General features: G+C 50.2%; 48 protein-coding genes and 1 pseudogene (2 of these 49 cut by a window edge). 10 read left to right on the top strand and 39 right to left on the bottom strand.

What is annotated here, in order from left to right; genetic code table 11:
• The 16 genes from ftsA to CGZ75_RS02775 all read right to left on the bottom strand — a co-directional run.
• A protein-coding gene (gene ftsA / locus CGZ75_RS02855) for a cell division protein FtsA (protein ID WP_089522781.1) crosses the window boundary here: on the bottom strand, positions 1 to 703 show its 5' portion. Its footprint begins 539 nt before the window's first position; only the first 703 of its 1242 coding nucleotides appear in the window; its start codon is at positions 701 to 703; its stop codon lies off the left edge, out of view.
• A 316-nt stretch (positions 704 to 1019) separates the two neighbouring features.
• A complete protein-coding gene (locus CGZ75_RS02850) occupies positions 1020 to 1784 on the bottom strand; it encodes a cell division protein FtsQ/DivIB (RefSeq protein WP_089522780.1) in 765 nt (254 codons plus the stop codon).
• Positions 1785 to 1909: 125 nt separating this feature from the next.
• Positions 1910 to 3193 (bottom strand): UDP-N-acetylglucosamine 1-carboxyvinyltransferase, encoded by a 1284-nt coding sequence (gene murA / locus CGZ75_RS02845; protein WP_089522779.1) that lies wholly within the window; start codon positions 3191 to 3193, stop codon positions 1910 to 1912.
• A 15-nt stretch (positions 3194 to 3208) separates the two neighbouring features.
• A complete protein-coding gene (murB, locus tag CGZ75_RS02840; RefSeq protein ID WP_089522778.1) occupies positions 3209 to 4120 on the bottom strand; it encodes a UDP-N-acetylmuramate dehydrogenase in 912 nt (303 codons plus the stop codon).
• Between the two features lie 201 nt (positions 4121 to 4321).
• Complete coding sequence (gene murG, locus CGZ75_RS02835; RefSeq protein WP_089522777.1) at positions 4322 to 5428, bottom strand: undecaprenyldiphospho-muramoylpentapeptide beta-N-acetylglucosaminyltransferase; 1107 nt, start codon at positions 5426 to 5428, stop codon at positions 4322 to 4324.
• A gap of 5 nt (positions 5429 to 5433) precedes the next feature.
• Positions 5434 to 6531: a stage V sporulation protein E gene (gene spoVE, locus CGZ75_RS02830; RefSeq protein ID WP_089522776.1), complete on the bottom strand. Its 1098-nt coding sequence runs from the start codon at positions 6529 to 6531 to the stop codon at positions 5434 to 5436.
• A 43-nt stretch (positions 6532 to 6574) separates the two neighbouring features.
• Positions 6575 to 8089: a UDP-N-acetylmuramoyl-L-alanine--D-glutamate ligase gene (murD, locus tag CGZ75_RS02825; RefSeq protein WP_089522775.1), complete on the bottom strand. Its 1515-nt coding sequence runs from the start codon at positions 8087 to 8089 to the stop codon at positions 6575 to 6577.
• 76 nt (positions 8090 to 8165) lie between these two features.
• Positions 8166 to 9134, bottom strand: a complete 969-nt coding sequence (gene mraY, locus CGZ75_RS02820) for a phospho-N-acetylmuramoyl-pentapeptide-transferase (RefSeq protein WP_089522774.1) — start codon at positions 9132 to 9134, stop codon at positions 8166 to 8168.
• A 19-nt stretch (positions 9135 to 9153) separates the two neighbouring features.
• On the bottom strand, positions 9154 to 10695 hold the full coding sequence (locus tag CGZ75_RS02815) for a UDP-N-acetylmuramoyl-tripeptide--D-alanyl-D-alanine ligase (protein WP_245850678.1): 1542 nt from the start codon (positions 10693 to 10695) through the stop codon (positions 9154 to 9156).
• Positions 10692 to 12176, bottom strand: a complete 1485-nt coding sequence (locus CGZ75_RS02810; RefSeq protein WP_089522773.1) for a UDP-N-acetylmuramoyl-L-alanyl-D-glutamate--2,6-diaminopimelate ligase — start codon at positions 12174 to 12176, stop codon at positions 10692 to 10694. The genes CGZ75_RS02815 and CGZ75_RS02810 overlap by 4 nt, the downstream gene beginning before the upstream one ends.
• A gap of 24 nt (positions 12177 to 12200) precedes the next feature.
• Positions 12201 to 14159, bottom strand: a complete 1959-nt coding sequence (locus tag CGZ75_RS02805) for a stage V sporulation protein D (protein ID WP_089522772.1) — start codon at positions 14157 to 14159, stop codon at positions 12201 to 12203.
• A gap of 1532 nt (positions 14160 to 15691) precedes the next feature.
• Positions 15692 to 17977, bottom strand: a complete 2286-nt coding sequence (locus tag CGZ75_RS02795) for a penicillin-binding transpeptidase domain-containing protein (protein WP_089522770.1) — start codon at positions 17975 to 17977, stop codon at positions 15692 to 15694.
• 3 nt (positions 17978 to 17980) lie between these two features.
• Positions 17981 to 18370, bottom strand: a complete 390-nt coding sequence (locus CGZ75_RS02790; protein ID WP_089522769.1) for a hypothetical protein — start codon at positions 18368 to 18370, stop codon at positions 17981 to 17983.
• Between the two features lie 67 nt (positions 18371 to 18437).
• Positions 18438 to 19403: a 16S rRNA (cytosine(1402)-N(4))-methyltransferase RsmH gene (rsmH, locus tag CGZ75_RS02785; RefSeq protein ID WP_089522768.1), complete on the bottom strand. Its 966-nt coding sequence runs from the start codon at positions 19401 to 19403 to the stop codon at positions 18438 to 18440.
• Positions 19404 to 19471: 68 nt separating this feature from the next.
• Positions 19472 to 19909 (bottom strand): division/cell wall cluster transcriptional repressor MraZ, encoded by a 438-nt coding sequence (gene mraZ, locus CGZ75_RS02780; RefSeq protein ID WP_089522767.1) that lies wholly within the window; start codon positions 19907 to 19909, stop codon positions 19472 to 19474.
• A gap of 315 nt (positions 19910 to 20224) precedes the next feature.
• Positions 20225 to 21613 carry a hypothetical protein gene (locus CGZ75_RS02775; protein WP_089522766.1) on the bottom strand — a complete coding sequence of 463 codons (1389 nt, stop codon included), beginning with the start codon at positions 21611 to 21613 and terminating at the stop codon, positions 20225 to 20227.
• 112 nt (positions 21614 to 21725) lie between these two features.
• On the opposite strand from CGZ75_RS02775, the gene CGZ75_RS02770 reads away from it, so the two are divergent.
• A complete protein-coding gene (locus CGZ75_RS02770; RefSeq protein ID WP_089522765.1) occupies positions 21726 to 22526 on the top strand; it encodes a helix-turn-helix transcriptional regulator in 801 nt (266 codons plus the stop codon).
• 62 nt (positions 22527 to 22588) lie between these two features.
• On the opposite strand, the gene CGZ75_RS02765 is transcribed toward CGZ75_RS02770, so the two are convergent.
• From CGZ75_RS02765 to CGZ75_RS02735, 7 genes are all read right to left on the bottom strand, one after another.
• Positions 22589 to 24220: a hypothetical protein gene (locus tag CGZ75_RS02765; protein ID WP_089522764.1), complete on the bottom strand. Its 1632-nt coding sequence runs from the start codon at positions 24218 to 24220 to the stop codon at positions 22589 to 22591.
• A 124-nt stretch (positions 24221 to 24344) separates the two neighbouring features.
• Positions 24345 to 25922: a DUF3502 domain-containing protein gene (locus CGZ75_RS02760; RefSeq protein ID WP_089522763.1), complete on the bottom strand. Its 1578-nt coding sequence runs from the start codon at positions 25920 to 25922 to the stop codon at positions 24345 to 24347.
• A 57-nt stretch (positions 25923 to 25979) separates the two neighbouring features.
• Positions 25980 to 26879 (bottom strand): carbohydrate ABC transporter permease, encoded by a 900-nt coding sequence (locus tag CGZ75_RS02755; protein ID WP_089522762.1) that lies wholly within the window; start codon positions 26877 to 26879, stop codon positions 25980 to 25982.
• 15 nt (positions 26880 to 26894) lie between these two features.
• Entirely contained in the window at positions 26895 to 27821 is a 927-nt protein-coding gene (locus CGZ75_RS02750) for an ABC transporter permease (RefSeq protein ID WP_089522761.1), read from the bottom strand.
• Positions 27822 to 27922: 101 nt separating this feature from the next.
• Positions 27923 to 29515, bottom strand: coding sequence for a response regulator (locus CGZ75_RS02745; protein WP_089522760.1), 1593 nt, complete (start codon positions 29513 to 29515; stop codon positions 27923 to 27925).
• 15 nt (positions 29516 to 29530) lie between these two features.
• Positions 29531 to 31288, bottom strand: coding sequence for a sensor histidine kinase (locus CGZ75_RS02740; protein WP_245850677.1), 1758 nt, complete (start codon positions 31286 to 31288; stop codon positions 29531 to 29533).
• Positions 31289 to 31683: 395 nt separating this feature from the next.
• A complete protein-coding gene (locus CGZ75_RS02735; RefSeq protein WP_089522758.1) occupies positions 31684 to 32052 on the bottom strand; it encodes a DoxX family protein in 369 nt (122 codons plus the stop codon).
• 268 nt (positions 32053 to 32320) lie between these two features.
• Between CGZ75_RS02735 and CGZ75_RS02730 the strand changes: the two genes are divergently transcribed.
• On the top strand, positions 32321 to 33190 hold the full coding sequence (locus CGZ75_RS02730; protein ID WP_176444652.1) for an arylamine N-acetyltransferase: 870 nt from the start codon (positions 32321 to 32323) through the stop codon (positions 33188 to 33190).
• Between the two features lie 151 nt (positions 33191 to 33341).
• Here the strand turns inward: CGZ75_RS02730 and CGZ75_RS02725 are convergent, their stop codons facing one another.
• The 3 genes from CGZ75_RS02725 to CGZ75_RS02715 are packed head-to-tail and all read right to left on the bottom strand — an operon-like array spanning position 33342 to position 35385.
• Positions 33342 to 34145 (bottom strand): alpha/beta fold hydrolase, encoded by an 804-nt coding sequence (locus CGZ75_RS02725; protein ID WP_176444651.1) that lies wholly within the window; start codon positions 34143 to 34145, stop codon positions 33342 to 33344.
• A gap of 12 nt (positions 34146 to 34157) precedes the next feature.
• Positions 34158 to 35060 (bottom strand): permease prefix domain 1-containing protein, encoded by a 903-nt coding sequence (locus CGZ75_RS02720; protein ID WP_089522755.1) that lies wholly within the window; start codon positions 35058 to 35060, stop codon positions 34158 to 34160.
• Positions 35053 to 35385: a PadR family transcriptional regulator gene (locus CGZ75_RS02715; RefSeq protein WP_089522754.1), complete on the bottom strand. Its 333-nt coding sequence runs from the start codon at positions 35383 to 35385 to the stop codon at positions 35053 to 35055. The genes CGZ75_RS02720 and CGZ75_RS02715 overlap by 8 nt, the downstream gene beginning before the upstream one ends.
• Positions 35386 to 35553: 168 nt before the next feature.
• Here CGZ75_RS02715 and CGZ75_RS02710 point away from each other — a divergent pair, with 168 nt between their 5' ends.
• The 5 genes from CGZ75_RS02710 (at position 35554) to CGZ75_RS02690 (ending at position 39432) form a co-directional block, all read left to right on the top strand.
• Positions 35554 to 36396 carry an ABC transporter ATP-binding protein gene (locus CGZ75_RS02710; protein WP_089522753.1) on the top strand — a complete coding sequence of 281 codons (843 nt, stop codon included), beginning with the start codon at positions 35554 to 35556 and terminating at the stop codon, positions 36394 to 36396.
• Positions 36389 to 37042 (top strand): ABC-2 transporter permease, encoded by a 654-nt coding sequence (locus CGZ75_RS02705; protein ID WP_089522752.1) that lies wholly within the window; start codon positions 36389 to 36391, stop codon positions 37040 to 37042. The genes CGZ75_RS02710 and CGZ75_RS02705 overlap by 8 nt, the downstream gene beginning before the upstream one ends.
• Complete coding sequence (locus CGZ75_RS02700; RefSeq protein WP_089522751.1) at positions 37042 to 37407, top strand: GntR family transcriptional regulator; 366 nt, start codon at positions 37042 to 37044, stop codon at positions 37405 to 37407. The genes CGZ75_RS02705 and CGZ75_RS02700 overlap by 1 nt, the downstream gene beginning before the upstream one ends.
• A gap of 246 nt (positions 37408 to 37653) precedes the next feature.
• Complete coding sequence (locus CGZ75_RS02695) at positions 37654 to 38211, top strand: TetR/AcrR family transcriptional regulator (RefSeq protein ID WP_281255094.1); 558 nt, start codon at positions 37654 to 37656, stop codon at positions 38209 to 38211.
• A gap of 24 nt (positions 38212 to 38235) precedes the next feature.
• Positions 38236 to 39432 (top strand): MFS transporter, encoded by a 1197-nt coding sequence (locus CGZ75_RS02690; RefSeq protein ID WP_089522750.1) that lies wholly within the window; start codon positions 38236 to 38238, stop codon positions 39430 to 39432.
• Between the two features lie 102 nt (positions 39433 to 39534).
• On the opposite strand, the gene CGZ75_RS02685 is transcribed toward CGZ75_RS02690, so the two are convergent.
• The 4 genes from CGZ75_RS02685 to CGZ75_RS02670 all read right to left on the bottom strand — a co-directional run bounded on the left by CGZ75_RS02685 (position 39535) and on the right by CGZ75_RS02670 (position 44157).
• On the bottom strand, positions 39535 to 40371 hold the full coding sequence (locus CGZ75_RS02685) for a carbohydrate ABC transporter permease (RefSeq protein WP_089522749.1): 837 nt from the start codon (positions 40369 to 40371) through the stop codon (positions 39535 to 39537).
• 14 nt (positions 40372 to 40385) lie between these two features.
• Positions 40386 to 41327 (bottom strand): carbohydrate ABC transporter permease, encoded by a 942-nt coding sequence (locus CGZ75_RS02680; protein WP_089522748.1) that lies wholly within the window; start codon positions 41325 to 41327, stop codon positions 40386 to 40388.
• 62 nt (positions 41328 to 41389) lie between these two features.
• Positions 41390 to 42703, bottom strand: a complete 1314-nt coding sequence (locus tag CGZ75_RS02675; RefSeq protein WP_245850675.1) for an ABC transporter substrate-binding protein — start codon at positions 42701 to 42703, stop codon at positions 41390 to 41392.
• A 305-nt stretch (positions 42704 to 43008) separates the two neighbouring features.
• Positions 43009 to 44157: a GntR family transcriptional regulator gene (locus CGZ75_RS02670; RefSeq protein ID WP_089522747.1), complete on the bottom strand. Its 1149-nt coding sequence runs from the start codon at positions 44155 to 44157 to the stop codon at positions 43009 to 43011.
• A gap of 144 nt (positions 44158 to 44301) precedes the next feature.
• Here CGZ75_RS02670 and CGZ75_RS02665 point away from each other — a divergent pair.
• Positions 44302 to 44825, top strand: a pseudogene (locus CGZ75_RS02665) (chloramphenicol phosphotransferase CPT family protein).
• Positions 44826 to 45107: 282 nt separating this feature from the next.
• On the opposite strand, the gene CGZ75_RS02660 reads toward CGZ75_RS02665, so the two are convergent.
• From CGZ75_RS02660 to CGZ75_RS02630, 7 genes are all read right to left on the bottom strand, one after another.
• On the bottom strand, positions 45108 to 46802 hold the full coding sequence (locus CGZ75_RS02660; protein WP_089522746.1) for a hypothetical protein: 1695 nt from the start codon (positions 46800 to 46802) through the stop codon (positions 45108 to 45110).
• A gap of 282 nt (positions 46803 to 47084) precedes the next feature.
• Positions 47085 to 47654 carry an SF0329 family protein gene (locus tag CGZ75_RS02655; RefSeq protein WP_089522745.1) on the bottom strand — a complete coding sequence of 190 codons (570 nt, stop codon included), beginning with the start codon at positions 47652 to 47654 and terminating at the stop codon, positions 47085 to 47087.
• Between the two features lie 152 nt (positions 47655 to 47806).
• Positions 47807 to 49072, bottom strand: coding sequence for an adenosylhomocysteinase (locus tag CGZ75_RS02650; protein ID WP_089522744.1), 1266 nt, complete (start codon positions 49070 to 49072; stop codon positions 47807 to 47809).
• Between the two features lie 60 nt (positions 49073 to 49132).
• A complete protein-coding gene (gene bshC, locus CGZ75_RS02645; RefSeq protein ID WP_176444650.1) occupies positions 49133 to 50782 on the bottom strand; it encodes a bacillithiol biosynthesis cysteine-adding enzyme BshC in 1650 nt (549 codons plus the stop codon).
• A 157-nt stretch (positions 50783 to 50939) separates the two neighbouring features.
• Positions 50940 to 51332 (bottom strand): DUF3397 domain-containing protein, encoded by a 393-nt coding sequence (locus tag CGZ75_RS02640; RefSeq protein ID WP_089522742.1) that lies wholly within the window; start codon positions 51330 to 51332, stop codon positions 50940 to 50942.
• Positions 51333 to 51349: 17 nt separating this feature from the next.
• Positions 51350 to 52345 carry a ketopantoate reductase family protein gene (locus CGZ75_RS02635; RefSeq protein WP_089522741.1) on the bottom strand — a complete coding sequence of 332 codons (996 nt, stop codon included), beginning with the start codon at positions 52343 to 52345 and terminating at the stop codon, positions 51350 to 51352.
• 114 nt (positions 52346 to 52459) lie between these two features.
• Positions 52460 to 53104 carry an RsfA family transcriptional regulator gene (locus tag CGZ75_RS02630; protein WP_089522740.1) on the bottom strand — a complete coding sequence of 215 codons (645 nt, stop codon included), beginning with the start codon at positions 53102 to 53104 and terminating at the stop codon, positions 52460 to 52462.
• A 267-nt stretch (positions 53105 to 53371) separates the two neighbouring features.
• Here CGZ75_RS02630 and CGZ75_RS02625 point away from each other — a divergent pair, with 267 nt between their 5' ends.
• Together CGZ75_RS02625 and CGZ75_RS02620 are read left to right on the top strand one after the other, a co-directional pair.
• On the top strand, positions 53372 to 53608 hold the full coding sequence (locus CGZ75_RS02625; protein WP_089522739.1) for a DUF2626 family protein: 237 nt from the start codon (positions 53372 to 53374) through the stop codon (positions 53606 to 53608).
• A 144-nt stretch (positions 53609 to 53752) separates the two neighbouring features.
• On the top strand, positions 53753 to 54967 hold the full coding sequence (locus tag CGZ75_RS02620; protein WP_089522738.1) for a hypothetical protein: 1215 nt from the start codon (positions 53753 to 53755) through the stop codon (positions 54965 to 54967).
• An 82-nt stretch (positions 54968 to 55049) separates the two neighbouring features.
• Here the strand turns inward: CGZ75_RS02620 and CGZ75_RS02615 are convergent, their stop codons facing one another.
• The gene (locus CGZ75_RS02615) at positions 55050 to 56255 is read right to left on the bottom strand and encodes an extracellular solute-binding protein (RefSeq protein ID WP_089522737.1); all 1206 of its coding nucleotides are present in this window, start codon (positions 56253 to 56255) and stop codon (positions 55050 to 55052) included.
• Positions 56256 to 56412: 157 nt separating this feature from the next.
• Positions 56413 to 57671, bottom strand: the 3' portion of a protein-coding gene (locus tag CGZ75_RS02610) for a PhoH family protein (RefSeq protein WP_089522736.1). Its footprint extends 73 nt past the window's final position; only the last 1259 of its 1332 coding nucleotides appear in the window; its start codon lies off the right edge, out of view; it ends in the stop codon at positions 56413 to 56415.

The raw sequence follows: 57671 nt of genomic DNA, 5'->3' as shown, positions 1-57671 counted from the left end.
CTCCGCCTACCGGCAACGTCGAGGAAGCTACTAGGCCACCATCTTCGAAGATAGCGAGCGTCGTAGAACCCGCGCCGATATCAACAAGAACCGTGCCCATCGACTTCTCGTCTTTGCTCAGAGACATCACGCCGGAAGCCAGCGACATGAGAATGATGCCTGAAATGTGCAGGCCAGCTTTCTCTACACAACGAATTAAATTATGTATGGCCGTCTTGGCTCCGGTTACGATGGTAGCCTCCACCTCTAGCCGCACGCCAATCATACCGCGCGGGTCCGAGATGCCCTCTAATCCATCCACTAAAAACTGTTTGGGAACGAGATTGACAATCTCGCGTTCCGGCGGCAGAGCGACTACCTTAGCAGCCTGCAGGACACGCTCAATATCTTCGTCTCCGATCTCGCGATCCTCATTCGACACCGCGACAACGCCGTGGTTGCTCTGTAAAGCGATATGATTACCCTGTACACCTACGTACACATCAGAAATTTCGATATCCACCATGCGTTCCGCGTGTTCTACCGCGCTGCGGATCGACTTGACCGTCTGGTCAATATCAACGATGGCTCCCTTGCGAATTCCTTCCGAGTCGGCAGATCCAACTCCAATTATATTAATGGCTCCGTTGTTCACTTCACCAATAATAACTCGAACCTTGGATGTACCGATGTCCAAACTGACAATGATGTCATTGCTGCTCAATTCCGCGGCACCTCCATTCCGGGTCGCTATAATATCGATTTCTATCTGCATTCGGGAAATTAATCTGTTCTACATATTCCACACTGTTGATATTTTCCCTCTTTTTTCAACATTTTTTTCACCAGGTAATTCATCCCAGCATTGAGAGAGAACAAGCAAAACTAGCTTCTCCGCCCTTATAATAAAAGGACTTTGATGTGACCTTGCAAGCAGTTATCCCAATTGGATAAATAACAGCCTATTGAAAAAAAGCATATCTTAAATTCTACCATTATTTGAAACGAAATAAAAGGGCGAGGAACGTCGGCAACCCCTCTCAGGGAGCGTCCGCACCCTCTTTCTGCTCGCCTTCCTCCGATTCAGTCTGGAAAGGAGAGTACGTATCTGCAAGCAGCAAGGTCACGCGTCCCGGGGCTCGCTCCTCCACGACGGAGTTCAGCGTAAGCAGCTTGTCCTTCAAGAGAGAAGCGGCTGTAATGACCTCGAAGCCAGATCGGGTGTAAATGCGGATGCGATCCGGATACGATTCCGTCGGGGACGGACTGATCTCTGACAGCTGGTTCAGCTCCTGCGCCGGAATTGCCGCCAGCGCCTGGCATAACTTCTTCTTGATTGGGTCATCCTTGCGCCAGCCCGAAAGTACCGGCTTGTCCACGACAGCGCTGCCCGTATCCGCTCCTATGATGGTCCCGCTGGCCAAGATCGCGCTGAGCCGTCCGGCGTCATCCATCTCGAAAGCTACAGCAGGATATTCCTTTACGATAATTCGTATTTGGCCGGGAAAAGTCTTCTCCACCTTAGCCTGCTTGACTGAACCAAGAGAAGCGATCCGCTGCTCTACGGTGCTCGCCATCGTGCCGAAGAAAGCATCCCCGGGTCGCACGCTGGCGGCATTACGGATGTCAGTCTCCTTGGTGAACTGCTCGCCCTCGATCGTGACGACAGAAACCTTGCTTATATTGGAATTGAAAAACAAGATCGATAATAGAATAAGAAATAGAAGCACCAGTATGAGCATTAGCTTGCGGCTACCACGCTTTTTGGGCGGCGGCTCCTTCAGCAGCGGAATCAGTTCGGACAAGCTTGTCCCTCCTCTTGCTAAAAAACAGGCTCATCCCGGCCTTACAGGGCAGCGGGATGGGCCGTCATATCAATAACGGATGCAGGTCCTTGGGGGGCATATTCCAAAATATGGCCATTTAATTTTTAGCCCGGTACCGCTCCATTGTCCGGGACAGGAGCGCTGCGGGCGATACGAGCGCCCAGCCGGCATAACATGGTCTCGATGCTGTCATAACCGCGATCGATGTGATGCACTTGCTCAACGACCGTCCGGCCATGCGCGGCAAGTCCAGCGATGACGAGCGCTGCGCCAGCACGAAGATCCGTTGCTTCTACGGTCGCCCCATAGAGACGCGGAACCCCTTTGATGATCGCGGCGTTCAGATCGACTCGAATATCGGCACCCATCCGGCTCAGCTCATCCACATGTTTGAAGCGCCCTTCAAAAATCGTCTCCTTCATCACGCTCACGCCGTCGGCAAGAGTAAGCAGCACCATCACCTGTGACTGCAAATCCGTCGGAAACGCGGGGTATGGCGAGGTGACAATCCGCTCAATCGACCTCGGCCTTGCGGCAGCGCCCACCGTAATACTGTCTCCGTCAACACCTACTCCAACACCCGCGCGGCGAAGGACATGGATCAAGGAGGATAGATGCGCCGGACGCGTATTAGTGAGCGTGACTCTACCCTTCGTTGCTGCAGCCGCTACCATAATCGTGCCGGCCACGATACGGTCAGGAATGACGCGATAATCGCAAGGATTAAGGGATTCTACCCCGTCAATCGTAATCGTATCCGTGCCCGCCCCCATAATACGAGCGCCCATCGCGTTCAGAAAGTTTTGCAGATCCTGAATTTCCGGCTCGCGAGCCGCGCCTACGATCGTCGTGCGTCCCTCAGCAAGAGCAGCAGCCATCATAATATTTTCCGTCGCTCCTACGCTCGGGAAGCTCAGATGGATATCCGCACCAATCAGCTTGTCGGCCGTGCAGGAAATGCGATCTCCGTACTCTTCCAATTCGGCGCCAAGCGCGCGAAGCCCTTCAAGATGAAGGTCGATTTTGCGCTCACCGATGGCGCAGCCGCCCGGTTGATAAATATGAACCTCGCCGAAGCGAGCCAGCAGCGGCCCCATGAGGAAGATCGAAGAGCGCATCTGGCGCATCAGCTTCTCCGGGATATGGGCGTGATACGCGGTCGCGGTGTTGAGCGTGACCGTCTCTTTGTCATGATCCGCGCGGCAGCCAAGCTCCCGCAAAATCTGAAGCATAACTTCTATATCGAGCAGCTGCGGCACGGATTCAAGAGTAACTGTGCCGCAGGCGAGCACGCTCGCTGCCAAAATTGGCAGGGCCGCGTTTTTCGCCCCTTGGATAGCAATGGTTCCTGAGAGAGGTTGCCCGCCTTCAATCACCAATTTGTCCAAACCTACACCTCCAAGTTACCGCTCACCCACCACCAATACTTCGGGCATCAGTTCAATTCCCGTACGGTTCTTGACCGTGCTGCGGATATGGGCGATCAGGGTGAGGACGTCTTCAGCCGTCGCCTGCCCGGTGTTAACAATGAAATTGGCATGCATGGTTGAAACCTGCGCTCCACCGATGGAAAAGCCCTTGAGCCCGCTCTCTTCCACCAGCTTAGCGGCATAATTGCCCGGAGGGTTACGGAACACGCTACCACAGCTAGGCTGTTGCAGCGGCTGAGTGCGTCTGCGCCGCTCTTTATGCGTTGCAAGTGCAGCCGCGATCTCTTTGCGGTCGCCATTGTGCAGCTCTAGCACCGCTTCCAGCACAACACCTCTGCTGCCTTCCTCCTGCAGCCGAGAATGGCGATAGCTGAACGCCATCTCCTCCGGCCCCCATGTCACCAATTCCCCTGTCTCCAGCACAATTTCGGCTGATTTAAATATTCGCGATACGTCGGACCCGTGGGCACCCGCATTCATATAGACGGCTCCTCCGACCGTGCCTGGAATTCCCCCGGCGAATTCCAAACCAGTCAGTCCTTGCTTGCCGGCCATGACCGTCAGCTTGATGATGGAATAGGCGGCGCCAGCACGCAGCTGCGTGCCGTCGAACTCCACATAATCCAGAGCATCTCCCGCCTTGATGACGACTCCGCGAATTCCTTTGTCACTCACCAGCATATTGGAGCCTTTGCCGATGATTGTCCAAGGGACGCCGCTGCGATGCAGAATCGACATCGTCAGGATCAGCTCCTGCTTGCCTGTTGGAATGATCAGGACATCAGCTGGACCGCCGATTCTCCAGGTCGTATACCTGGCAAGCGGCACATCCTGCCGGATCTCGCCAACATTGGCCCTCTCCAGCTCTGCCATCCATGAATTCATGGTTGTTCCTCCTTAAATTTCGCGGTGCGGCAGGCTGGCACAGTCAAGCTGCGGCCCGGAGCCGCGAAGCTCCGGTGAATGCCTCTTTCCCTTTGGGGAAAGGTAACCGGCCGCCCTCAAGCTGACGGACACGATTATGCAGTATCCTATGCCCAGCCTAACGCTGTGGTGACAGCTGCCCATGGCCTTGCCTGGCTGCGTCTACCTGCCGGCCAACCGGCGCAGCTCGCCCGTCAGAATACTCGCAGAGCTCGGCATGCCGAGCTTACGCGAAGCCTCCTTCATCCCCTGCAGCCTGCCGCTATCCTGCAATATAGTATCGATACGCTCCATAAGGAGGGCACCGCTGAGTTCGCTCTCCAGCACCATTTCAGCCGCCCCTACGTCCATAAGACTGCGCGCATTGGCCTCTTGGTGATTATTCGTCACATTTGGCGACGGGATGAGAATAGAAGGCAGCCCGAGCGCCGTAAACTCGGCAAGCGACGAAGCGCCGGCGCGGCCAACGACGAGTGTGGAAGCGGCCAGCACCTCCGGCATATTGTGTACGTAAGGCAGCACATGCAGATGATTGTTAACACCAGACACGCGCTCCTTAATCAGGCCGCTAGTCCGCTCATAATAGCTCTCTCCGGTAACAAAAATGAAATAAGTACTTTTGGATGCGGCAGCAGATGGCGCCATCTCGATCATAGAATCATTGATCGCCTTGGCGCCGCGGCTGCCCCCGACGACGAGCACAACCCGGCTTCCCTCCGGCAGCCCAAGCGAGGCGTAACCTTTGCTGCGGCTCGCTTTGACGACTGGTGAGGCGCATGGATTACCGGCATAGATGGTACGCTTCGCCTTGCCGAAATGCGGCATCGACGATTCAAAGCTGACCGCAACACTATCCGCATAGCGGGCCAAAAACTTGTTCGTCAATCCTGGCACAACGTTCTGCTCATGCACTAACGTCGGTATACCAAGCTTGGCCGCGGCGTACACAACAGGGCCGCATACGTAACCGCCGGTTCCGACAACAGCATCCGGCTTGAATTCCTTGAGCAGCTCCTTGGAGCGGCGAACGCCCTGAAAGAAGCGCATGACGGTCCACAAATTGTCCATGGAAAGCTTTCGCCGGAAGCCGGTAATTTCCACCGCCTCAAAACGCAGACCCGCCTCCGGCACGATGCGACTTTCCAGCCCCTTTGACGTGCCGATGTAAAGAAGCTCCGTACGGACGTCCTCCTGCTGCAGTTGCTTGCCTACGGCCAGGGCGGGATAAATATGGCCTCCCGTACCACCGCCGGTCAGTACGATTCGCACGAGATTCACCTCGAATAACGGGATAGATTGAGCAGAATGCCTAGCGCCGTCAAAAGCAGCGTCAGCGACGAGCCGCCGTAACTGACAAGCGGCAGTGTTATGCCGGTGACCGGCATCAGACCGATGACAACACCGATATTGATCAGCACCTGCACCGCCACGATGCCGGTAATGCCGGCGGCCAGCAGGCTGCCGAACGTATCTGGTGCATAGATTGCAGCTCTCATCCCTCTCCAGATCAGAATGAGGAAGAGAAGAATGAGCAGAGAGCCGCCGATGAAACCAAGCTCCTCTGCCAAAATCGAGAAGATGAAGTCGGTCTGAGGCTCCGGCAAATAGCTGTATTTCTGACGGCTCATACCGAGGCCAAGCCCGACCAGACCTCCCGGCGCGATCGCATACAACGACTGAATGATCTGGTAACCGGAGCCAAGCGGGTCCGACCACGGATCCATGAAGGAGGTAATCCTGGCAAGCCGGTATGGTGCGGCAAGAATAAGGCCGACCATGCCGACGAGGCCAATGGCCGCGAGCCCGCCAAGATGTTTCATTTGAGCGCCGGCGACAAACAGTACGATGAGCGAGGCGCCCATCATGACGGAGCCGGTGCCGAGATCCGGCTGCAGCATGATCAGGCCGAAGGCTGTGCCCATGAGCGCAAGCGGAGGCAGCAATCCTTTCGTAAACAGCGTGACGCGCTGCTGGTTGTCGGACAGCATTTTGGCCAGAAACAAAATCATGCCGAGCTTCATGAACTCCGACGGCTGGATGCCAAAGGAGCCAATGCCGAGCCAACTTCGCGCACCGCCGCGCCATGTTCCAATGCCCGGAATAAGTACGAGCACGAGCAGCGCAAAACAGATCAACAGCAGCGGCTTTGCGTATTTTTTCCAAACATGATAGTCCGTGTTGGCGGTGAAAACCATCGCACCGATACCGAGAGCGGCGAACAGCGTCTGGCGCTTCACGAAGTAGAATTTGTCACCGAAATCCTGAAAGGCCCGCACAGCGCTGGCACTGTACACCATAATCAGCCCGATCGTCAAAATAAGAGCGATAGAGCCGATCAGCCATACGTCGGGAGCGGATCTGGCTTTGGGCATGACGCAACACCTCTAGCATGGGAAGTAGGGACAAGCCCCCTACTTACAAGGTATGCGCCGAATCTTTAAACATGCACCCGCGAACTTCATAGGAAGGGAACATATCCCAGCTAGCGCAAGCAGGCGACAGCAGCACGGCGTCGCCAGGCGCTGCCAGGGCGGCTGCCTCACGCACCGCTGCGGAGATAGTGGATTCGGCGTCATCTCCAGCATCGACTATGCGGACCGCGCTCATACCCGCCAGCTCCGCAACATGCGCAAGCTTATGCCGCGTCTGCCCCAATAGCACGAGCCCTTTGAGGCGGCTCTTGAACAGCGGCAGCAGCTCCATATAGTCGGAGCCGCGGTCGAGCCCGCCGGCGATCAGCACAATCGGCCCCTGCAAAGAGCCGACCGCCATCGTCGTTGCCGTCGGGTTCGTCGCCTTGGAGTCGTTATAGTACCGCACTCCGCCTGCTTCGCGGACGAACTCCAGGCGATGCTCCACTGCATTGAACTCCCGCAGCGGCGCGGCGAGCGCCTCCGGCTCCGCACCGATGGCGAGGCATGCCGCCGCTGCTGCCAGCGCGTTAGCGGCATTATGCCTGCCCGGTATGCCGAGCTCGGCTACCGGCAGCAGAATATGCTCCTCGCCGGAAGCGTCGCGGTAAACGATGCGACGCTCAGGCTCGTCGGTCGCAGCTCCTTGCTGCCCGCCGCCTCCCGCAGCGCCATCCCGCCGCTCAGTGTTAGCGTCTGTTGATGCCGTGGCTCCAGCGTCAAGCTCACCGCCCAAAGGGGCATATGGCGGATCAATGAATACGCCGGAGTCTAACCGCTGCGTCAGCGAAAAAGGCAGCTTGCGCGAACGCAGCTTGGCTGCGATCCCTACGCAGAAGGGATCGTCCGCGTTGAGCACCGCCGTATCCTCCTCCGTCTGGTGGTCGAACAGCTTGGCCTTGGAGGCAACATAATCCTCCATGGAACCATGGTAGTCCAAATGCGTCTCCGCTACATTGAGCAGCAGCGCGACGCGCGGGCGGAAAGAAGATGTTCCCTTCAGTTGGAAGCTGCTCAGCTCTGCAACAAGGATGTTGTCAGCGGATGCCTCTTCCGCGGCTTCACACAGCGGGCGGCCGATATTGCCCGCCACGATTGGCTTCAGGCCAGCAGCCCCAAGCATTTCGCCGATCCAGGTCGTCGTTGTTGTTTTGCCATTGGAGCCGGTAATTCCGATAATTGGAGCGGCCGACAGATGGCCAGCGACTTCAACTTCAGTGACAACCTCTACGCCAAGTGCGAGAGCTGCGGCGACAGGAGGAGCACTGTACGGAATCCCTGGATTTTTCACCAGTAAACTCGTAGTTGAACCAACCAGATTCTGGGGGTGGCCGCCACAGATGACTTCCACGCCGAGCTGCTCCAGTTCTGCCGCCTCCGGACTCTCTTCTCTCGACTTGCGATCATTCACGACGACCTCTGCCCCCAGCCTATGAAACAGCTTGGCTACAGCGACGCCGCTGCGGGCAAGTCCAAGTACAACGATCTTGCGCCCCCGGTATAAAGTTGGATGTTCCATCCAAATCCTCTCCTTATGCAGCAAAACGGCTCCGCCATCCATTTGGACGGTTGGCCGTTTGCGTGAGATATAAAATTCAGCCCCCGCCTATCCGGTAGAGAGCAAGTCCGGCGGCCGCCAGCACGAGGCCAACTGCCCAGAATATCGTAACAACCTTCCACTCCGACCATCCAGATAGCTCGAAATGGTGATGGATTGGACTCATGCGGAAAATCCGTTTGCCGCGCAGCTTGAACGAGCCTACTTGCAGGATGACGGAAACCATCTCGATAACAAAAACCCCGCCGATCAGAATGAGCAGAACTTCTGTTTTCGTGAGAATCGCCGCTGCCGCCAGAGCACCCCCGATGCCGAGAGAACCTGTGTCTCCCATGAACACCTTCGCGGGATGCGCGTTAAAAATAAGGAAGCCCAGCACCGCTCCAACAAGCGCTGCCATGAACACGGCGCTCTCATGCTCGGTCGCCTGCATGGCGATAATCGTGAAAGCACCGGCGGCAATCCCGCTCGTGCCGGCCAGAAGGCCGTCCACTCCGTCGGTAAAGTTCACCGCATTAGTCGTGGCAAAAAAGATAATGACAACAAAAGGATAATAAAACCAGCCCAGATCAAAGCTGAAGTGCGTGCCCGGGATGCTGATCGCGGTGCTGTGGTCCATTTTGAACAACAGTACACAGATGATAATGCTGAACAGCAACTGTCCCCCGAGCTTCTGCTTAGCCGTTAGTCCGAGTGAGCGCTTCAGCACGATTTTGATGTAATCATCCATGAAACCGACGAGGCCGAAGCCAAGTGCGCCAATCAGCAGCACCCAGAACTCCGTCGTCTTCTCGGAAAAGCGCAGAAACGCGATGAGCAGGGCCAGCATAATAATAATGCCGCCCATCGTCGGCGTACCCGACTTCTTCAGATGACTCTGCGGCCCGTCCGTGCGCACCTGCTGCCCGAATTTGAGACGGCGCAGCAGCGGAATGCATAGCGGACCAAGTATGACCGAGAGCAAAAACGAGACGCCGATTGTCATCAATATGACCAACATGTCCATTACCTACCACCTTGCCGTATCAACGCTGCAGCGCTTCTACGACCCTTTCCATATGCATCGTGCGGGAGCCTTTGACAAGCACCAGATCTCTGGCGTCCAGCTCCGCGCTTAACGTTTCAATCAATAGCTCTTGCGAAGCAAAATGGCGTACCGCCTCCGCCGCCAGCGTTCCGAAGGACGCTGCAGCTCCAGCAGAGGTAAAGGCCGACATCTCACCACAAGTGAGCACGGCATCCGCCTTGTCCGGCGTAATGTATGCTCCCGTCTCGCGATGCAGCTCCTGCTCCGTCTCGCCCAGCTCCCGCATGTCGGAGAGCACAATCCACTTCCGCCGGTAGCCGGTCAGCCCGGCGACCAGATCAACCGCAGCGCGTACCGCCGTGGGATTAGCGTTGTAGGCGTCATTGAGAATCATTGCGCCGCAAGAGGCGGCGACCGGCTGGATGCGCATGCCGGTCAGCTGCATCGTGCGCAGGCCGGAGGCAATCGCCTCCGCTGGTACGCCGCAGGCGGTCGCAGCGGCGATTGCCGCCAGTGCATTATACACATTATGCGCGCCAGGTACCGGAATCTCGATGGTAACTTGCGGGAAGCACTCGCCTGTTGCATCGCAGCCTTCCGCTAAGTGTGCCACTGGAATGGGGCCAAGCCGGAAACCGGAGGCCGGTCCAGCCTTCACGGTAAAGGCGCAAGATTCCGCGCCCACCTCGATGCCGCCTGCGCGCCAGTCGCTGCGCGGAGAAGCACCGAAGGTGCGAACTTGTGCGCCCTCCGGCAATGTAGCTCGCGCCAGCTCCGCCGCGATCAGCGGCTCATCTGCGCTAACGAGCAGCAGACCGCCGGGCTTCAGCCCCTCGGCGATCTCCATCTTGGCGCGGGCGATCATCTCCCGCGAACCGAGCTGCAGCAAATGCGCATCACCGATGTTCGTGATGATGGCGATATCAGGCTTGGCAATTCCCGTGAGCAGCGCGATTTCGCGCAGGCCGCTCATGCCCATTTCCAGCACAGCTGCCTCGGTGTCTTCCGCCAACGCCAATACCGTCATCGGCAAGCCGATATGATTATTGAGATTTCCAGCCGTTTTATGCACCCTCATAACCGAGCCGAGTGCGGCTGCTGTCATATCCTTCGTTGTCGTCTTGCCGTTGCTTCCGGTAATGCCGACCACAACCGTCTTGAGCTCGCTACGGTAGGCAGCTGCCAAATTCTGGAGCGCCTCAAGCGGGTCCTCCACCAGTACGAGCGGTTTGCCAGCCAGCGCGGCGGGCAGCTCCCGATCAAGGCTCCAGAACGCAGCGGCGGCTCCTTGCCGAAAAGCTGCTTCCACATAGTCGTGGCCGTCGAACGAATCGCCGGACAGCGGAACGAACAACTGCCCTTCGCTCGCGCGTCGGGAGTCCGTCGTTACACCCTTTACGAGAATATCTCTCCAGCCTTGGGGGGACGGGCCCTGAGTGAGCCCCTGTCCCTCCGCGGCTTCCTCGGGCGCGTCTATGTAACCGGGCCCCATCCGGCCCGAACTCATTCCGGCGATAACACTGAGCTTGCGTATAATCAATTCCGTATTCCCCTTATCGCTTCTTGGGCGGCCAGCCTGTCATCAAAATCATGCGTCACCTTGCCAATGATTTGATAGGTCTCATGGCCCTTCCCCGCAATCAATACTACATCTCCGGGGCTTGCCATTTCAACCGCTTTTTCAATGGCGACACGACGGTCCACCTGGAGCTCATAACGTTCTTGCGACACATTCGCCTTCTGCAGGCCGACCTCGATGTCGAGCAGGATCGTATCCGGGTTTTCCGTCCGTGGATTGTCGGAGGTGACAATCGTGTAATCGGAGTAGCGCGAAGCGATTTCACCCATGATCGGACGTTTCGTCCGGTCGCGGTCGCCGCCGCAGCCAAACACCGTAATGACGCGTTTCTCAGCGAATTCGCGTACGGCCTTCAGTACATTTTCCAAGCCATCCGGCGTATGCGCGTAGTCAACAATGACCGCAAAATCCTGTCCGGCATTGACCGACTCCACCCGTCCCGGCACTCCCGGTAAACTTTCCAGGCTGGCCTTGATTGCTTCCAGCGGAATGCCTTCCACAAGTCCAGCACTGATTGCCGCCAGGGCGTTATATACATTGAATTTCCCGACCATCTGCAACGTAATATCCGTCTCTCCCGCAAAACTGCTTAAATGGAAGAAAGTTCCGCCCGCAGTAATGCGGATATTGGAACCTTGCACATCAGCCGGTGAATCCACGCCATATGTGATGACTTCCGCCGCCGTCAGCTGACCAAAACGCGCCGCTGCCGGATCATCGGCATTCAGCACCGCATAGGAGCTGCCCTCTTCGCCGCCGTAGTTGTTGCCCAGACGCGAGAAGAGCAGGCCCTTGGCTTCGCGGTACACATCCATCGTCCCGTGATAATCCAGGTGATCCTGCGTCAGGTTTGTAAATATGGCCGTGCGGTAACGGACCCCTTTGACCCGGCCCTGCTCCAGCGCATGGGAGGAAACTTCCATGACAGTATGCGTCGTACCGGCGTCTCGCATATCAGCGAGATCCCGCTGCAGATCAAGCGCCTCCGGCGTCGTGCCGCTCATCGGGAAAGACTTCCCGGCGTAACGTTTTTCGATCGTGCCGATGACGCCCGGCTTCAAACCTTGATCCGCGAGGATTCGCTCGATCAGGTACGTTGTTGTTGTTTTTCCGTTCGTGCCGGTAACGCCGATGACATTCATTGCCCGGCTCGGATGATTATAAAAATAATCCGCAAGCACCGCCATCGCATGCCGGCTGCCCCCCGTAACAAGCTGCGGAACGTCTAGTTGAAGCGGACGCTCCACGACGAGAGCAACGGCTCCTGCCGCCACAGCCTGCGCCGCAAATTCATGCCCGTCCACTGTATGGCCCGGCAAACAAAGGAACAGGTCCCCGGGCTTTACAGCCCGGGAGTCCCTCTCCAATCCTGTAATTTCAATCGCGCCGTCTCCAATGAGACGGGCGGTTTTAAGCTGCAATGCCAGTTGCTCCAAACGCATCTCGCTCTCTCCTCTCTGAATGCGTTAATGGCTGTGTCCATCTCCGCTTGCTGCAGGCGGCAGGTCGGCGTCGCTCCCTAAATAGATGCGGATCGTCGACCCTTTATCCACCCTCTCTCCCGCTGCCGGGGCTTGGCGGATAACCGTATTACCGCTGCCGGCGGAGACAAGATTGAAGTTCATGTTCATGTCCTCGTAAATGTCCGATACCGTCTTGCCGACGAGATTCGGCACCGTCACCATCGTCGTTTCTCCATACTTGTATTTTTTGCCGATTTGTTTGGAGCTCTTGGGCACGCCCATATATTGCAGCGAGTCTTCCAAAATCCCCTTTACGATCGGAGCCGCAACGACGCCGCCGAACTGGATGCCCTGCGGGTTGTCGATCGCTACGTATACAACAATGCGTGGATTGTCGGCAGGTGCGATGCCAATGAACGAAACGATATGCTCACTCGTGGAATATCTGCCGTTGATGACTTTTTGTGCCGTCCCCGTCTTACCACCGACGCGATAGCCGTCAAGAAAGGCGTTGCCGCCCGTGCCGAGTGCCACGACGCTCTCCAACGCTTCCCTTACTTGGGCGCTCGTTTTTTCAGAAATGACCTGGCGTACCGGTTCCGGCTGGATCCGCTCCACAACCTCGCCAGTCTCTGGATTGGTCCAGGCCTTAGTCAAATGCGGCTTGTAGAGCGTACCGCCATTAACCGCCGCCGACACCGCCGTTATCTGTTGGATCGGCGTTACCGAGACCCCTTGCCCGAAGGCCGTTGTCGCCAGCTCCACCGGGCCGACCTGGCTTGGTTTGAACAGAATTCCGTTCCCCTCGCCGCTGATGTCAATACCGGTTTTCTTGCCGAAGCCGAAGTCCTTAATATACTTGAATAGCGTGTCTTTGCCAAGCCGATTGCCCAGCGCAACAAAGCCCGGGTTACATGAATTTTGTACAACTTCCAGGAACGTTTGGCTGCCGTGACCGCCCTTTTTCCAACAGCGCAACCGTGCGCCGCCGATCTCTACCGCACCGGGGTCAAAGAACCGCTCATTCTTGAGATTAACCTTGCCCTCTTCCAATGCTGCTGCCAGCGTGATGATCTTGAAAGTAGAGCCTGGCTCATAGGTCATCCAGATTGGCAAAATGCGGTTATACACCTCGGATGGATACGCGTTGTAGTTGCCCGGCTCGAACGTCGGACGGCTCGCCATGCCGAGCACCTCGCCGGTATTGGGGTCCATCGCGATGGCGATGGCGTTATTCGGTTTGTACTTGGTCATCGCCTGGTCCAGCTCGCGCTCCATAATGCTCTGAATTTGCCGATCAATTGTCAGCTGCAAATTCAATCCATTCTTCGGCTCATCGAGCTTGTCGGTTGAGCCCGGCATCGTATGTCCCCTGGCGTCTGACAAATAGGATACGCTGCCTCTGACACCTTTCAGACGGTCGTCATACTTTTTCTCCACGCCGGTTAATCCAGCATCGGTACCGGTAATGCCAATGATGCTCGCTGCCAGTTCACCGAACGGATAGTAGCGTTTGTTGTCCTCCGCCACAACGATGCCCGGCAGCTCCAGCTTGCGAACTTCCATCGCCTTTTCCAGCGTAATTTTGCGGCCTTCCGGTTTGATGAAAACGCTCTTCTCTTCTTTTTTGAGTAAGCCGAGCAGCTTCTCTTCGGAAATGCCAAGCACGGGCGCCAGCTTGCGTGCGGTCCCTTCTTTGTCCTTGATCTGGACTGGAATCGCCACGATCGTGGGTGAGCTCACGTTATAGGCAAGCTTCTCGCCGTTCCGGTCGGTAATATCGCCCCTTCGGGGAGCAAATGCAACCTCGCGACGCCAATTGTCTTCCGCTTTGGCGGATAGCTCGCCGCCTCTTACCAGCTGTACGTAGGCCAGCCGTACGATCAGCGCACTGAAGCCGATGATGACAACGACCAGCGCCAAGAACAGACGGCGGCGCAAGGTGACATTGGACACTTTCATCCGCTTGTTCCCCTCTCGCTTCGTTCTAGGGTGGACAGGTAGAGTCTGTCCGTACATGTTTACCCTATTCGGAAACGTTCGTTGGTAGAACGCGCTGTGTGAGCTTATGGGAGCTTATGTGAGTGGCTGCAACGGAACTCCGCTGCGCGGGCCGAGCCTTCCTCCGATCCCTCTGGAACTCGGATGCCCTGATTGCCTAATACACTAATGTGTAGGCATCCGACTTCCAAGAGGACCGCTTCCGCTTCTACGGAAGGCTTCGGCCCGCTCCGCTTCACCGTCACAACCCCTCCCATCGACCGACTCTCCTATCCCCCTATTTTTTATTGGGGGTGTGCGCCTTCCGAACACCTGGAAGGCGGCAGGCCGCTTAGCGCGGCGGAGGTTATGGGAGTGGCTGCAACGGAACTCCGCTGCGCGGGCCGAGCCTTCCTCCGATCCCTCTGGAACTCGGATGCCTGATCGCCTAACACATTAATGTGTAGGCATCCGACTTCCAAGAGGACCGCTTCCGCTTCTACGGAAGGCTTCGGCCCGCTTCGCTTCACCGTCACAACCCCTCCCATGGACCGACTCTACTATCCCCCCATTTTTTATTGGGGGGTGTGCCGCCTTCCGAACACCTGGAAGGCGGCAGGCCGCTTAGCGCGGCTGGCGTGCCGTCGCTTGATGCTCCGGCAAAAGCTCGCCCCGCCGCTCTGCTGCGGGCTTGCAAGAGCAATGTCTGTACTGCTGTACTGTTCCGAGCTAAGCAAGTATGCCAAGCCAAGGTACCTGGCCCCCGCAGTCACGCTCTACGGGCTTTCAAATTATTCAAAAGCCCGAATAGTTATAATATTCGGCTCTCACAACATATTTGGGGGTAAGCGCCGGAACGAGCTGCCGAAAGCCCACTGCTTACGAGCTAAGCTACTGACTATACAAGCTAAGCTTGGGCCTGCGGCTCACTGCTTCGTAAGCGACTGAGTAACTCAGTGGCTAGGGAATGACCTCGCCCGTATGCGGCGATGAAGTAGCTTAAGCCTTACAAGGAGCAGTAGAGTAGCCAAGATTGATGGTGCGACAGAAAAGTCTAACCCGCAAGGATATCGTGATCCTTAGCTTGGGTCGCTTACGGAGCAGCGACCTCGCAAGCCGAAGCACCTTCACCGCGCGAAGCGCGGGTACGGCGGGCTCCAGAAGCGAAGCTGGAGTGAGCCGTACCCCTAAAAAATAGGGGAGAGACGAGTTTTTACGGGACCGGGAAGCGGAGCGGACGGAACGCTCCTGGAGAAGCGGCAGCGCTTCTCTTGGAGGCCGGATTCCTACCCCGTTAGGGGTTTTGGAATCAAAGGAATCTGGGCTCCAGTGAATCGGAAGGAGGGTCCGTTCCGCGCAGCGGTTAATGTCCCGTCAGTCAGCGCGGAGCGCCGTTGTAATTAACTGCCTTTGATCCTGGTTCTGCTCCCGTGTTCTACTCTGTGTCCCGGTTTTGCTCTGTGTCCCGGTTCTGCTCTGCGTCCCGGTCTACTCTGTCCTGGCTCTACCCGTCCCTACTCTGTGTCCTGGTTCTGCTCCGTGCCCTTCTCTGTGTCCTTATCTTTACCCTCATTCACACTATCATCGTTCTTCTCTGCATTCAGCGCAGCATCCTTCGCCGCTTGCTGCTCACTTGGCGACTGCAGAGTCAGCTTGACAACTGGTTCGCCATTCAGCTTCGCATCCATTTGCTTCACGACGTAGCCATCTCCCTCAGTCACGCAGCGCTTGCCCGTTGAGGAGCAAACTTGCAACGCATCGCGAAGCGACAAGCCGACTAGCGAAGGCAAGGTGAGCTTGCTCTGCTCCTCCGTCAACAGATAGACCTGCTGGCTCTCGGCCAACACCGCACCGGCTGCCGGGATCTGCAGCAGCACCTTCGTCCCCTTACCGACCACCTTGGACGCCATGCCGCGAGACTTGAGCTCGGCTTGCGCCTCCTGGATTCCCTTATTCTTCAGATCAGGAACGGTCTGCGTGCCTTGCTTGCCCCCATCCTTAACGGCCTTCGCGTCAGGCTTCACACCCATATAGCGTAGGCTTTGGCTAACAATTTCTTTGAACACCGGAGCAGCAACCGTGCCGCCGCTGACCATCGGGTTGTTCGGTGAGTCAACAGTGACATAAACGACGATTTTCGGGTTTTCCACAGGTGCATAACCGATGAAGGAAACGACGTATTCATCCTTTGAGTATCCTACGCCGTCTGATTTCTCCGCCGTACCGGTTTTGCCGGCGACCCGGTATCCGGGAATCGCCGCATTCCGGCCGCTGCCTATTTCCTTGTCAGAGACAACCTGCTCCAAGTATCCGCCCACCTTGCGAGAAGTTTCGGCGCTAATGACCTGCCGCACCATCTCCGGCTTTGTCTCCGTCACCTTGCCGGTAGCTGGATCTTTAATGGATTTGACGATATGCGGCTTCATCAACTTGCCGCCGTTTGCTACCGCAGCGACCGCAGCGATCTGTTGGATCGGCGTGACGGCAACCCCTTGTCCAAACGTAGAAGTCGCTACTTCGAACGGATAATTAATATTCAATGTACCTTTGACTTCGTTTTTCAGCTCAATGCCCGTCCGCTTGCCGAATCCAAAGTTTTCAAAATAGTTAACCAACTTCTCTTTACCCAACTGCTCTAGCCCAAGCTTGACAAAAGAGACGTTACTGGAGCGTTTAAGTCCTTCCAAATAGGAAATTGTGCCCCATCCAGCGGTGTTAACGTCGCTAATTCTTGTGCCTGTAACGACAATTGATCCAGACTTATACGTCGCATTAGGGTTGAACTTGCCTTCCTCAACCGCACTTGCTAACGTAATGATTTTGAACGTCGAGCCCGGCTCGTAGGTCGATCCAATGGCATGGTTGAAGAAGTTGCCTACATTGGATTTGGAGTACTCATTAGGGTTATAAGTTGGCATATTGCCCATAGCCAGAATTTCCATTGTATTGGGATCGGCGGCGATAGCGGTAATGCTTTTCGGCTCGTATTTTTCGTAGGCCTTTTTCATAGCCACTTCCAAATAGTTCTGAATCTCTGAATCCAGCGTCAACTGGATATCACTTCCGTCCACAGCTGGAACCAGTTGGGCGTTGCCGTTAGCGAGCTGAACGCGGTTGCCGTCCTTTTCATAAACGACTTTGCCGTCCTGCCCCTCCAATTGTTTATTGAAGTCGACTTCAAGCCCGATAACTGGAGCGCCTTCCTTGTTCACATACCCCAGAACATGAGCTGCCAGCGAATTGTTTGGATAAAAACGCTTGGAGCCTTCATTCAGTGTAATGCCCGTGTTGCGGATCTTTATATCCGTACGCTCCTCATAGCTTTTTTTGAGGTTATCCCGAAAAGCGATTACCTTGTCCGCCTTAGCCTTATCGATATTCCAGCCCTCCGGACGAAGCTCCCGGTACTGCAAATACTCCCCTTTGCTGTTCTTCATGGTTGTCTGCTTGAGCACTTCCTGCTCCGACTTGCCGAGCAATTCGGCCAGCCCCTTGGCCGCCTCTTCCGCGATTCCAAGCTCATTCAGCAGCTTAGGATTGACCACGACGGTATAAGCCGGGATGTTCATCGCGAGCATATTTCCTTTGCGATCACTGATCGTACCGCGCTCCGCCGGAATCGTATCCTGTTCCTTCCAGATTGCTTTGGCTTCGCTGAGCCAAAAATCCGCCTGCACGACCTGCACATAAAAAACACGACTGATCAAAATAAGAAAAAGGAGGGTAATCACCCCTCCGACAACAACGGTCCTCATTTTGATTCGCTTAATGGTATTGCTTTGTATCGGATTATTTGCCATGACTTAACGTCCCGATTCTTTTTTGGCGTCCGAGTCGCTGTCTTTCTCCGAACCTGCTGGAGTCATGCCGAGCTCTTGCGCTTTTTTGGAGATTACGGCAGGATCGGACAGCTTGGCCACCTCGCCTCGCAGCACTTTAACATCAACGGTAGCTTGTTTATAACCTGCGTTCAATTCTTTGATTTGAAGCTCCATGCGGTAGTCCTGGGCGTAGCGGAAAATAATGAGCACGAGCACGCACACAACGACCAGCACAGATCCCATATAGCGCAGCATTTCCGAAGGAGGAATCATCCTCCGGACCTTCACGACTCTTTTCGTTTCCTTTACCGGGCGCTGCTGCTCCGGTTTTCTCTTGGGCTGCAAAGCCAAATTGCCATTCGTGTAAGCCAAAGCGGGTTCCCCTCCTGCGGTTGGATTCTTTTCCTGTTGTTAGGTTGTTAATGGTCTATTTTCGTGTTTAGTGGGACAGGGGCAACTTCTCCGCTACCCTCAGCTTGGCCGAGCGAGAGCGAGGATTAGCCTCAAGCTCCTCTTGGGATGGCAAGATCGGCTTGCGAGATACGAGCCGGAGTGTACCTTTGCTCCCGCAGACACAGTGTGGAAAAGCAGGCGGGCAGGTACATTTGGCCAAATAACCGACAAAAAGCTGCTTACAAATCCGATCCTCCAGCGAGTGGAACGTAATGACCGAAATTCTGCCGCCTGGTGCTGCACACGCAACGGCCTGTTCAAGCGCTTCTTCCTCCGCTCGCAGCTCGTCGTTGACAGCAATCCGCAGCGCCTGGAAGCTGCGCTTGGCCGGATGGCCGCCCGTGCGCCGGGCTGCAGCTGGGATTCCCGACTTAACCAGTTCAGCAAGTTCGTTTGTCGTCATAATTTCGGCGGTTGCACGCTGTTTGATGATAGCCCTGGCGATCTGCCGGGAAAACTTCTCTTCTCCGTATACAAACAGAATCCGGGCAATCTCCTTCTCATCCCATGTGTTCACGATTTCGTGAGCGGTCAAATCAGACTCCCGATCCATACGCATGTCGAGCGGAGCGTCATGATTGTAACTGAAACCGCGTTCCGCCTCGTCCAGCTGCGGACTGGAGACTCCAAGATCGAACAGGATGCCGTCGACTTGAGGCACACCGTTCACCTTCGGCACCTCGGGCAGCAGCATCAGCTGCTCCTGCAAGTAGCGGAAGTTGCCCCGTACCAGCGTTATTCGGTCCAAATAGGGAGCTAGCCGAACCTGCGCATTCTCATGTGCCCAATCGTCCTGGTCAAAGGCGATAAGCCTTCCTCCTGGACCAAGTCGGGAAGCGATCAGCTCACTGTGGCCGGCGCCTCCGAGTGTACAATCAACATAAATGCCGTCTGGCTTAATATTGAGACCATCTACGGCCTCTTCTTTTAGAACTGTAATGTGATGAAACAATAGGTTGTCCTCCTGATTTCTTGATGACTGACTGTGGTTGCTTGTAAGGTGCAAAAAAGGGACGTGAATCAGAATTGAATGTCGAAATCCACCAATTTTTCAGCAATGTCGTTGAAGGCTTCTTCCGACTGCTCGTAGTAACCTTCCCAAACCGGCTTACTCCAGATCTCCACTCGGCTAGATACGCCGAGCACCATGCAATCCTTCTCCAGCTTCGCATACTCCGTCAAATGATTGGGTAAATTTACCCTTCCCTGTTTGTCGAGCTCCAATTCCACCGCACCTGAAAAGAAAAAGCGGCTAAACGCACGTGCGTCCGCCTTCATAAGCGGGAGCTGGCGAATTTTTTGCTCAAGTTGTTTCCATTCTTCCATCGGATACACAAACAGGCAGTTGTCGAGCCCGCGGGTTACAATGAAAACAGGACCTAGATTGTCGCGGAATTTGGACGGTACAGTAAGGCGGCCTTTGTCATCTAAGCTGTGCTGATGTTCTCCAAGAAACATTGGCCTTCCCCACCTCTCTCCCCCAAATCACCACTTTGCCCCACTTTCTCCCACTAGCAGATTGGTATTCGCCGTTTCGCACTCTTCTCCTGCTGAATGAGAGAGTTTTTAATAAACTTTTTAGCCTATTTTTTTTGTTTGGAATGAATCTTTTTGCCTATTGCAATCGCATATCGCGTTCGCGATATGCGTCTATTTGTAACAACGTTATTGCACAAGACAGTATGCCGCTATGAAAATCCCAATAAAAAAAGACCGGGGCTGCCTGTAAAGCCAGCTCCGGTCTTGCCTATTATGAGTAAATAAAGTGTGCTCTTAAGAGTAAATGAAATGCGCGCTTGCTTTGCAATCCGCTTGCGGCACGATGCGTACCCAGTGGGCGCTGAAGCCGTCCGGGAATACATGATGAGCGTAGCCATCCTCGGACACCTTGATCGTTGTATACTTTTTCCACGTTCCGTTGCCAAGGAAGTCGATTTGTACATCGAAGGATACTTCTTGCGACGATTCATGCGTCAGGTGAAGCACTTTGCGATCAAAGCCGGTCATCAAATACGGATCGGACGCTACGCCTGCCTTAACTTCCGTTTCCCACCAAGGACCACCCCAACCAGCAGGTTTGCCAAATGACCACAGATCGTCGGTTTTGCCGAACCACAGGTTGGACTGCGGCTCCCCGGCCAGCAGATTGGAGTCCATAATTGGAGTAACCTGGTTGCCCGCCAGCACGAGCATGCCTCTCCAGGAGCAGAAGTCCGGGATCATCCGCAGATGCGTACTAATCGGACGCACCCCCCAGATTTTGCCGCCAAAGGCGTTATGCGACATTTCATAGAACATACCGTGGAAATCCATCAGCAGACGCTCGGTTTCCACCTCGCGGATACGCGGCCACTCCGTAAACCACATATGGTCCATCGCCTGGGTCGCTTTCGGCAGGCGGTACGTCGACCACTCCCCGTTGGTGAACGTTTTTAGAATGGCCGACGCCTTGTCGAAGCCGGTTGCGAACAGCGGTGCTTCACCCGATGAAGTGACTTCACAGAACGGCTGCTCTTCCAAAATCGTCCACGTCTGGCCGTCCCACTGGGCGAGTCTGCCATCGCTTTTTTGACCGAGATATTCTTGCTCGTCGTAGGTGTTGTTAGCAACGACAAGACGTCCATCCTTCGTCCAACCGCCTTTAAAATGTGGATAACATTTCTCGGATACGTTCAACTCCTTGAGCAGATCGAACAGCAGCGTTGTTTCCAGCGTATAGACATTCGTCTCGAACAGCAGTCCTTCCATCGTTAGTACATATACTTTATTGGCTATATCGGTCAAATGGGGCATGGAAGCCGTCAAACGATGGCCGACCAGCTCAGTTACCGTGCGGACATTACCATGGATATCAATGAAATGCGGTCCCATAACCAACTGGCTGGACGCACTGTGAATCATGCGGTTCGCATAAGTGCCGACAACGCTTTCAGGACGCTTCGTAATTTCCATGCGCTCATTCACTTCAAACAGGCCGGTACCGCCGCCCGTACCATCTGTATGGGCAACATAGGTGATGAACCACAAGCGGTTTGCCCAAGGCATAAGCGCGCCGATGCCTCCTTCGGAGCGAGGGCCGTCGATCGTCGCCGATACGCTGAGATGCGGCATTACTCCCGAAATCGTTAGCGGGGCAGAATCAGTTCTTGTCAGTGTAGTCATTAGGGTGAGACCTCCTTGTCATTTGTTAACATTGTATATGTTGATATATACTTTGATAATGTAAGGAGTTATCATATTTCTTGTATATTATTTCACTCCGGAGGCTTGCTCTATGAATCCGAATTGGGAGCCGGATCTGCTGTTTTACACCTTTATTGAAATGACGCCGGAATTCCAAAAGCCGCATGACACCTACTCACACTGGGCCGGTTTTATCGTTGATGAAGGCAGCTTTGACTATCAGCTCGGCCATATGGCTCCATGGTTAAAAGCGGAGCGGAACGACTGGATCATCGTGCCCCCGGACACGATTTTTCGCCGTGTCACGAGCGGGCTAAGCTTTCATTTTTTGGGCTTCGATTGGAGAGGCCGCAGTCCGCAACGGCTTGATGAGGTAACAAACACGGACGGACGGGTTCGCCCCGGCCATACGCGCCGCTTTCGCTCCACAACGGCGCTGCTGCGGGAGTCCATGTCCGATCACAGCCCCACCGCCCAATTATTCAGGAAACATCTGCTGCGCGATTTGTGGCTGCTCCATGTTTTAGAAACCCATCAGCAGTCGCTTACCGTTCCAGCGAGCGACAATCCCCTTGCCCGGCGGGCGCTGAAGCTGCTGGGGGAACATTCGGCCACTGGCCCTGCGGTTAATGCCACCGCCTATGAGCTCGGTCTAAGCCCCGTACAGCTCAATCGTATGTTCCGTAAGGAATTCCAGATGACGCCGAGCGAGTACGTACAGAGAATTCGCATGGAAAAGGTGAAACAGCTCCTGGAGAAAACTCCACTCACGTTATCTGACATCGCAGAGCGCTGCGGCTTTGCGGACGAGCATCATTTGAGCAAAAGCTTTAAAAAATCATTTGGCATAAACCCTTCAATTTACCGTAAATCGCATACAATCCACGTTTAAAAGGGGCGCTCTTCCACTTGGAAGAAACGCCCCTTTTTCGCCTAGATTATAGGATTATTCGATTACTCCACTATTCGATGATTCATCTGATATATCCGCCCGTTCACTTCTTCGTCGGTCAGCACCGGAACTTCCACGCTGTCAAACGTATTGCCAATCAGATAGATTTCATCCCCATCGATGACATGGACGCCGATTCGTGAATTGCGCATAACATTGTTGACGATCAAAATATCGCGGTTAAACTTACCGTGGAAACCTGCCGATTTGACCCCAATACAACCCGCTGCCTCGTATCTTGGAAAGAAGCCACAGTTGTCGAATTCACAGTTTTTAATGACAATGTCCGTCGCGTGGCCGCCCTCCGAATGGATTGGCATCTCCGCGCCGAGCAGAATACCTGGATTCATCGTGTTCCTGTAAGTGCAGTTAAGGATGTACAGATGATCACAACGTACGAGATGGCCCGCACCAGCAATGTTGACGAATTCGGAATCCCGGCATATATACCGATCAGGCTCCCAGCAGTTCGCAGCTCCCAGCATGCCTTCACGCGCCTCTTCGGGCAGATCCTGTTCGAATTGGATCCTATAATAATTGCCATGCTCTCCTTTGCCCCTATGGCTCCAGCTGGCAATCCGAACTTTGATGACTCGCTCCCCGTCATGCAGCTCCACATCACTACCTACCACTAGCGGTGCAGGGGTATATTTGCAAAAGAATACCGCCTCGCGAGGGTTCAAGACGCTTTGCATCACAAGCCAATTGCTGTGCATATTCTGGCCATCCATCCGCACGCCTTCCACAACCATCCGGCTGATGTCGATATTACCGCTGCATTTGAACAGCTTCCACGCATCTCTTGGCGCCGTGAACAAACGATTACCGTCCGGGCGGAATACGACGCGGTCCGCCGAGATGCCGCGGCAATTTTCCGTTAACATGGCGAAGCCGTTGGCATTAAACGTCCGGATATTCAACAAGCTTAGCCGATCACAGCGGGCAAAATACGTCTGGAAATCCGTGCGCGCCCCTTGATGCCAGGAAAGATGCTCACCAACCTCCACTTTGCCTGCTACCATGGGGCTATTCAGCGTCAATTGTGACTCTCCTGTTCGAACAAACAGGTTGCCCGCTCCATCGCCATAAGTTACGCTCTCACCTATGAGGTTGCCGGTCGACGGATCGAACCGATTCATGCAGAAAGCGCCCATCGTCTCGGTGCAAGGATTACCCTCAAACACCTCAACTACGATGTTGCTGGCATCCTTATAAACAACGACGCCTGCCGAGGCAAATTCCGGCTCCCGGGTAAACGCAATATCTCGCAAGGTGGAGTCCGAGCAATCCTCGCACCATAAAATCGACGGCAAATAATCATGGATTTGCCCATCATTGTACCCAACCAATACGGTGGCCGGCTCGCCAAACTCATCTACTGCACCTTGCAGCGTCAGCTTTTTCGCTCCAAGGATGACGATATGAGATGCCTTACTGCCTTCATCCGAACTGCCGGCATCATGTGCGAAGCCCTCTGTTTGAATGATCACGGTACTCTGAAGGAGATATCGACGCGGTTCAAAAACAATTCGCTCCGCCCCTGTAGCAAGCGCGCGTTGAATTGCTGCGCGAATCCGCTCCGCATCATCTCCTTGCTCAAAATCCTTCACATAAATGCTTGACGCCGCTTGCATAGCAACGCTCCTCGAGAAATATAGATTTTCGGCAATCCTTGACCCGGACATAATGCCTGTACAAAAACAAACAGGATGCAAAGCGGCTAACGCTTTGCATCCTGCGCCTTAACGATCCTTGTTGTTATTTCGCAAGGAAGGCGTCAATTTGGCTTTGCAGCTCAGCTTGGATTTTATCCGAGCCTGCCGCTTTCATTTGTTTGATCAAGTCAGCTTTACCTTTATCCAAATCTTTAATCAGGCCGTACTCAAGCGGTGCCAGATAACGAGTCATAACATTACCAACGTTTGCCACTTCATTCACAACTTTGGTTTTGTCGAACACAAACGATTCCAGCTCGTAGTTGAACACTTTGCCAGCCCATTGTTTCTCGATCTCTTGCGCTGCCTGCGGGTAGTTGGTATCTACACGGTCCAGCGTAGAAGTCCATGACCAGTTCGAGAAACTGTTGTAATTAGCAAATTTGTCCGTTTTGCTGAACTTGTCGTCGCCTTCTGGCGTGTAGTTCGTGCCAGCGATACCATACATGACAAGATCGTGGAGTTGCTTGTCGTTTTGGAACAGGTCCAGCGCCATCAGAGCACGCTCAGCTTTTTTGGACGTAGCGTGAATCGCCATGCCGTTTTGCGTGGAGATCGCGGCGGATTTTTTGCTGTCCGGGGACAGGTCGGCAAGCGCCAGCTTCCAGTCCGGATGCGCTTTTAGAGCGTCCGCCATAACGCCGCCAAGCGCCGTTACGTTATGCGACATCGAAGCAAGCTTGCCTGCTTTAAAGTCATCCGTCGTGCTGCTCTTGCTTGTCAGCGCGTTTCTCGACCAGCCGCCGTTGTCCGCGAGATCCTTATAGTACGTTAGAAGCTGATCGAACTCAGGCGTTTCGTACATATTAAACACCTGGGCTTTTGCGTCATCCGTCTTAACGGTGAACGGAATTCCTGCGAATTCTTTCCAGTTGTTTTTCTGAACAAGCAGTTGCTTGTCTAGGTTATGATTGTTCGTCTCGGCCGACTCCAGGCCGTACGGTGTGATGCCTTTTTCGTTCTTTGCGACCGCTTTCAAATAAGCCGCATACGTTTCCGGGCTGTTTACCGGCTCTAGGCCGTACTTCTCGCGCAAATCGTCGCGGATCAGGACGAGCTTGTCCGTGAACTCATTCGCTTTGTTGGAAGGAATCATATAGATTTTGTCGTTGATTCGAGCTTGGTCCCATTTCACTTTTGGCATAGCCGCCCATGTTTGCGGAGCATATTGCGAGAGCAGATCATCCGTCAGCTCTAGGAAACCACCTTTGGTTGCTTGATCGGTATATTGAGCCCAGTTAGACGTATAAATGATGTCGAAATCTTCGTTCGCCGCGAATTTCAGCGGATATTTTTGGCTCCAGTCGGACCAGGCCAGGAACTCAGCTTCAACCGTCGCGTTGATTTTCTCTTTAAGGTTTTTATTAATCTCGGCGAACACTTGATCATAATCAGCCGGCTTAGCACCGAGCAAGACCATTTTCAGCTTTACTTCCGTAGAAGTGTCAGCTGCGGTATTTCCTTTTTCGCCGGTATTCGTCGAATTGCTCGCAGCCGTGTTGTTGGCCGCCGGGCTATTATCCGCGGCTTTGTTTGCTTGACCGCATGCGCTCAGCACCATTGTTGCAGCGAGCATACTCGTTACCGCAAGTCCAAGCTGACGTTTGCTCCGTTTAATCATGTTGTTTCCCCCTTGTATGAATTGCAATGCTATGTGATAAACCAGGTTTCCCTGAGATCATCCTTTAACTGCGCCAACCGTCAAGCCTTGCACAAAGTATTTCTGAATGAATGGATAAGCGAACAAGATCGGGCCGCAAGCAACGACCGTCATGGCCATTTTCAGGCTTTCGCCGGGAATGTCGATCGAAACACCAGCGCCTGAGCCAAGCATCGCTGTGCGGAGCCCTTCCATATTGCCAAGCATCTTATAGAGATAGTATTGCAGCGGCTCAAGATCTTCCTTAGAGATGAACAGCAGCGCCATATACCAGTCATTCCAGTACCTCAGTGCGGTGAACAGCCCGATGGTCGCGAGCGCCGGTTTGGACAGCGGGATGATCAGCTGCATGAAAATCCGGAAATCACCTGCTCCGTCGATTTTAGCCGATTCCGTAATGGCCTCGGGAATACCCGCCATGAATGTTCTCATGACAATCATGTAGAACACGCTCATTAGCGATGGCACAATCAGCACTGTAAGTGTATCCTTCCACTGCAAGTAGTTCGTGATCAGCAGATACCACGGCACCAGGCCGCCGCTGAACAGTGTTGTGAAGAAGAAATAGAAGGTGAATTGGTTCCGCCATTTAAAGTCCTTCCGGCAAAGTACGTAGGCACTCATTGCGGTAAGGAAAAGTCCAACCGCCGTTCCAATAATCGTGACCATCAGAGTTACACCATAAGCACGAATCATCGCCTCTGGATACTCGAACAGCAGCTTGTAAGCTTCGGTGGAGAATACCGTTGGAAACAACTTGTATCCCTCCATGCGGATGGTGTTCTCGTCTGTAAGCGATGACGACAGAATGAGAAGGAACGGCACCACACATAGGAAAGCCAGGATGGCTAGCAAGGTGTATCCGATGACCGACAATAGAATGCGGTCTTTACTGTGTTTTACGACTGCTGCGCTCATGCAATCCCTCCTAAGTTAGAATAGTGCGCGTTCTTTGTCATATTTACGTACCGCGTAGTTCGCCAGCAAAATCGTCACAAAACCGAGAACCGATTGATAAACGCCTGCTGCTGCTGACATACCGATTTCGTTGGAGCCGATAAGCAGTCTGAATACGAAGGTGTCGATTACGTCCGTTGAGGAGAACAGCAGACCATTGTTACCGATCATGTTGTAGAACATACCGAAGTCTCCTTGGAAAATGTTACCGATTGCCAGAAGTACCAGAATGATTAGCGTTGGGTACAAATTCGGAACGGTGACATGGAGAATCCGCTGGAACACATTGGCTCCATCCATCTCGGCCGCCTCATACATCTCTTTATCGATACTCGTAATTGCGGCTAAATACATAACGGTTCCATACCCCAGTGTTTTCCAAGTATTCACTACAAGTAGTATGACCGGCCAATAAGCAGGTGTATTGTAGATATCGATAGGATCCATACCGATCCACGTCAACAAACCGTTGATCGTGCCTACTTCGTAACTGAAGAAGTTGTATGCGATTGAACCAACAACGACCCAGGAAATGAAGTAAGGCAGGAACAGCATCGATTGGGTTAACTTGCGGAACCATTTGCCGCCGACCTCGAACAGCAGAATCGCCGTTATCATAGGAAGCAGATTGCCCAGAATAATGAAGCCCAGATTGTACAAAACTGTATTGCGGGTTACACGCCAAGCGTCACCCGATTCAAAGAAAAATTTAAAGTTATCTAATCCAACCCAGGGGCTACCGAACACACCGCCTACATAGTCGAATCTCTTGAACGCGATTACAATTCCACTCATCGGGATGTAACTGAACAAGAAGAATAACAGTACGGCAGGCGCCAGCATTAGCAGCAGGGTTCTGTATTTAACCACGTCATGCCAAAACCGGTGTCGTCTTTCACTCATGCTGATCTCTCCTCTCTCTGGTCTTAATTATAGGGAGCCCAGAGATGGAACATAATTCAGCAGATCAACGAAAAGTAAACCAAATTCTACGATCGATCTCTTTATATTTTATTCTTTTTGCGGTACTCACCTGGAGTCATACCCGTCACTTGCTTAAACTGCCGATTGAAATAAATAATATTTTTGTAACCGATTCGGTCAGCAATTTCATATACTTTCATCCGTGGATCATCGAGCAGCGCACAAGCCCGCTTCATCCGCATATCATTCAAAAAATCGCTGAATGCTACGCCGGTTTCCGCCCGGAACAGCTGACCCAGGTAATTCGGTGTGAATTCGAAGTGTGCAGCGACTTCCCTCAGTGTCACCTTAAACTCCAGCCGTTCCTCCACGTAGCGTGTAATATCCCCAATTAGCTTCCGCTCCTGCCTTCGCTGCTTCAGGAACAACATCTCCGACACCTCAAAAAACCTCCGCCGCAGCCATGAAATCAGATCATGGATCGTCTCGAATTCAAATAGTACTAACGGCATATGTGACTCCCAATCCAGCAGCTCATAAAGATTCTCGTTCCTATGTTTCAAGTCAGCATGCAGCTTGGATGTCATCCGAAAGATGAGATCGTACGACGCGCTCTTCGGAAGAGGCTGCGCATCCTTATCCTGCTGGAACAGCCGCATGAGACTGTCATCGATCTTGACGAGATCGTATTCCAGCATCGCCGGAAGCATCTCGTCGACAATCAGATCCACTTCCGCCGGAAGTCCGGATGCAAGAAGCGGAGTTGGCGGAGCCAGCTTGTCCTGGATTATGATTTTGTTTTTGCCTAGTATCCATTTTGTATTCAGTGCGGACTCCGCCTGGCCGTACGAATCATGAAGTCCTTCCGATACCAACGCAAACCGGCCGAGCCCAATCGTAATTGTGAATGGAAATACGCGGCCGAAAGTACCCACCATCTTTTCCAGAACAGGGCGGCATATTTGTTCTTCAATCGTAATTAGCAGCAGATAGCGATTGTCAAAACCAGTCATAACGACACCTAATCGATTATTGTGTACAAATTCCTGAATAAACTGCTCCACATCTAACAGCAGCTTACGCCGTTCTTCGATCGAAATGGATTTTGTGTTGTACTCTAGATCATCCACCTCGATAAGCGCTACCGCAGCGCCTTCCCGTAGCAGCGGGTCCAAAAAGCGCTGTACACGCTCTTCCGCATGTTCTGGCAAGGGGTTGCGGAACCAACGCAGCAAAACCTCACGCTGAACAAGGGACACCGCTTCCGTCACAGAGGAGTTAACTTCCCGCTCGGCTTCCACCTTCATGCATAAATTCGCAATCATTTCATTCAGCTCGTTGTCCGCTACAGGCTTCAGCAAATACCCGGCGGCATTCAACTGGATCGCTTCCTTGGCGTAGCCAAAATCCTCATGTCCACTGATAAACACGATATGAACGGCCGGATTGATCTCCTTCGCTTTGCGCGCAAATTCCGTCCCTGTCATAATCGGCATGCGAATATCGGACAGAATGATGTCGATTCTCTCCTGCTCCATCAGCTTGAGTGCGGCAAATCCGCTCTTCGCCGTTCCAGCGATCTTTAGTGAATCATGCCCGCTGCCTTCCACCCTCACCCGCAGCCATGCTAGATCAACCGCTTCGTCGTCCACGAGCAAAATCGTAATATCCATCGTATCTGTGCTCCTTTACGCGCGATAACCGACGTATTCCGAATCGGTGCGCTCCTTGTAAAATTCCGTGTGCAGTGGCAGCAATATTTGAACCGTCGTGCCACCGCCATAAATACTGGCGATCCGAACGCCATATTGGGGTCCATACCGAAGCTTGATTCTATCTTCTACATTTTTCAGCCCGTACGTATTCGATTGGATCGAGCTACGCAACACTTTTTCGACTTGCTCTTTCTTCATCCCGATCCCATTGTCGATTACCTTCAATTCCAGGCGATCCCCGTCCCGCTTCGCCGTTATGCGAATTGCAATCGTCTCTCCAAACCAAGCATGCTTAAACACATTTTCCACAAAAGGCTGTAGCAGCAGCTTAATGATTTTCACATCGCGGATTTCCGGGTCCAACTCGATGTACACCTGGAACCCGTCGGCATGTTTTACTTTCTGAATGCCTAAGTAAGCCTGCACCTGCTCAAGCTCTTTCTCGAGCGGAATAAGTACCTGGCCTTCGTTCAACGTCAGTCGGTAAAATTGAGCAAGTCCCTTCACCATCTCGGTTACTTTCTGCGGTTCCCCGAGGTTTGTGAGACTACTGATCGTCGATAGCGCATTATAAAGAAAATGCGGATTGATCTGCGCCTGCAGCGCCTCCAGTTCCGCCTGTTTCTTCTGGAGCCCCTGCTCGTAAACGCTCTGGATGAGCTCCTGAATGCTAGACGCCATCCGGTTGAAGGAATGGGCAATTAGTACAAATTCATCATTGCCGGTGAAGTCGATTCGCTGGCGAAGGTCGCCTTGCTGGAACGAGCGGACATGCGAGACGATTCGTTTCATTTTTTTGCCTGATAGATTGGCCACGAGAAACCCGATCAGAGCCATTAACACAAAACTCGCTGCGCAAATTAGCCCGATGATCCACTGCAGCTCTTTCGCATCAGTTTTCAAATACTCATTCGGAACCAAAACCTCGATGGCATATGTGGTATCGGGTATGGCTTCGCGCAGGCTGAGATAATCGCTTGTCCCACCTTTTTCCAGCTCAGCTCCACGCGAATACAAAATGCCTCCGGAGGAAGTGTCCAGCACCCGTAGTACCATGCCCCGCTCATTGGGATCAAGGACCAGATTGCCGAGCAAGCTATCAAAATTGATTATGATCCGAACGTAGCCGATAACCGTCATATAATCGGTGTAGGATACGAGCCTGCGGAAGTGAGAAAAATTCCCGAGCTTTGTATCCATGTCAGCCTGAAGCCATACATTATCCTTTTTCGCGGCCTGAAATGCAGGGAACCAGTTGCTGTTTTCCAGCATGGAGAACTTACGCACGAAGTAATCACTTTGCGTAATCGGTTTATGGAGAGTCGCGCCTCCAGCCTCCCAGATGTCCTCATTATCCGTGTACAAAATGATCCGAATTGGACTGCCAATCAGCTTGAGCGGAGCCTCTAACTGTGGAATGATTTCATCGAGCATTGCATAGTACATCGTCAAGCGGTCTCCTTTTGTTTGCAAGGCGCGCTGAAAAGGCAGACTGCCAAACAGTAGATCGGACATCCCCTGTATCTCGTCCATTCGATACTCAACGTTATTCCTCGTCTGATCCAGCGCCGCGCGGATACCCGTCTTCGCGACCTCCGTGCGGGATTGGACAAGCATCGAATAAGAAACATACCCAATGACGACATCCGTAATTAGCACGAGCACAAGATAAGGAATCATCATTTTGTAAGTAAAAGGAATATAGTTTCGAATCGCCAACAACCGTCTCATATCCATCCCGCCGCTTCATCTATTGATGTTATGTCTTTAATAATAACTCGACAGCATTCGACAAGCGAGAGCCTGTTTATTCAAGTGTAGAGGTCGGTTTCAAGCCCGAACATATAGCTGAACAACGATTAGTAGTATGTTTTCAACGATGGGCCGTTACCATACGTCCTCCATGTTTTAGCTGGCTTCGATAGTTTCGAATCGAACCCGTATTTGATGGGAAATAAGCTCTCTGAGTTCCGTTAGAGTATTAACCGTCGGCTGATGAGCGATGAATTTAGTTAGTATTGAAAGAAATTCCATAGTAGCATGTACAGAAAAACGGGAGGAAACTGAGCTTGGCTCAGTCTCCTCCCGTTTTGCTTTTGCTGGAGCAGCTAAATAGATTTAGGAGCTCATCCAAAAAAATGAGACAGTTCGTCTGCATATAGAATTACAACTGCAACAGCAATGAAAAGATTTAACAAAGCCGGGATCATTTTTCCGATCGGATGTTTAACTCTAAGATGTGTGACAACCGCTACCAGCATCATAGCGCCGATCAGTACTGCAGACCACGCAGCAACCCCCGGATACCAGTAGCCAATTACGAGTCCAATGGCTCCGACAATTTGAACATAACCGGTAATGACGCGAAACCACTGAGGAAGTTTGACCGAGTCAAACAGTTCCACCTGATGCTGAGCTCCTGTGATCTTGCTTACACCGAAAAATGCCATAGAGAAAAGCAGCCAACTTTGAAGAACAATTGTCAGTATATACATTTAAATCCCCGCCCATTTCATGGTTTTTATCCGACACCTTTCGGTGTCCTATTAGATAATATAACAGCGCTCCATAACCTGTAAAGCAATTTTTAGGATGAATTTTGTGGAAACTTAATTGGAGTGGGATTGCTTAGAATGGACGATGCAGCTCATGTTGGCGGCCAAAGCAGATGGGATCGACTCCGGGCCAATGTGTTTCATCTTGACTATGACACTAGTGTCAACGTTTATAATAAATGAAGTACAGAAGGGAGAGATTACCTTGATGCAAAAGCCATTACCAGCATGGGCTATCCAATATTTGAACTACATTCAAGTTCCGGTTCAACAACCTTCTTATGAATATTTAAAGATGATTTGCACCGCTCATCTGAATCGCATTCCTTTTGAAAACATCAGCACATTAATGAATTTCACAGCTTACCACAAACAAAAACATCTCCAGCAAGATGAACAGAAGTTTGTAGAGCAGCTCTTTCAGCATCACATGGGAGGCACCTGTTATGTCATAAACAGTAGTCTCCACGAATTGCTTAACCGACTTGGATTCCATAGCCGTTATGCTTTATTGGGCGGCGGGCATGTTGCACTGCTGGTCCGACTCCCGAATGAGCAAGAAAAAATGTACGTGGATTGCGGGAACAGCGCTCCTTTTTTTGAACCCGTTCGATTGGAGACCGATCCTAATCAGGTGTCCCATTACGGCGGCATAGAAATAAGGCTGCGCCCGGGGGATGAACCCGGAACGTACACTTATCACCGGTCGGTGGACGGGGAAGAGCTTACTGAAATGATCTGGACGTTCGATACGCGTATAACTTACCACTTTAATGATTTTCAAAAAGCGATTAAAAACTATTACACGCCAAATGGTGTATTCACCTCCTTTTTACGCTGTCAGATTTGGCAATTGGAGCGACAGCGATCCCTTTCCTTAGTCAACAATGTGCTCAGCATCCGGAACAGCCGAGGGCAGGTCGAAAAACGCATATTAGCTAACCGCAGCGAAGTTCGAGAAGTGATTAATTATGAGTTTAATTTACCGAAACTGCCCCTTGAGCAGGCAATTGATGTGCTTGAGGAACTGGGTGTGAATTTGTTTCGAGACCAGCAATCGAGGGATGAAGCACAGTGATAGAAAAAGCCTTTAAACACTCGGATATCCGAGTGTTTAAAGGCTTTTAAATGTCTATTAGGTCAGCCCGAACGGGCTGTCAAAACCATCATGAAATACCAGCATATACCCCGTTCTATCGATTTCATTTCTCGGAAAATTAGAATTATCTCTACAAAAACTCTAAAATGCAGCGATGAAACTCATCCGGATATTCATAATTGATTAAGTGTCCGGATTCAGGGATATTACGAAGAACGGCATGTTCAATCTTATTCGCCAGCAGTATCGAATCTTCTGGATGAGCGAGCCGGTCCATTCCCCCTGAAATAATCAGCGTAGGAATCTTTATCTCATGCAGCCGCGATACGGCGTTGAATGCCTGTTGAGCCAAGTATTGATTTTTCCACGCGTATAACGGTTGCTCCTCCGGGTCTTCCTCGTCATACATAAGATAAGCCGCATGATTGGGATCGCTTAAAAACGTCGCCGAAAATAACCATGGTGCAATTAACTGAAACATCTGTTTGGCCGAAGCTCCGCCCTCATACACCGATAAAACAGCATCGAGAAACAGTCTTGCCTGTTGGTTCATTACGGCAAAAGAAGCAGCTATAATTAGCTTTTCCACTCTTTCTGGATAGTTGAGAGCAAAGGTCAGCGCAATATTTCCGCCCATGGAAAAGCCCAGCACATTCGCTTTTTGTATGTTTAGAGCATCCAATAACGCAGCTAAATCATCCGCAAAAAGCTTCATGCTGTACTCACTTGTTGGCGCTTCGGTTTTCCCACTGCCCCGTGTATCGAAGACGATGACTTGAAATCGGGATGATAAGCTCTCTAAACTCGATTGCCAAAAAGTGCGGTCTCCGCCTAGCCCGCTAATTAATACAAGAGGCTGGCCTTCTCCGTAAGTCTCATAATAAAGCGATATTGAATTGCATGTTACCTTTGGCATGATGGCGATCCTTCCCAAATGGTTTAAACCTCATTGAATCAAGCGTATTTTGCGATGAGATATGTAGTAGTCGAACAAACCGATTACAATGAAGATTAGTAGACACACGAAGGACTTTAGCGCTATGTCGACAATTCGAGCTGGGTCACCTTGAGCGAGTCGTTCATATCCGAAATAAACAGGAGAGTTAATTGACGAACCGATTAAAGCATAAAGTCTGAACGTTACCATGTGCAGTAGTGTTAAAACGATTGACAATCCGAAAGGCAACAGGGCAATAGAACGATTTTCACAAATTGAATACAGGATGATTGATTGGATAACCAAGCCTATACTCCCCACGCCCATTACTTCAAATGAGAAGTCAGAAAGGCCTCCCGTAGTATCATAAACACCGCTAAAGAACAAATTTTGAAATAACGTGAACTCGAATCCCTGGCCTTCAAATGCATGTACAAATACCTGAAAATAAGCCTGGAGGTACCCGCCAACGAACAATAAAGGAACCGACGCTAAACAAATCCGATCAACGTTCTTGCGTGTTAACAGAAGTGATAAACATAAAAATAGCATCATCATAAAAAAAATCGGTAAAATTTCAACATAACGATTATGTACTCCGAATTTGCTTAGGAAGAGACCTCCAGTCGTAGAGCATAAAAGCAAAAGAAACAGACCAATGCTCGCCTTACGAATGGACTTCCCTGAATACCCGTAGGTCTCTTTTGTTAGTTCGTCGTTCAATTCCTCTGTTGAACCAAACTGTCGAATCGATTTATCAACCGCCTCTTCCGAGCTGAAGCCTTGCTTGAGCAACTCTTCTACCGTGCAATGGAGATGGGTTTCCATCTCTTCGGCATATAGCTTTTTCTCCCGCTTGGTCAAATAACTTTGTTTTAATATACGATCAATGTAATGCCGAACCTTATCCACGTGCCTCCCCTCCTAAAAAAAGATTAATAATTCGTAAATTGCCTACCCAGGCTTGTTTATTTTCCTGCAGCTTTTTCAGACCCTGTTCCGTGATTCGGTAGTATCGCCGCCGCGGACCTGATGGACGTGTATCCCAATAACCTTCAATGTAATTGTTCGCTTCCATCCGTTTCAAAGCGGGATACAACGTGCCTTCCTTCATGTCCAAAAGTCCCTCGGTCTCCTCTTGTATAATCTTCGAGATTTCATAGCCATATGCATCATTCCGCCGAAGCACGGACAGAACAATCGCATCTATGTAACCCTTAATCATTTCATTACGCAATGACAGCACCACCTTACCTAGTTATTCTATGTATAAAGAATAACTAATTATGATAAAAAGTGCAACCTTCAATCCTCCAATTAGTTAGCAGTAAAGGCGCTGCCCTACTGATCATGTTGCTATCGAGTCCAGAACTGCTAAGAATATGAATGCCCAAAGAAGAAAGCCATTGACAAAAATGTAACTAAAAAATATGAACATTTCCATTTAAAAAACGTATCCTTTCAACTGGAAAAAGGTTATATTATGGGCTTTATCGGAGCCAATGGCGCTGGAAAAACAACTACCATCAAATCCATTTTGAATTTGGTGCGCATGGATAGCGGTGAAATTCATATTTTAGGCAAAAACATGACCGAGCACGAAATTGAATTAAAACAAGAAATTGGCTCTGCATTCGGAGACATCAATTTTTACACGCGCAGCAAAATCAAAACGTTAACAAATGTGATCAAAAGATTCTATTCGACTTGGGATGATCAAATTTACTACAAGTATTTAAAAAAGTTCAACATAATTGAAGATAAAAAAATAGCCGAGTTATCAACCGGCTTGAAAGTAAAATACAGCTTAGCCCTTGCCCTATCGCATGGCGCCAAGCTGCTTATTCTGGATGAACCAACAAGCGGACTTGATCCGGTTGCCCGAGACAATTTGCTGGATACGTTTCAGGAGATTGTGCAGGATGGCGAGATCAGCATCCTTTTTTCAACCCACATCACTTCCGACCTGGAGAAATGCGCCGATTACATTACCTATATCCATAACGGACAGATTATCAACTCCGCGGAAAAGGAAGAATTTATCGATACGTATCGTTTATTGAACGGCAAGAATGAGCAATTGGATCTGGTCAAAAACAACCTAAATTCCTACAAAACAAGCTCTTTTGGATTTACAGGTTTGATTCACACAAAAGATTTCGATCCAACATTGGATATTAAGGCATCCATTCCTAATCTTGAGGAAATCATGATCTACTTCTCGAAAAAGGAGGAGCTGTATGTATAACTTACTGATCAAAGAGTTAAAGTTAGGCGTAAGTCCTTTCTTTTTTTTCATGCCTCTTTTGACTGGGGCCTTAATGTTAATTCCCGGATGGTTATACTTCCTTGTCATTCTATACTTTTGTTTTATAACGATACCGAACATGTTTGGAGGTTATAAAACTCAGAACGATTTAATATTCTCGAGCATGATGCCTGTGACCAAAAAAGACATTGTAAAAGCAAGAGTGGCGATTATTGTAATATTAGAGTTATTGCATATTATTATTGCCATTATCTATGGCGTGATCAGTCTACGCTTGTATCCGAATCTGAACTACATTTTCTTCGGACCCTCCCTCGGTTTCTGGGGACTCTGTTTCATTATGCTGGCGATCTTCAACATTATTTTTATCACTATGTATTACAAGACGGCGTATAAATACGGCGCTGCAACGTTTGTAGCCATTGCAGCTGCGATACTGTTTGCCGGGGGCGCAGAATGGCTCGGCATAAAGAATTCATTCGTATTTGATCTTTTCAAAGGAACTGGTGCAGACAATTTGGCCATTCAACTATCCATTCTGATTTCGGGCATTGCAATATTTGCGATATTTACAATAATCGCTTATCATATTGCCATTAAACGGTTTCAGAAAGTAGAAGTGTAATGAATATAGCGATTTCGAACACATCGGATAAACCCATTTATCAGCAGCTTTTTGAACAAATCAGTGCACAGATTTTCAAGGGTGAACTTGAAATTGGGTATAGTTTGCCTCCTATACGCCATGCGGCCACAGAGCTTCGTGTGAGTGTTATTACCGTCAAAAAAGCATGGGAAGAACTCGAACGACAGGGTCTGATTTACACCGTGACAGGCAAAGGTTGTTTTGTCGCTGATCTCTCACCCGAGGAAATTCTTCAAAAACGCAATGAAATGATCATAAAACAGATGGTCATTGACACTTCCTATTACAAATCGATTGGCCTTACGATAGAAGAGGTTTTTGAGCTTTTGAAGAAAGTTTATTGAAACGTAAAATGAACAAAACAACCACGTCTGCAGGACGTGGTTGTTTTGTTTTTATTGATGGGGCCTAGGGAAATCAGCCCCTGAGCGCATCGCTGCCAGCGATGTACTCATCCATAATCCTCGCAAGACATTTCCTTCTCAATTACTGACATTTGCATAGAAAAACTACTTTTGATACGATAGATAGACTGACGAACGTTCGTTAATAATGAGGTGATTTTACTGAAGAGTAAAGAAATAAAAGACGTGGCTTTAAAATTTTTCACTATGCATGGATATGAGGGAGCCTCGCTGTCTCAAATTGCTGAAACTGTTGGTATGAAAAAACAGTCTCTCTATGCTCATTTCAAAGGGAAAGATGATTTATTTCTACAGGTTTTACAAGATGCCAAAGAGGCCGAATTATCATCGAAACTAAACTATTTGAGTAAAGTGAATACCTTAAATCCCAAATCAGTTTTGTTTGGATATCTACAATTGATCATTGATTTGTTTCAACAAAGCGAGCAGTTAAAGTTTTGGCTACGCATGTCTTTTTTCCCACCCCTCCATCTAGCAACAGCGATTAATAAGGAAGTAATGGATTCGGAAATGCAGACTCAAGCCGTATTAGAGGGTAAATTTCAAAATTGGATCGATGCCAAAGTTATTATGGAAGATGCACCCTCTGTACCTACACTTGCCTTCATAGGTGTAGTGGATTCAATCCTGTTAGAGCTTGCCTATGGGGATAATGAAAAGCGTTTAAATGATAAACTAAATGCCTCATGGACTGTATTCTGGAGAGGTATTTCGCAGCGATGATTGCACAAAGAGAGGTATTGCTTTATGAAAAAACCATTAAAAGAACAAAAAACAGTTTTACTCATCCTACTAAGTAATATATTCATTGTTTTTCTAGGAATCGGACTTATCGTCCCTGTTATGCCAACCTTTATGAATATTATGGATTTATCAGGCCAAACAATGGGTTATCTTGTAGCAGCCTTTGCGTTTGCACAATTGCTCATGTCTCCCCTCGCAGGACGATGGATTGACACTTATGGCAGAAAGAAAATGATCGTAATTGGTTTATTTCTCTTCAGTATATCTGAGGTGATCTTTGGTTTAGGCACGCATGTATCCGTACTTTATTTATCTAGAATTTTAGGAGGCATCAGTGCTGCATTTATTATGCCAGCCGTGACTGCTTTTGTTGCAGATATTACGACAGTAGAGGAAAGGCCCAAAGCGATGGGCTATATTTCGGCGGCTATTAGTGTCGGTTTTATTATTGGCCCAGGTATCGGTGGTTTTATTGCTGAGTTGGGTGTGCGCGCCCCGTTCTATTTTGCTGCTGGTTTCGCATTAATAACCTGTATTTCATCCGTATTTATTTTAAAAGAGCCACTATCCAAACAGCAGCTGTTGGAAATTTCTCAGCTTAAAAAAGGGACCAATTTTGTAAGTGACCTTAAACGCTCGCTTCATCCACAGTACATTATTGCCTTTATTATTGTGTTTGTACTGGCCTTTGGTTTATCAGCCTATGAAACGGTATTTAGTCTGTTTTCGGATCATAAATTCGGTTTCACTCCAAAAGATATTGCAACCATTATTACCATAAGTGCAATCTTCGGAGTTGTTGTTCAGGTGTTTATGTTTGGTAAAATGGTAGATATACTCGGTGAAAAGAAACTCATCCAGATCTGCTTAATTGCTGGTGTATTATTAGCGGTAGTATCGACCATGATCTCTAGCTACTTAGCCATTTTGCTAGTAACTTGCTTCATCTTTCTCGCTTTTGACTTGTTACGGCCAGCATTAACGACTTATTTATCAAAAACGGCTGACAAAGAGCAAGGATTTATCGCTGGAATGAATTCAACCTATACAAGCTTGGGCAATATTGTCGGTCCTGCGTTAGGCGGTATATTATTTGATGTCAACATCAACTACCCGTATCTCTTTGCTGCTGTCATTATGTTTATTGGTCTGGTAATTACGATGATGTGGAAAGAACAACAATCGGTTAGCAGCTGGTAAAATGTGTAGCGGAGCGAACCCTGCGGTTCCGCTATGAAAAAGGCTGCCAGCTATTTTTAAGGGGCTCTTAGACAAGCCCCTTATTATTTACTTCCTTTCCGTTTAACCTTTTATTCCGCTGAATGTAATCCCTTGTATGAACGTTTTTTGCAAGAAGAAGTACAGAATGGCAATAGGCACAGTCATCATGGTGGAAACGGCCATCATCAATCCCCATTCCGTACCTTTTTGGCTTTGGAACTGCTGCAGTCCGAGTGACAGCGTGTAAGAATCTGGTTCTGTCAGGTAAAGCAGTGGGCCAATAAAATCGGTCCAAGCCGCCATAAATTGAAAGAGGCCTACAGCCAGCACTGCTGATTTGGCCAGAGGCAGCATGATCTGCCAATAAGTTCTGAACTCGCCAGCTCCATCAATTCTTGCGGCATCCTTCAGCTCGTTGGGGAGTCCCAAGAAAAATTGACGCAACAAGAAAATATAAAATGGAACACCGAAAAACGCAGGAATAATAAGCGGCAGCGAAGTTCCAATCCAGTCCAGCTTCGCGAACATCAGGAAGAGCGGAATCATCGTAACTTGCCCTGGTATCATCATGACCGCAATGGTAATGAAGAATAACGTATCTCTCCCCTTCCAATTGAATTTGGCAAAGCTGTACGCCACAAGCGGACTTGTAAGAACAACACCAAGCGTGCTAAGTACCGTGATGATAACTGTATTACTTAGGAATGTGAAAAAAGGAATATAATCTATGGCATCCAAATAGTTTTTCCACACGAAAGGGCTCGGAATCCACTGAGGAGGAAACGTATAGACCTGATCAAGCGCTTTAAGCGAAGTGGAAACCATCCATATAAAAGGAGCCAAAAAGAAAACGGAAGCGATCAATAGAAAAATTTGAGCAGCGCTCTTTTTTACCGTTTTATTTGTTTTTGCTGTCATATTATTGTTCCCTCCTACTCTCCTTGGTAGTGAACCCACTTTTTCGATGTGTAGAAAATAATCCCCGTCAGCGCTATTACGATAACAAATAGAATCCATGCCATGGCAGAGGCATATCCCATTTTAAAAAACTTGAAACCGTTATCATATAAGTACATGACATAAAACTTCATCGAATCGGCAGGTGTACCTCTTCCTCCTGTCATTGTATACGGAAGCGTAAACTGTTGGAATGCGCCGATAATGCCCATAACGAGGTTGAAAAAGATCACCGGCGTAAGGAGCGGAAGGGTGATGCTTCTCATTTTGTCAAACCAATTGGCACCGTCGATATCCCCCGCTTCATAATAGTCCTGCGGAATATCGTTCAAGCCTGCAAGATAAATGACGACCGATTGCCCGATTCCCCATAGAGACATCATGATTAGTGAAGGTTTGGACCAAGTTTCACTACCTAGCCAAGCCGGTCCTTGGATTCCGATGACATCCAGCATACCGTTCACGAGACCGAAGCCCGGATTGAGCAACCACATCCACAAAACTGCCATTGCAACAGATGGCACAAGTGTAGGCAGGAAAAAGATCGTACGGTATACGGACATACCTTTCACCTTCATATTCAGCAGCATCGCCAATCCTACACCGAAAAAAATGCTGAGAGGAACAAAAAATACAACGAAATAAACTGTATTATAAATGGACTTCCAGAACACCGTATCCGACATTAAGTCTTTGTAGTTCTGGAAACCAACAAATTCTCCTGGTTGCAAAATACCATAAGTCGTTAAACTGAAATACAAGGAAGAAACGAGTGGAATTAAAAAAAACACCAATAGTCCGATTACCCATGGTGAAGCAAATAACCAGCCATATAAAGCGTCGTCTCCCAGTTTTTTGTTCTTTTTTGCTTTTGCCTGGGGGAATATCGGCTCGGATACAACCTTTTCTTTAAGCATGGGCGATACCTCCTATTTGGTAGAAATAAAAAGGGGAGAACCTCTCTCCCCTGGTAAAAGCTTTATTGTTTCAGTGCCTTTGATACATTCTCATTTACTTTATCAAGAAGTGTTTTAGGGTCTTCACCGCGTGTAGCCAAATCTACTGCATTAGCAAGTTCATTCCAGTATAATGAGCCTTGCGTCATTACCGGACGTGCGTTAGAAACCGGCAATACCTCGATGAATTTTTTGAAGACGGGATGCTCTTTATAACCAAGCTTTTCATTTACGGTGTCGATGACGGAGAAATCACCCGAAATTTCACTAAAAATTTCCTGTCCTTCTTCACTAGAAAAGAACTTCATAAACTCCCATGCCGCTTCAGGCTTCTTTGAGCCTTTTGGCATTACTGTTGCCCAACCGCCGGACCATGTTGTATGGTTGTCACCTGTCGGAGTAGGTATAGAGAATACGCCATAATTCATATCAGGATTAAACTTCTCCGCTTGAGAAACGGTCCACGGACCGGAAACTTGCATGCTAAGCTGCCCTGTGAAAAAAGGATCCATTGTCGTTGTACCTTGGGAATCAGTAAACGATGCGATATCTTCGATGTTGTATTTTTTCGCATAGTTGGCGATCCAGGTCAAGGCTTCAACATTCTTTGGATTATTGGCGGTTACTTTTCCGGCAGTGTCCATAAACTCACCGCCGAAAGACCATCCCCAGCTATAAAACCAGCCTTGGCCATACCAAGGAATGAATCCGATTTGTTTAAAACGCTTGCCATCTTTAATAGTCAATTTTTCAGCTGCTTCTTCCAATTGTTGAATCGTCTTTGGCGGGTTTTCCGGGTCCAGGCCCGCTGCAGTGAAGTGATCCTTATTGTAAAAAACCAAACGTGCATCCGTCGTTGTAGGCATAGCATACAGCTTACCTTCAAAATTCACTTCTTCCCATGCAAAAGGATAAAATTTATCAGCATTTACACCAGAAGAAGCCGCATAGGAGCTAACATCAGTCAACGATCCTTGGGCAGCCCAAGTAGCAACTTCAAACCGATCAAAGTAAGCTACGTCCGGAGCATTACCGCCGGCAATAGCAGCAAGCAGCTTTTCGTTCTTCCCTTCGCCTTGTTGGGCAATATATACCGAGTTAATTTTGATGTTACTATTTTTTGCTTCAAAAGCTTTTACAACGGCGTCCATCGCTTCGGCGGTCAGATCAGTCATAGCATGCCATACCGTGATGGTCACTTTGTTGCCGGACTTGCCTGCATTTCCTGTGCTCGAAGAAGGATCTGTGGTTTCGTTAGAGCTGCAACTAGCCAACACTACGGATAGAATCAAGGTAAAGATGACCGACAAGAATGTTCTCTTTTTCATGGTTTTCATACCGTCTCACCGTCCTATAAGTTTTGGATGATGCAGAAAAAGAATGACCATTTTCAAACGTCATGCGTTACCCAAAAAAAGAATTGTAAGCGTTATCTTTTTCGGATAAAAAACTCCTCTCAGTTAACGACACAACCCATATCAAGTTATGTCATCTACTTTTTTCCATACTACATACCAATAAATGATATGTCAATATATCAATTAAATATTCCAAAACCGTTACGTAAAGAAAAAAGAGCTATGTGCTTGGCGCACAAAGCTCCTTCCGTTTGAACGATGAGTTATTACTATAACCCAACCTGTCAGGTTGATAATGAACGGGTTGACTGGCCTTCTATTAGCTTAAAATCCAACAATGTTTGCAGTGGGACTCCATCACCCTGAAGCTTCCCCATAAGCAACTCTACCGCTTTTTCCCCCATTCCGACTTCATCCTGACGGATATGGGTAAACCTAGGGATATCAAAAGGATCATCTGGACAATCAAAACAGACAATCGAATAATCATCGGGAACTCGTTTATTCAGCTGCGTGAGAATTTTGGTTAACATGATTGCCAGTTCGTATTCGACAACCACAAAAGAAGTAACTTCTGGATTTGCTGAGACAAATTCCTTTATCATCCCGGTATCTTGCTCCACAAGGGCATCATGTTGGCTTGCTTCTGAACCGGCTAGAATTGTACTTTTTAAATTAGTAATCAGATGCTCCGACCGCAGTCTTATACCGTGCTGAAGAAATGCTTGTTGAAAACCTTGAAGGCGATCATCCACCGTTGAGGTTAATTCGGGCGGAGGGGAGAGAAAAGCAATTTGCTTGTGTCCTTTTTCGAAGAGTAGCGTCGTTAGCTCCTGTGCCGCTGCTTTGTTGTCAGTCGATACGGTACTGGCAAGAATGCCTTTCAGATCCCGATCTACTATTACAGTAGGGAACCCGTCGAGGATCAGTTTAAGGAGCTTTCGGTTGTACTGTTCACTATTTACGGGAAAAGCAATTAGCCCTTTCACACCTAAGTGTATAAGAGATGCAATAGCTTTTTCCTCCTCCTCTATATTGCCGCAGCCCCGCTTTATAATAAGAGTTCCGTTTAACTCTGAAACTTTCTTCTCAATCGCATGCTGAAGTTTTAAGCCGTAACCAGTCCAATAATGAGGAAACAGGGCTCCAATCAGTAAACCTTGATAATCCAAAATGGACGGATGATTCTCATCCGCCTCCTGTTCCTCTCTATTAAGAAGCCTCTCGGTCACATAGGAGCCTTTACCGCGCACACGAACAATCGAATTATTGCTAGCAAGCACATCCAGCGCTTTTTTGGCCGTAATTCTACTGACATGAAAACGTTCAGAAAGCTCTTTTTCCGAAGGTACCTTATCTCCCGGCATTAAATTTCCATTCCTAATATCTTCCACAATCCCATTAAGGATCTGCTGATAGAGGGGCTTATTCATTAAATCTTCCTTCCGAACATTTCATGATATAACAACTATATCAACCTCAAGAAATCTCGTCAATAAATAAAAACTAAGGGAGGATTGCTTAATCACTATACGAATACCTTAGATATGACGGATTTTTTTGAAGGGATGATTAAATTGAAGCAAGGGTTAATCGTTTTTCTAAATGGAACTTCAAGTTCCGGAAAGACTTCCATATCTACTGAACTATTAAACCAAAATGAAATCTCATTTCATCATTTATCAATTGATAATTTTTTTAATGGAATGTTTCATGACTACATTGGTTTTGTTAACAGTATTCAACAGTTAAATTTTTGTCGGCAAATGGGATGAATGTAGTTGTAGATACAGTAAATGATACCGACGAGAGGTTTAATACATGTTTAAGTTTATTAATCGATCATCCTGTACTATTTGTAGGAGTAACTTGCTCGAAAGAGGAACTTATTAGAAGAGAACAACTACGGGGGGATAGAGAGATTGGATTAGCAATCTCACAGTATGATCAAGTTTATGGCCTTAATGAGTATGACATTGAGCTAAATACTGAAACCTTGAAACCTAATGAATGCGCCAATTTGATATTAAATTTTATTAGATCAAATCGTGAATACTCTGCTTTCAAGAAGTTAACTAAAACAAGTGTTAGTGTTTCATAGAAGCCCTATCCTTCAGATAACACCATGTTCACTCTTCGGGGTATTTGACAGAGTTCATTACGCTAACGCCGAACGATAGTTCATAGGGTAAAAAAAGAGGGGTTAATTTCCCCTCTTTACTATTTCTGCCAATACACCTCAACTATTAATCTTTCTGACCAACAGTGAGCAATACTCCACATATGTGGAGTGCCTTGTGTGAACAAGCCATATACACTATGCCCAAACAATAAAATCAGGACTAATACTTGTAGTTATCAATGAGTCCAAGTTTTTCCCTTATTAATCCACTAATGGAATGGAGTAGAACACCCGGGATCCATTGCTGTTGGTATACCAGACCATTTTATCTCCACTAATGATTGGCTTGCATTCAGATAATACAAAATTCTTAATGGTTTGCATGTCGCCGGTGGCATTCCCATTCCCATCAATAAGTACATATTTCAGGTCACCTGGATTATTATTCTTATCGAATTCCTGCCAGAGCACAATCATCTTGTTGTCTGTTATCTTTACCAGCGTAGGTATGGATGCGATAAAATCACTGCCTACATATTTAGCCAAGATAATTTCGTTAACTGCAGAGCTTGCCTTTGGCAATACCCTTAGAATGATATCCCGCTGATCTTTTTCCAAACCGACCATCTCATAAGAGGTATAATCTCTGACACGCGAATGGTCAATGGTATTCATTGCAACGATATAGTTATTCTGCGACATCTCGAATCCGCCAATAGAAACGCCGGTGGCATTGGCCCCGATTTTACCCGGAATATTAAACAGGTCTACCTCACTGTAGTTGGTTCCGTCTCCTTTGTTCATTACGATCGAACGTGGATAAGCGTCACCGTGATCTACAAGGACATGATTATTGCCGTCAAACAGCACATATTGATCGAAGGAATGGCTGACATGATTTTTTTGAAACTTTCCCAAATCATTGGTTACTGTCATGGAAGATGTATTCACTATAATCGTAAGCTGGGATTGATGATTTAATCCATCATCTGACGTGTATCTGGTACGTGAGGTGTGAAATACAAGCGTATTCCCATTCTCTGCCATCCGTCCAGAACCCGCATCAAAAGGTTCTACCGTATAGCTCTCCCCACCTTTGATAGAGACGCTGTCGATCCGATTAAAACTTTTATCATAACGGACAATACGAATTACTTCTTTATTATTGTCCTCTTCGCGGTTTTCTTGTCCAAAGGCAATATAATTATACTGCTCACCGCTAAAAAATCCGCCGAACAGCGGAAGCTCATTTGGTATGCTTTTATTAGCAATCCATTCGAATTTATTGTTATACGTTTCAATCACAACCTCTTTGTCTACATCAATGACACTAAAGGTCCCATCCTTATTCTCTACAAGATATGATTTAACTGTACTCTTCCATCTCGGAAAATAAGAAGTTGCAGCGTTACTCTTCGCTTCAGTTACCGTCTTTACCCGAAAAGCATTGTCCGGAGTTTGAGAGGACATGGATATCTTATTGGATTGAATGTCATATTCAAGTTCAAATGGAACTAAGTCGGCTAAATCTCTCAACTGAAAATAGTTGTTCCCATCAATATTGTATGCAGTAATCAGCCGCGGCTGCCCGTCAACCCTAATTTTCGAGGTAGAGATCTTAGCTGTATAGGTTCTGCTGGGACTATAATATACCGAGTTTTCTTCAGGCTCAGGAGTATACGGCCGTCCTGTTGTAATCTCAATAGCGTTGCTCTTATTATTCCAAGACGCGTCGAATTGACTGGTCGTACCCGAGAAATTCTTGGCTACGTCACGCAGCCTATAATAATTACTCCCTGCAATATTAAATCCGTAAACTTCCTTTTCTTCTCCATTAAAATAGGTACTGCTTTCCGTCACCGTAGCCTTCACTGTATTGTCAGCGTAGGTTGTGCCGCTAAGCATCGGTGCAAACATTACTACAATGAGCAATAAACTAAACATCATCCGTTTCATTTTTCGTCTCCTCAATCAAATAAAATTCTCTTAAGTCACTACTATTATTTATCGTCCAACACGCTCCACTCTCTGAATTAATTTGCTGACCTTGCAAAAAATAACTATTGACTGTGTGCGGGCCAGTTACCTATAACAAAATAGGGACGTGAATAGCTCACGTCCCTAACTGATCTGTCCAAGCGATATACTCAGCTTCCAGCAGCTTCCGCGCTGTCATTAATTGGTACGAATCATTGTACACCAAAAACCCCTAATTGGAGGTAAATGAGCTATTTATTTTCATATCATACTAAGCCGTAGTTCATAAAAATACTGCACAACTGGATGTTTTAATTCCATCTTCTCGGTCATGTTTAAAATTCTTCTTTTTCCAACTCGTCTGTCCACCAAAGCTAGAATATTCAATAAGATATCATTGCTCTCTAAGCTTTCGTCTATTGAAATAGTTAAAAACTTATTAGCTACAACGACAAAATTTGATTTACTTAACGATGACTGAGCTGCCAAAAGCTCCTTACCATATTCTGATATTTTTCTATTTCTTGCAATTATTTTTAGACGATCCTCGGGAACTGTCCCCTTCGTATCATTTCTGACCGCTTCAATTTCCTCATTGCTGATAGGAATTCGGATATCCGAATCATTCTTAATTTCCAGCTCCGTCTGATACCATCTGATTAAGGTAGTTGGATCACTCATATTGAGTATGTTCTTTTTATCTACGGTAATATAACAATTTCCTGCTTTATCGGGTAAATAACTGTAGCTAGTTGCACGGTATTCAACCCTTCCATGTAACGCCGGACAGAGAAAGCTCTCCAATTGTTGTTTCAGTTTGCTCCAGGACATGTATCCTCCTATGTTATATGTTTAAAAAGCAGAGCAATGGCGATTTCTCGCCTTGCTCTGCTCTGTTTCCCGTAAGCTTGTATAGGACTGCCTTGTCTCGATCTTTCACAGATCAGAAGCCGAACCCCACCCCATACGGCCGGGCCTTCGTCTTACGAAGACCAGCTATCCAAGTAAAGGACTTGCTCCTTAGTCAGCGAGTCGATGCCAATGCCGAGCGCCTCCAGCTTAGTACGCGCCACGTATTCGTCAAGCTCGTACGGCACGCTGATGACGCCCGCTCCAAGCTCTTCATAGTTATCATTGACGTACTTGAGGCCTACGGCCTGCAGCGCAAACGTCATGTCCATGATCTCGGCCGGATGTCCGTCGCCTGCTGCGAGATTGACGAGTCGGCCCTCTGCAAGCACGTAGATGCTGCGTCCGTCATGCAGCTTGTATTCCTCGATGTTTTTGCGCACCGTGCGGATCTCTTTTGTCAGCTCAGCAAGATCTGGTTTACTGAACTCAACGTCGAAGTGACCCGCGTTCGCCAGGATCGCTCCATTTTTCATAACAGGGTAATGCTCGCCGTTGATGACATACTTGTTGCCCGTCACCGTGATGAACATATCGCCAAGCTTCGCTGCCTCCAGCATCGGCATCACCTGGAAGCCATCCATATAAGCCTCTACAGCCTTGATTGCATCCACTTCGGTAACAATGACATTAGCGCCGAGACCCTTCGCCCGCATCGCAACCCCTTTGCCGCACCAGCCGTAACCAACAACAACGACGGTTTTGCCCGATACGACGAGATTCGTCGTGCGAATCAGACCGTCCCATGCCGATTGTCCGGTACCATAACGGTTGTCGAACAAATGTTTGCAGTAAGCGTCGTTAACTGCAACCATGGGGAACTTCAGCATGCCTTCCTTATGCAGCGCCTTCAGCTTGATAATGCCCGTTGTTGTTTCCTCGGCGCCGCCGCGCAGATTTTCCATCAAGTCAGGGCGCTCGGAGTGAAGAATCGTCGCAAAATCCCCGCCGTCATCAATGATCAGATCAGGTTTGCACTCCAGGGCGCGCACCATCAGCTCTTTGAATTCCTTCGGATCAGGATTGTACTTAGCAAAAACGGTAATCCCGTCCTCAACAAGCGCAGCGCAAACATCATCCTGTGTGGACAGCGGGTTGCTGCCGGTAATCGTCACTTCTGCACCGCCGGCCTGCACAACCTTGGCTAGATAAGCCGTCTTCGCTTCCAGATGAAGGCAGATAGACACTTTCAGTCCCTTGAAAGGCTGCTCCTTTTCGAACTGCTCACGGATCTGGTTCAGTACCGGCATATGCGCCTGTACCCATTCAATTTTAAGACGGCCTTCCGGTGCCAGGCTCATATCCGCTACGATGCTTGTTTCCTTTGAATTTACGCTCATTATTCTGCCTCATTTCTTGTATTGACTCTGCTATATCACAATGGCGGGTATCATGCCAAATTATAACCTAACTAGCTTATGCCCGCCGCAAGGTTCGTATTGCTCCAGCTGCAGCCGGTCTAGCCAGCCCCGTCCGTACCGATTCAAAAAGTAAATCGAAGAAAGCATCCGCTCCTGCGGTCTGCCTTCCGGGGCAACCGACAGCTCCAGCGCAGCGATCCGGTCCAGCATCGTCCGCTCCCGCGTCTCCAGTGCTTGGAGCGCCTTGACCTTAAGGTATTCCGCTTCGCGGGCGATGCGCTCCCAATTAGTCCGACCGAGCTCCTCAAGGCCCCGTTCCTGGTCTGTCGCCAGCAGCAATGCCGGTTGATAGGCCTCCCCCATAGCAGCAAGCGCATCCTCGAAAACTCCGCAGATAACAGCCGCTCCTTGGCGGTCCAGAAACTCCTGCCTGCATCCGTCCAAGCCTTGCAATACCTGATGGAGCGACAGCGAGAACTCTTTCATGGCTTTATCGGCATGGGGTTCAAGCAGCGTGAAGCTAAGACGAGGCGTAATGATCGGCATTTCCATCCCGAGTGTCCGGAACGCCTCTTCAGTCTGCGCCCAGTAGGCAATCTCGCCAGGTCCCAGCACCGTAGACAACACCGGGAAAAGATAATCCTGCATGAGCGGCCGGGTCAGCACATTATTGCTAAGCCGCTCGGGGCTGGAGTCCGCCAGCTCAAGCAATTCCTGCTTACTAAGCGAAACGAGTCCTCTGCGATCGCGGAACCGCTCACCGCTGCGCTGCAGCAGGAGCCGCTCCCCCACTCTCGGTCCCTCGGCGAACAGGAACAGATTTGCTCCGTCCTCATCAACTTCCACTTGCGGCTTATAACCGAGCTCCTCCACCCGGCGAGTAGACCGGGTATAGGCCTGGGACAGCTCCTCCGAGGACTCGATGATCCGCTTGAACATTGGCCCCTCCACTATGCGGAGATGCGGATTATCCGCTTCCGCCAGCAGCAGACCACTATCCGCGAACAGACGGGATAACATAGCAGCGAACAGCTCCGTCAGCGTATTGCAGCCGGTAGCAGCCTCGCGGAGCTCCTTCAGCAGCTCATGTTTGTGCGGACTGTCAGCCAGTGCTGCTTCGAGCTCCGCGATGGCGTTCTCAACTGCTTCCGGCCCCAGTACAGTACGGCTGACTGATGTCGCCGGCCCAACTGGCCGAGCGACGCTCAACCGCGCCAGCTCCGGTTTTGGACCGGCAGACGGTAATGAGGTGACGCTCGCCTCCGCCCAGTCATGATCCTCGCCGGCAATCCAGAACACGGGAACAACCGGTACCCCCAGCTCACGGGAAGCCGTTGCAGCAGCCTGAATAATCGTTACCGCTTTGTACAGGATCATCAGCGGTCCTGTCCAGAGAACGGCCTGCTGTCCGCCCACTATGACCGGTGCGCCATCCGCAAGCAACTGCAAATTACGCTCAGCAGCAGCGGATAGGCCGAAGCGCTCTTGGAACGAGCGCAGCGCCTCCGCCCCCTTCCGGCTGTCCGCTCTGTTGACAGCAGAGTCTTTTAAATATATAAGCCGCCGCTGCCAATGCTCCGCTACGCTGGGATGATACCCGAAAAGCTGTTCCAAAGCGGGATTTTTACGTTCTATGTACGTATCAGCAAGAGGCTGCCCAAAAGGCAGATCCAATTTATTTATTAGCATGAGTGAAGTCGACAACCTCCCCGCAACCATTCCATCTATCGCTACGATTGTACACAATGACGGAACGACCGTCAAAACCGTAACTAAAATTATAACAGATAGATTCCGGATGGGGAATGAGCAAGCAGTAAGTCTTTCCCGCCTGCTCTAAATCCGGCTATAGTCGGAAAATATGCTGAGTAATGCTGGTAGCCATGAGTACGACATACATAAGGCCCATAATGAAAAAGCCCGCCCGCCACACGGCCCGAATTATTTTGACAGTCTCGACCTTGCCGCGCTTGCGGTATTGAAGGTTACCGATGAATCCGCCTCCGAGCAGCATCAAGAGCAAGATGCCGTATAAGCCGAAGGAATTGGTGAATATCCGGTTGAACAGCACTGCTACGATGCCGATCAGCAGCAGCGTCGTTACGTCCATTGCATGGCGAAATGCTTTTTTGGCGTCGCCTGTTACCAGCTTGCTAATCCCGTACACAGCCGCAAAGGGCACGAAGGGAATTACCGCCAGCAACGCATATACAGTTTTTAAGCTTTCCCAAAGGACCATCGCTACACCCGCCCTCTCTAGCCGTTCAAGGGTTCAAGCGCATTCACCATCTCGGCAACAGCCTCATTTAAAGGAGCTTCCATGCCAAGCTGCCTGGCCAGTCCGGCCACTGCTCTATTGATGCTGCCGATCTCCGTCTTCCGGCCGGCCTGAACGTCCGCCAACATCGAAGATGTATTGAGGGCCGTCTTACGGCATACGTCGAGCAGCCTGTCCCACTCCCCACCGGTCGCTTCCATCCCGGCCCGCACGAGAATCGCCTCGTTCTCGCCATGCAGCGCTTCCATTAACACTCTGCCTTGAGAATGCTGCGGAAGCTCGCCGTTGCGGATGCCGTAGATCGCCGTAAGTGGATTGATAACAGCATTCAGTAGCAATTTATGGTAAATGCGATTTCTCATGTCATTCGACAGAAAAGCCGGAATTCCTGCATCGCTCACGCACTGCTGCCATCTCTCCAGCAACGGATCCTCCTTCTGCCCGGGCTCTGTGTCAAAGGGACCCTCCTGACGCGCCGCTCCTGCAGTGACCGGCGCCGGACCATAATACAGCTCACCTCGCCCGGTATGCGACACCGTGCCGATGTCCTCGCGCCGCGCTCCTTCGCTGGTGACGCCCGCATACAGCCGCACTCCCGGCAGCGCAGCGGCTAGCCGCTCCAAATGGCCAATCCCGTTCTGCAGGCATAGCAGGCTGTCACCAGGGCGAAGCAGCACTGCAAGCTGACGAAGCAGCTGCTCATCAAGAGCGGTCTGTTTCACGGTCAGAATGAACCATTGTGCCCTGTGCTCCCTAAGTCGTTCCAGAGCCGGCTTCGCCGCTTCCTCCATGGAAGTGGCTTCAACGAGAGCCATCTGTTCCCCTTCCGCGCTGAGAAGCCGGATTCCATCCTTGGCGAGCTTTGCCGCCTGCTGCCTCGTGCGCGTCAGCATCTTAACCTGCGTCCCGCCAAGGGACAGCATGGCGCCATACAGCATGCCAATTGCGCCGCCGCCGATAAAGTTCACCTTCATCGCTTCTCCTCCTTTATGGTGGCATTGTACCAGATGTTGCGCATATACGGACACAGCGCATAAAAAAACAGCAGCATGCGCCTTCACCTCAGGCGGTCATGCTGCTGTTTTTTTCTACTCGATGCGCTCTAGATTGCCGTTCGCATCCATTTTGAAGCGGGGCCTGAGCTCCTCTTCCTCGTTCAGTACGGTAAGCCTTCTCGCCCGATCCATAATCTGAATGAGCATCTTGTAATCGTCATTCACGGACTGGTAGTCCAGCTGAGCATGGCTCGCTTCGCGGGATAACTTGTCGTTCATCTGCCGCAGCCCGTAAAGCTCATCTTCGCGCAGCTTCAGCTCTTTTTCCAAACGACTGATCTGACGCTGTAAGTCGCTGTATACGGTTTTCCACTGCTTCAGATAGCGGATAACGGCCTCGATCGCAATTGCGTCCTCGACGAATCCTTGATCCTGGTACTTCAGCGAATCCGTTTCCTGTTCAGCAACCGCGGAGATGTGGGAAGCGACATTCGTCTGCTTCTTCAGGTAATTCCGCTTCTGCCTTTGTTGCTTGGCTAGTTGAATCGCTTCTTCGTAACGCTTACGTACGCAACTGTTCCAACGAAAACCACAAGCTGCCGATGTGCGAGCAATCCGCTCGCCTACCTCTTCAAAGGCCCCGAGCTGCGTTCCACCTTCACGAATATGTCTTAGTGTCACCTCGGCGAGAATCAAATCATCGTCCGGGCTCCATGCATCTTGCCTGACTGCTGTCATGCTTGCTACAACCTCCTAACGTAAACGCGCTTTCTTCCACTCTATGCCCTCCCAGGAGTTCATAGAATCTATTGATACTAAAATGTATATCCATTTTTCTCATGGCTCATACATATTGCGTTAATCGATGGGCAAGGATAAGAGCATAGGCTCGACCAAAGCTTAATTTTAGAGCGCTTGTCCCAGGAAAGCGGTTTACAGTATTTGACCGAAACGCTATAATGTTCTTTAGCATACATCAGTCAGAGTGAGAGGGGGATTCGTTTCATGGCTCGCATGTTTCGCGTACTCGGCTTCTGGTGTCTTGTAATCGCCCTCATGGCTTTTGCAGGGCATATGACCGAGTTCTCGCTGCTGTTTTTCTTCCAGGCTGTTGCCTTTTTCTTCTTAGGCTACCTGAACTTTACCGAACGTACGTACATACTGATGTTCTGGGCTTACATGATCTTGACGTTCCTGGGCTTCAGTTATTGGACCATCTTCGAGATGGACGTTCCTTTCTAAGACATCGGGCCGCGATAGCGGGTACAAGTTAAGAAGAAGCACAACAACCGTCGGGCAACTGCCCGGCGGTTGTTTGCATTCCGGACGTTCGGGCGGCATAGGGTAAAAGACAACCGGACAAGAAGGGAGGAGCCTACACAACCAATGCCGACTACATTTCCCGGCCGGATGCTGGCAGCGCTTGTCTCTCTCCTTCTATTGTTGCCTTATCCGCCCGGCAGTCCTCATAATTCTGCAACAATCGGTCTGGCCTGGGCGGAGCCAGTGGGAGCTGGAGAATCTGCACAAGTTATGGAAACTACACAAGCTGCAGAGCCTTCGGAAGCTGGAGAATCAGCACAATCAAATGTAGCTACCGATCCGGCAGCATCGGACCCAGACCAGCAGCTCCTGGAAAAGAGCCTCAGCATCCTTGAGATCAACCAGGAGCTAACACGGGTCCAAACTCGTAAAGACGATCTTCAAAAACAGCTGTCCTCTTCCCGGGAACAGCTCGCGGAGCAGGAATTACTGCTTGAGAAGCGCAAAAGCAGAGCTGGAGCCGCCCTATCCGATTATTTTATGGGCAAGCAGGAGCGAACGCTGGGAGCTTTGTTCCATACTCGCAGCCTGAGCGATCTGCTCCGCGCCCTTGATCTAATCGATCTAATGGCACGGGGCGACCGCCAAGCGATTACCGACTACCGTAGTCGCGCCCAGCAGCTCCGCTCCGGTTATGCCGTGCTGAAGAAGGACCAGGCAGCTCTGCTCCAGATAGAGCAGACGCTCCTCGCACGGCGGCTTCGCCAGCAGACATTGCAAAGTCAGCTCGAGGAAGGGATAGACGGAAGCAGCGATCCAGAGCAGCTTCGCGGCCAAATCAACGAGCTGCAGCAGCTGTGGGAATCAGAAGGCCGCGATAAGCTCAGAACTTACTTCCGTGCTCTCTCCAAAGCGATGAACAAGCTGCCGGATTGGTTGAAGGACCGCCCGAATTATTTGAAGCTCGATAAGAGCGGCTACACCCTCACGCTGCCGGATGAGGCACTGAACCAGTTCCTACAAGAGCAGGATCCCTCTCTTGCCGGGTTCAGCTTCCGCTTCGAGCAAGATAAAGTCGTGGCGGCAGGAAGCGAAGATGGCCTGCGCGTGGAGGCGTCAGGCAAGTATGAAATCGTGGAAGAGCCTAAAAACGGCATCCGCTTCCGAATTTCCGAGCTTAGCTTCAATGGTCTGAAGCTGCCGCAAGAGACGATTGATGAGCTGGAGCAGTCCTTCAATCTGGGCTTTTATCCAGGCAAAATCATCTCCTTCTTGAAAATCGACTCCGTCGATGTACAGAACCGCAAGCTAGTGTTAATCTTTAAACTCTCGTTCTAAATCAATAAATCAAGCCAAAGAGGGTGACCCCACGGTTGCGGGGTCACCCTCTTTGAATTGTACGCGGCGAAAGCTAGGAAAATCAGCCCTCTAGATGCTCGTTCCAACTAACAGCAAGCTGCTGAGGGCTCATCCCGCCCCCGGAAGCCCAATACGCCAGCCATAGTGGTTGAAAGGCTGCTGCTTGCTCTGGCGTAAAGCCCTTAACCGCATGATCCTCTTGGAACAGAGGCTTCTTCCAGGCCGTGGGAGGGCGCGAGCCCCCTGCAGTAACGGATTCCTCCGTATACAGACCAGGATCGGACGGCAGCTTCCCTGTGGCGCGGTAGAGACGCTCCTGCGCTTCGCTGCTCGTAACCGCTGCGATCCAGGAACCGGCTGCTACAGAGAATTCCGTGTCCGAGGAAATCACGAAGCTGAATTCATTCCGCAAGGCTGACCCGCCCGCAGAGACGAAAGCCAAATCCGCCTCAAATACATCCGCCGATTCCCAATAATAAGACCAAGGCACTACCGCCGATAAGCTGCGGCCTTGCCTCACCTGCTCCATCGCTTCCGCAGGAGTTGCTGTTACAGACAGCATCGCAGCCCCTTGCACACCTGGTGTCAATGCGGCTTGGAGCAGCGCTGGGTCCGATGAAGCTTGCTTGCCATGCCAATACTGCAGCCAAGCCAAAGCCTCAGCTCCGTTCTGTCGGCTGACCGTAACAGCGGAGCGCTCGGGATACAGCCCCATTAGCCTTTGCATATCGGCCCAGTCCACAGGCCAATGCTGCAATTTTGCCTTTTCCAGCAGCTGCCGGCTCCATATGAGCACCACGGGATCCCCAAAAGCCTGCGTTCCCCACCAATAGCCCCTCCATCTCAGATCGCGCGCGAACGAATTGAATCCCGACTCGTTCGCCTCGCCGTTACCCGAGGAGACCAAACCATCAGCAGGCAGGAGCTTACCAGACGAGGCCAAAGGAATGACCCGGCTGTTCTCCACCATTCGAACATCGAAGTCTTGACCTCCATCGCTGGAAATCGATTGACTCAGAGTCACCTGCCAGGAAGGATGTTTGCCCTCCCACTCCTCACTTAGCTCATTCAGCAGCTCAAAATGTTCCTGGTCTCCGATAACGCTTACAGACAAACGTGCGGGAAGGCGATCTTTCTCCCCTTCCATACTTTGCGCCGTTCCTCCAGGGCTATCATCCGGTGGCTTAGGCAGCAGAGTCGTCGGGGCAGGACCTTCCTGCACAAGCAGCAACAGAGCCCACGCGACAAGTATGCCAGGAAGAATCATCCATTTTTTACGTCCCAGGCCTTTCCCTCCTTGCTCACGCTCCCCTTCTCTATTTCTTTATCCTAACAAAATAAGCGGGACTTGTCTTCCTTGACTTCGCAAAAAACAGGTCGAAAGCTTCAATTTACTGAAGCCTTCGACCTATCGCCTCGCTTTGTTATAACAAGTCTGCTGCTAGCTGCGCCAGCTTGGAGCGCTCTCCCTTTTCCAGGTTGATATGCCCGCTCAGCTCTTCTCGCTTAAAGCTCTCCACAATATGGGAAAGACCGTTGCTCATGGAATCCAGGTATGGATGGTCAATCTGCTCAGGATCTCCCATTAGCACGATTTTACTGCCCTCGCCTACGCGGGAGACAATCGTTTTGACCTCATGCCGGCTAAGATTTTGCGCCTCATCAATAATGATGAATTGGCCTGGAATGGAGCGCCCGCGAATATAGGTCAGCGCCTCGACCTGAATACTACCGAGCCCCATCAGAATTTTCTCAATGTCACCGGACTTTTTCGTATCAAAAAGATATTCCAGATTATCGTAGATCGGCTGCATCCATGGTCGCAGCTTCTCTTCCTTCTCCCCTGGCAAATAGCCAATATCCTTGCCCATTGGGACGACCGGACGGGCGATCAGCAGCTTTTTGTATTTATGCTCATCCTCGATCTTGAGCAGCCCTGCCGCCAACGCCAGCAGCGTTTTTCCGGTGCCTGCTTTGCCGGTGAGTGTGACGAGCGGAATATCATCGTTAAGCAGCAGCTCTAGCGCCATGCGCTGCTGTGCATTACGCGCGGTAATGCCCCAGACCGGATCATTGCTAAGATATAGAGGCTCCAGCCGGGCACTGTCCTGACTGACCTTAAGCAACGCGCTTTTGGAAGTTCCCAGCTCATCTCGTAAAATGATGAATTCATTGGGATGCAGGCGAGACGAGAGCTGCAAGCTTTTGACACTGAGAAAACGATAGGAATAAAACTCGTCGATGATTGACGGATGAACAAACAGCGTCGCCGTGCCGGTATACACATCCGACGGCTCGACCAAGCGATCCGACAAATAGTCTTCCGCCAGCAAGCCCAGCACATCAGCCTTGATGCGAACCAGTACATCTTTACTGACCAGCACAACATCGCGTCGAGAGCCTTTTTCCTCTTCTTCGATATGATAATTCAGGGCCACGGCCAAAATTCGATTGTCGTTGGACATATCCCCGAACATTTCCTGAACACGCACAAAGCTACGATGATTGAGCTCCACACGGAGTATGCCGCCTCCTGGCGTTGGAATGCCCTCATGCAGGCGGCCATCCTCTCTCATCCCATCCAACAGCCGAGACACATGCCTGGCATTGCGACCGAGCTCATCGGCCAGCCTCTTTTTGGAATCGATCTCTTCCAGCACAACAGCCGGGATGATCACCTCGT

It is taken from the genome of Paenibacillus herberti, assembly GCF_002233675.1.
GTDB lineage: Bacteria > Bacillota > Bacilli > Paenibacillales > Paenibacillaceae > Paenibacillus_O > Paenibacillus_O herberti.
Note: the sequence above shows the minus strand (reverse complement) of the source record. Positions and strands in the feature narration are given on the sequence as shown.

Excerpts from the sequence above, each read along its gene's own strand:
- murB (WP_089522778.1), bottom strand. The coding sequence starts at position 4,120 with ATGAATTCATGGATGGCAGAGCTGGAGAGGGCCAATGTTGGCGAGATC.
- spoVE (WP_089522776.1), bottom strand. The coding sequence starts at position 6,531 with ATGCCCAAAGCCAGATCCGCTCCCGACGTATGGCTGATCGGCTCTATC.
- murD (WP_089522775.1), bottom strand. The coding sequence starts at position 8,089 with ATGGAACATCCAACTTTATACCGGGGGCGCAAGATCGTTGTACTTGGA.
- mraY (WP_089522774.1), bottom strand. The coding sequence starts at position 9,134 with ATGGACATGTTGGTCATATTGATGACAATCGGCGTCTCGTTTTTGCTC.
- CGZ75_RS02810 (WP_089522773.1), bottom strand. The coding sequence starts at position 12,176 with ATGCGTTTGGAGCAACTGGCATTGCAGCTTAAAACCGCCCGTCTCATT.
- CGZ75_RS02805 (WP_089522772.1), bottom strand. The coding sequence starts at position 14,159 with ATGAAAGTGTCCAATGTCACCTTGCGCCGCCGTCTGTTCTTGGCGCTG.
- CGZ75_RS02795 (WP_089522770.1), bottom strand. The coding sequence starts at position 17,977 with ATGGCAAATAATCCGATACAAAGCAATACCATTAAGCGAATCAAAATG.
- mraZ (WP_089522767.1), bottom strand. The coding sequence starts at position 19,909 with ATGTTTCTTGGAGAACATCAGCACAGCTTAGATGACAAAGGCCGCCTT.
- CGZ75_RS02775 (WP_089522766.1), bottom strand. The coding sequence starts at position 21,613 with ATGACTACACTGACAAGAACTGATTCTGCCCCGCTAACGATTTCGGGA.
- CGZ75_RS02770 (WP_089522765.1), top strand. The coding sequence starts at position 21,726 with ATGAATCCGAATTGGGAGCCGGATCTGCTGTTTTACACCTTTATTGAA.
- CGZ75_RS02765 (WP_089522764.1), bottom strand. The coding sequence starts at position 24,220 with ATGCAAGCGGCGTCAAGCATTTATGTGAAGGATTTTGAGCAAGGAGAT.
- CGZ75_RS02760 (WP_089522763.1), bottom strand. The coding sequence starts at position 25,922 with ATGATTAAACGGAGCAAACGTCAGCTTGGACTTGCGGTAACGAGTATG.
- CGZ75_RS02755 (WP_089522762.1), bottom strand. The coding sequence starts at position 26,879 with ATGAGCGCAGCAGTCGTAAAACACAGTAAAGACCGCATTCTATTGTCG.
- CGZ75_RS02750 (WP_089522761.1), bottom strand. The coding sequence starts at position 27,821 with ATGAGTGAAAGACGACACCGGTTTTGGCATGACGTGGTTAAATACAGA.
- CGZ75_RS02745 (WP_089522760.1), bottom strand. The coding sequence starts at position 29,515 with ATGGATATTACGATTTTGCTCGTGGACGACGAAGCGGTTGATCTAGCA.
- CGZ75_RS02740 (WP_245850677.1), bottom strand. The coding sequence starts at position 31,288 with ATGAGACGGTTGTTGGCGATTCGAAACTATATTCCTTTTACTTACAAA.
- CGZ75_RS02735 (WP_089522758.1), bottom strand. The coding sequence starts at position 32,052 with ATGTATATACTGACAATTGTTCTTCAAAGTTGGCTGCTTTTCTCTATG.
- CGZ75_RS02730 (WP_176444652.1), top strand. The coding sequence starts at position 32,321 with ATGCAAAAGCCATTACCAGCATGGGCTATCCAATATTTGAACTACATT.
- CGZ75_RS02705 (WP_089522752.1), top strand. The coding sequence starts at position 36,389 with ATGTATAACTTACTGATCAAAGAGTTAAAGTTAGGCGTAAGTCCTTTC.
- CGZ75_RS02700 (WP_089522751.1), top strand. The coding sequence starts at position 37,042 with ATGAATATAGCGATTTCGAACACATCGGATAAACCCATTTATCAGCAG.
- CGZ75_RS02690 (WP_089522750.1), top strand. The coding sequence starts at position 38,236 with ATGAAAAAACCATTAAAAGAACAAAAAACAGTTTTACTCATCCTACTA.
- CGZ75_RS02685 (WP_089522749.1), bottom strand. The coding sequence starts at position 40,371 with ATGACAGCAAAAACAAATAAAACGGTAAAAAAGAGCGCTGCTCAAATT.
- CGZ75_RS02680 (WP_089522748.1), bottom strand. The coding sequence starts at position 41,327 with ATGCTTAAAGAAAAGGTTGTATCCGAGCCGATATTCCCCCAGGCAAAA.
- CGZ75_RS02675 (WP_245850675.1), bottom strand. The coding sequence starts at position 42,703 with ATGAAAACCATGAAAAAGAGAACATTCTTGTCGGTCATCTTTACCTTG.
- CGZ75_RS02670 (WP_089522747.1), bottom strand. The coding sequence starts at position 44,157 with ATGAATAAGCCCCTCTATCAGCAGATCCTTAATGGGATTGTGGAAGAT.
- CGZ75_RS02660 (WP_089522746.1), bottom strand. The coding sequence starts at position 46,802 with ATGAAACGGATGATGTTTAGTTTATTGCTCATTGTAGTAATGTTTGCA.
- CGZ75_RS02655 (WP_089522745.1), bottom strand. The coding sequence starts at position 47,654 with ATGTCCTGGAGCAAACTGAAACAACAATTGGAGAGCTTTCTCTGTCCG.
- CGZ75_RS02650 (WP_089522744.1), bottom strand. The coding sequence starts at position 49,072 with ATGAGCGTAAATTCAAAGGAAACAAGCATCGTAGCGGATATGAGCCTG.
- bshC (WP_176444650.1), bottom strand. The coding sequence starts at position 50,782 with ATGCTAATAAATAAATTGGATCTGCCTTTTGGGCAGCCTCTTGCTGAT.
- CGZ75_RS02640 (WP_089522742.1), bottom strand. The coding sequence starts at position 51,332 with ATGGTCCTTTGGGAAAGCTTAAAAACTGTATATGCGTTGCTGGCGGTA.
- CGZ75_RS02635 (WP_089522741.1), bottom strand. The coding sequence starts at position 52,345 with ATGAAGGTGAACTTTATCGGCGGCGGCGCAATTGGCATGCTGTATGGC.
- CGZ75_RS02630 (WP_089522740.1), bottom strand. The coding sequence starts at position 53,104 with ATGACAGCAGTCAGGCAAGATGCATGGAGCCCGGACGATGATTTGATT.
- CGZ75_RS02625 (WP_089522739.1), top strand. The coding sequence starts at position 53,372 with ATGGCTCGCATGTTTCGCGTACTCGGCTTCTGGTGTCTTGTAATCGCC.
- CGZ75_RS02620 (WP_089522738.1), top strand. The coding sequence starts at position 53,753 with ATGCCGACTACATTTCCCGGCCGGATGCTGGCAGCGCTTGTCTCTCTC.
- CGZ75_RS02615 (WP_089522737.1), bottom strand. The coding sequence starts at position 56,255 with ATGATTCTTCCTGGCATACTTGTCGCGTGGGCTCTGTTGCTGCTTGTG.